Annotated in this window: 35 protein-coding genes and 1 pseudogene; 18 read left to right on the forward strand and 18 right to left on the reverse strand. The window is 41.7% G+C overall.

The window, feature by feature from the left end; all coding sequences use genetic code 11:
- Positions 1-593: 593 nt before the first annotated feature.
- The gene (locus tag EWV68_RS13270; RefSeq protein ID WP_287170050.1) at positions 594-1,706 is read right to left on the reverse strand and encodes a DegT/DnrJ/EryC1/StrS family aminotransferase; all 1,113 of its coding nucleotides are present in this window, start codon (positions 1,704-1,706) and stop codon (positions 594-596) included.
- A 126-nt stretch (positions 1,707-1,832) separates the two neighbouring features.
- On the opposite strand from EWV68_RS13270, the gene EWV68_RS13275 reads away from it, so the two are divergent.
- Positions 1,833-2,609: an ABC transporter permease gene (locus EWV68_RS13275; protein WP_287170051.1), complete on the forward strand. Its 777-nt coding sequence runs from the start codon at positions 1,833-1,835 to the stop codon at positions 2,607-2,609.
- 117 nt (positions 2,610-2,726) lie between these two features.
- Here EWV68_RS13275 and EWV68_RS13280 read toward each other — a convergent pair whose 3' ends face one another.
- A complete protein-coding gene (locus tag EWV68_RS13280) occupies positions 2,727-3,743 on the reverse strand; it encodes a type I glyceraldehyde-3-phosphate dehydrogenase (protein WP_002799040.1) in 1,017 nt (338 codons plus the stop codon).
- A 402-nt stretch (positions 3,744-4,145) separates the two neighbouring features.
- On the opposite strand from EWV68_RS13280, the gene murC reads away from it, so the two are divergent.
- Both murC and murB read left to right on the forward strand, forming a co-directional pair.
- A complete protein-coding gene (murC, locus tag EWV68_RS13285; RefSeq protein WP_287170053.1) occupies positions 4,146-5,573 on the forward strand; it encodes a UDP-N-acetylmuramate--L-alanine ligase in 1,428 nt (475 codons plus the stop codon).
- A 143-nt stretch (positions 5,574-5,716) separates the two neighbouring features.
- Positions 5,717-6,595, forward strand: coding sequence for a UDP-N-acetylmuramate dehydrogenase (gene murB, locus EWV68_RS13290; RefSeq protein WP_287170055.1), 879 nt, complete (start codon positions 5,717-5,719; stop codon positions 6,593-6,595).
- Between the two features lie 191 nt (positions 6,596-6,786).
- Here the strand turns inward: murB and EWV68_RS13295 are convergent, their stop codons facing one another.
- The 5 genes from EWV68_RS13295 to EWV68_RS13315 all read right to left on the reverse strand — a co-directional run bounded on the left by EWV68_RS13295 (position 6,787) and on the right by EWV68_RS13315 (position 10,883).
- Positions 6,787-7,080: a HigA family addiction module antitoxin gene (locus EWV68_RS13295; RefSeq protein WP_253852090.1), complete on the reverse strand. Its 294-nt coding sequence runs from the start codon at positions 7,078-7,080 to the stop codon at positions 6,787-6,789.
- 5 nt (positions 7,081-7,085) lie between these two features.
- On the reverse strand, positions 7,086-7,364 hold the full coding sequence (locus EWV68_RS13300; protein ID WP_287170056.1) for a type II toxin-antitoxin system RelE/ParE family toxin: 279 nt from the start codon (positions 7,362-7,364) through the stop codon (positions 7,086-7,088).
- Positions 7,365-7,624: 260 nt separating this feature from the next.
- Complete coding sequence (locus EWV68_RS13305) at positions 7,625-9,841, reverse strand: NACHT domain-containing protein (RefSeq protein WP_287170058.1); 2,217 nt, start codon at positions 9,839-9,841, stop codon at positions 7,625-7,627.
- Between the two features lie 22 nt (positions 9,842-9,863).
- A complete protein-coding gene (locus EWV68_RS13310) occupies positions 9,864-10,307 on the reverse strand; it encodes a hypothetical protein (RefSeq protein WP_287170059.1) in 444 nt (147 codons plus the stop codon).
- 336 nt (positions 10,308-10,643) lie between these two features.
- A complete protein-coding gene (locus tag EWV68_RS13315; RefSeq protein ID WP_271948277.1) occupies positions 10,644-10,883 on the reverse strand; it encodes a DUF433 domain-containing protein in 240 nt (79 codons plus the stop codon).
- A gap of 204 nt (positions 10,884-11,087) precedes the next feature.
- On the opposite strand from EWV68_RS13315, the gene EWV68_RS13320 reads away from it, so the two are divergent.
- From EWV68_RS13320 to EWV68_RS13345, 6 genes are all read left to right on the forward strand, one after another.
- The gene (locus EWV68_RS13320) at positions 11,088-12,821 is read left to right on the forward strand and encodes a peptide ABC transporter substrate-binding protein (RefSeq protein ID WP_287170061.1); all 1,734 of its coding nucleotides are present in this window, start codon (positions 11,088-11,090) and stop codon (positions 12,819-12,821) included.
- Entirely contained in the window at positions 12,822-13,778 is a 957-nt protein-coding gene (locus EWV68_RS13325) for an ABC transporter permease (RefSeq protein WP_061430216.1), read from the forward strand.
- A 2-nt stretch (positions 13,779-13,780) separates the two neighbouring features.
- On the forward strand, positions 13,781-14,143 hold the full coding sequence (locus EWV68_RS13330; RefSeq protein WP_061430215.1) for a VOC family protein: 363 nt from the start codon (positions 13,781-13,783) through the stop codon (positions 14,141-14,143).
- 121 nt (positions 14,144-14,264) lie between these two features.
- Positions 14,265-14,993 (forward strand): cytochrome c biogenesis protein CcdA, encoded by a 729-nt coding sequence (locus EWV68_RS13335; protein ID WP_002736734.1) that lies wholly within the window; start codon positions 14,265-14,267, stop codon positions 14,991-14,993.
- Positions 14,994-15,043: 50 nt separating this feature from the next.
- On the forward strand, positions 15,044-16,387 hold the full coding sequence (locus tag EWV68_RS13340) for a cytochrome c biogenesis protein (protein WP_287170063.1): 1,344 nt from the start codon (positions 15,044-15,046) through the stop codon (positions 16,385-16,387).
- 222 nt (positions 16,388-16,609) lie between these two features.
- Positions 16,610-17,467 carry a DNA-formamidopyrimidine glycosylase gene (locus EWV68_RS13345; RefSeq protein WP_287170065.1) on the forward strand — a complete coding sequence of 286 codons (858 nt, stop codon included), beginning with the start codon at positions 16,610-16,612 and terminating at the stop codon, positions 17,465-17,467.
- On the opposite strand, the gene EWV68_RS13350 is transcribed toward EWV68_RS13345, so the two are convergent.
- Positions 17,468-18,298, reverse strand: a complete 831-nt coding sequence (locus EWV68_RS13350) for a tetratricopeptide repeat protein (RefSeq protein ID WP_287170067.1) — start codon at positions 18,296-18,298, stop codon at positions 17,468-17,470.
- Between the two features lie 274 nt (positions 18,299-18,572).
- Here EWV68_RS13350 and patR point away from each other — a divergent pair, with 274 nt between their 5' ends.
- Complete coding sequence (gene patR / locus EWV68_RS13355; protein WP_287170069.1) at positions 18,573-19,421, forward strand: heterocyst master regulator PatR; 849 nt, start codon at positions 18,573-18,575, stop codon at positions 19,419-19,421.
- A 37-nt stretch (positions 19,422-19,458) separates the two neighbouring features.
- On the opposite strand, the gene EWV68_RS13360 is transcribed toward patR, so the two are convergent.
- Entirely contained in the window at positions 19,459-19,962 is a 504-nt protein-coding gene (locus tag EWV68_RS13360) for a hypothetical protein (protein ID WP_287170071.1), read from the reverse strand.
- Between the two features lie 38 nt (positions 19,963-20,000).
- Between EWV68_RS13360 and EWV68_RS13365 the strand changes: the two genes are divergently transcribed.
- Positions 20,001-20,924 carry a lysylphosphatidylglycerol synthase domain-containing protein gene (locus EWV68_RS13365; RefSeq protein WP_287170073.1) on the forward strand — a complete coding sequence of 308 codons (924 nt, stop codon included), beginning with the start codon at positions 20,001-20,003 and terminating at the stop codon, positions 20,922-20,924.
- A 64-nt stretch (positions 20,925-20,988) separates the two neighbouring features.
- On the opposite strand, the gene EWV68_RS13370 is transcribed toward EWV68_RS13365, so the two are convergent.
- Together EWV68_RS13370 and EWV68_RS13375 are read right to left on the reverse strand one after the other, a co-directional pair.
- The gene (locus tag EWV68_RS13370) at positions 20,989-21,225 is read right to left on the reverse strand and encodes a hypothetical protein (protein WP_002738997.1); all 237 of its coding nucleotides are present in this window, start codon (positions 21,223-21,225) and stop codon (positions 20,989-20,991) included.
- A gap of 117 nt (positions 21,226-21,342) precedes the next feature.
- Positions 21,343-21,699 carry a hypothetical protein gene (locus EWV68_RS13375; RefSeq protein ID WP_287170075.1) on the reverse strand — a complete coding sequence of 119 codons (357 nt, stop codon included), beginning with the start codon at positions 21,697-21,699 and terminating at the stop codon, positions 21,343-21,345.
- A 114-nt stretch (positions 21,700-21,813) separates the two neighbouring features.
- Between EWV68_RS13375 and EWV68_RS13380 the strand changes: the two genes are divergently transcribed.
- Positions 21,814-25,140: an AAA-like domain-containing protein gene (locus EWV68_RS13380; RefSeq protein WP_287170076.1), complete on the forward strand. Its 3,327-nt coding sequence runs from the start codon at positions 21,814-21,816 to the stop codon at positions 25,138-25,140.
- A gap of 308 nt (positions 25,141-25,448) precedes the next feature.
- Here EWV68_RS13380 and EWV68_RS13385 read toward each other — a convergent pair whose 3' ends face one another.
- The 4 genes from EWV68_RS13385 to EWV68_RS13400 all read right to left on the reverse strand — a co-directional run bounded on the left by EWV68_RS13385 (position 25,449) and on the right by EWV68_RS13400 (position 29,937).
- Positions 25,449-26,294: a M15 family metallopeptidase gene (locus tag EWV68_RS13385; protein WP_287170078.1), complete on the reverse strand. Its 846-nt coding sequence runs from the start codon at positions 26,292-26,294 to the stop codon at positions 25,449-25,451.
- A 118-nt stretch (positions 26,295-26,412) separates the two neighbouring features.
- Positions 26,413-26,616 carry a hypothetical protein gene (locus EWV68_RS13390; protein ID WP_103111752.1) on the reverse strand — a complete coding sequence of 68 codons (204 nt, stop codon included), beginning with the start codon at positions 26,614-26,616 and terminating at the stop codon, positions 26,413-26,415.
- A gap of 130 nt (positions 26,617-26,746) precedes the next feature.
- Positions 26,747-28,696, reverse strand: a complete 1,950-nt coding sequence (locus EWV68_RS13395) for an ATP-binding protein (RefSeq protein WP_103111751.1) — start codon at positions 28,694-28,696, stop codon at positions 26,747-26,749.
- Complete coding sequence (locus EWV68_RS13400) at positions 28,693-29,937, reverse strand: NACHT domain-containing protein (protein WP_238142345.1); 1,245 nt, start codon at positions 29,935-29,937, stop codon at positions 28,693-28,695. Before EWV68_RS13400 ends, EWV68_RS13395 begins: the two co-directional genes overlap by 4 nt.
- A 496-nt stretch (positions 29,938-30,433) precedes the next feature.
- Between EWV68_RS13400 and EWV68_RS21905 the strand changes: the two genes are divergently transcribed.
- Positions 30,434-30,583: a transposase gene (locus tag EWV68_RS21905; RefSeq protein WP_353734431.1), complete on the forward strand. Its 150-nt coding sequence runs from the start codon at positions 30,434-30,436 to the stop codon at positions 30,581-30,583.
- Positions 30,584-30,780: 197 nt separating this feature from the next.
- Here EWV68_RS21905 and EWV68_RS13405 read toward each other — a convergent pair whose 3' ends face one another.
- Positions 30,781-31,695: a Ycf66 family protein gene (locus EWV68_RS13405; RefSeq protein ID WP_287170080.1), complete on the reverse strand. Its 915-nt coding sequence runs from the start codon at positions 31,693-31,695 to the stop codon at positions 30,781-30,783.
- 198 nt (positions 31,696-31,893) lie between these two features.
- Here EWV68_RS13405 and EWV68_RS13410 point away from each other — a divergent pair, with 198 nt between their 5' ends.
- From EWV68_RS13410 to EWV68_RS13420, 3 genes are all read left to right on the forward strand, one after another.
- Complete coding sequence (locus EWV68_RS13410; RefSeq protein ID WP_287170082.1) at positions 31,894-32,049, forward strand: WD40 repeat domain-containing protein; 156 nt, start codon at positions 31,894-31,896, stop codon at positions 32,047-32,049.
- Positions 32,050-32,221: 172 nt separating this feature from the next.
- On the forward strand, positions 32,222-33,205 hold the full coding sequence (holA, locus tag EWV68_RS13415; protein WP_061430201.1) for a DNA polymerase III subunit delta: 984 nt from the start codon (positions 32,222-32,224) through the stop codon (positions 33,203-33,205).
- A 188-nt stretch (positions 33,206-33,393) separates the two neighbouring features.
- Complete coding sequence (locus EWV68_RS13420; RefSeq protein WP_287170084.1) at positions 33,394-35,052, forward strand: CHAT domain-containing protein; 1,659 nt, start codon at positions 33,394-33,396, stop codon at positions 35,050-35,052.
- 156 nt (positions 35,053-35,208) lie between these two features.
- Here EWV68_RS13420 and corA read toward each other — a convergent pair whose 3' ends face one another.
- Entirely contained in the window at positions 35,209-36,366 is a 1,158-nt protein-coding gene (gene corA / locus EWV68_RS13425) for a magnesium/cobalt transporter CorA (RefSeq protein ID WP_061430199.1), read from the reverse strand.
- Positions 36,367-36,557: 191 nt separating this feature from the next.
- Between corA and pdxA the strand changes: the two genes are divergently transcribed.
- Complete coding sequence (gene pdxA / locus EWV68_RS13430) at positions 36,558-37,586, forward strand: 4-hydroxythreonine-4-phosphate dehydrogenase PdxA (RefSeq protein ID WP_061430198.1); 1,029 nt, start codon at positions 36,558-36,560, stop codon at positions 37,584-37,586.
- Between the two features lie 24 nt (positions 37,587-37,610).
- Positions 37,611-38,975, forward strand: coding sequence for an NAD-dependent succinate-semialdehyde dehydrogenase (locus EWV68_RS13435; RefSeq protein ID WP_061430197.1), 1,365 nt, complete (start codon positions 37,611-37,613; stop codon positions 38,973-38,975).
- 1,026 nt (positions 38,976-40,001) lie between these two features.
- Here EWV68_RS13435 and EWV68_RS13440 read toward each other — a convergent pair.
- Positions 40,002-40,766: pseudogene (locus EWV68_RS13440) on the reverse strand (hypothetical protein); the annotation flags it as partial.
- Positions 40,767-40,884: the final 118 nt, after the last annotated feature.

Consider the following 40,884-nt stretch of genomic DNA (forward strand, 5'->3'; position numbering starts at 1 on the left):
AATCGATTACTTTTTTTCTCAAGTCTAGGCTATAAGACATTTTTCTGTATGGGTTGCTCGTTTCTCTTGATTTTACCTTATTTTTCCCTCGTCTCACACTTATTTGAAATGACTATAAAAGTACATCATACCTATGACTGGTTTTGCCCACATAAAGATCATGTTTTTTTTGATATTTTGGCTCAGTTATTTTGGCAATACTATGATCTTCGTAGCTATACAAAAAACAGTTTTTAGTCTTGAAATTACCCCAAGCTTCCTCTCGAAAACCTTTGTGGGGGAAGTGTAGATGAAAATGCCTAAAAGGACTGGTACTAACATTGACACTATTCAGAAAACAATGGTCTTGTTCTTGCGCTCTAATCCAATTTAACACCGCATGATTACCACTACGTTTCAAACCGATAAAACGAATTTCTCTTTGATTGATGACTTTTTATGGTTCATCTCTTTGAGTTAGAGTACGCCAGAAATCCCAGGCATCATAGACTAAATTACGATTGACTTTTCTTAAGTTATTTAGTAAATCCTCGGCTGGTTTTGAACGCTCATTTATCTAACTCATTAGTTCAATCCTCGGCTAAATCATCAATTTAAAAACTATGCAAACAATCTTTCAGCGCATAGGCTACCTGTTGTTGTTCCTCGAAGCTTAAATCGGGGAACATAGGTAAAGATAACACTTTTTCACTGGCCAATTCAGCCACGGGTAAATCACCTTTTTTATAGCCCAAATACTGATAAACCGGCTGTAAATGCAGAGGAATCGGATAATAAACCATGGATAGGACATCTTTTTCCTGCAAAGCTGCCCGAATTTGGTCACGATTTTCCGTTAGGATTGTGTACTGATTCCAAACGTGCTTACCTCCGGCTAAAGCGGCGGGTAAAGTGATATTAGGCAAAGGTTGCAGTAATTCCCGATAACGTTGGGCAATCTCGATCCGTTGATTATTCCAAAAATCGAGGTATTTCAGCTTAATTTGCAAAATAACCGCTTGAATGGCATCTAAGCGGCTATTCACCCCAATTACCTCATGGAGATAACGCACCTTGCTGCCGTGTTCTTTAATCATGCGAATTTGTGCCGCTAACTCGGGGTTATTGGTGGTAATTGCGCCACCATCGCCACAACCGCCTAAATTTTTGGTGGGAAAGAAGCTAAAACAGCCAATATCGCCGATACTCCCCACTTTCTGCCCATGCCATTCTGCTCCCGTTGCTTGAGCGCAATCCTCAATCACCAATAAATTATGGGAACGAGCGAAATTTACCACCTCAGACATATTGACAGATTGCCCAAAAAGGTGTACTGGGATAATCGCTTTAGTCTGGGGAGTAAGCGCTTTTTCCAACAGTGCCACATCGAGGTTAAAAGTATTGATATCGATATCGACAAAAACCGGTGCTGCCCCGACTAAATTAATCGCTTCGGCGGTGGCAATAAACGAAAAAGTAGAAGTAATTACTTCATCCCCCGCTTGAATACCGAGGGCGCGTAGTGCCAGATAAAGGGCATCGGTTCCCGAATTACAGGCGACACAATCGCTAACACCGTGATAGAGGGCAAATTGTCGTTCTAATTCGCTCACAGCTTCGCCACCAATATAGCGCCCAGAACGGAGGATTTCTAAAACGGCATGGTTAGCTTCTTCGCTGATGACTTGGTATTGACGGGATAAATCGACGGGGGGAATTTTACTCACGCGGTTTCACTCAAATTAGAGACTAATCGGGATTTGTTGGGGAAAAAAAGGAATAATTAGTCAAAAATAATTATAAACTTGCTATTTATAGATGAAGTACCCTTGTAATTTGTTTCTTTTATTTTTATGGATGGATTAGTAGAACTAAATCTGGTGGATTTAGGTTGGGCTTTGGGGATGATGGGTATTTGTTTACTCCTCTCCCGTTGGTCAAATTTAGCTCTAGAGGGACAATTATTATTAGCGACCGGTCGATCGATCCTGCAATTATTAGTGGTAGGCTACGTTATCGCCGTTATTTTTTCCCTCGATAATCCTCTGGCAGTGCTGGGGATTTTGGCAGTAATGATGACTATTGCGACTATTGTTGCTAAAAATCGCATTGATAGCCGGGATAAAGCCCTATTACCGCTAGTTTTCGGCTCTTTATTGATTAGTAGCTGTCTAACTTTAGGTTATGCCATCGCTTTAATTATTCAACCAGAACAATGGTACTCACCCCAATACTTAATTCCCTTGACGGGGATGGTGTTAGGCAATGCCATGAATAGTGCCTCTTTAGCCGGGGAAAGATTAAGCAGTGGGATTAAAAGTCACCGTTTAGAAATCGAAACCCATCTTTGTTTGGGGGCAACCCCTCAACAGGCGATCGCAGGTTATCAAAAAGAAGCGATTCGAGCTAGTTTAATCCCCACCCTCAATCAGATGATGGTGGTGGGTTTAGTCAGTTTACCCGGAATGTTTACCGGACAGGTATTGGCAGGAAGTGAACCTTTAAACGCCGCTTCCTACCAGATACTGATCCTGTTTATGATTGCCCTAGCTAACCTAATCACCGCTCAATTGGTGACAGAGGGAATCTATCGGCGCTTTTTCAGTGAGAATTTATCACTTATCAGTTGAAAGGAATCGGGAGGTGGGTGTTAGGGTTTTGGGTGTTGAGTGTTGGGGTTTTGGGGTTTTGGGGTTTTAGTTGAATTTCCCCATCACCCCATTTCCCTATCTCCTGACGGCTAAAAATTAGGCCTTCCACTTGCTGGCGACGACTTCAGCGAGATCAACCACCCGTTGGGAGTAACCCCATTCGTTATCGTACCAAGCGATAACTTTCACCATATCGCCACCCATCACCATCGTTAGACTAGCATCGATGATCGAGGAGGCATCAACACCGCGATAATCAGAGGAAACGAGGGGTAAATCATTATATTCGAGAATTCCTTTCAAAGAATTTTCCGCAGCTTCTTTGAGGACTTCGTTTACCTGTTCCGCGATCGTGCTTTTTTCCACCTGTGCGACTAAATCCACCACAGAAACGTTAGGAGTGGGTACACGCAGGGCGATACCGTTAAGTTTCCCTTTCATTTCGGGGATAACTAAGGCTACAGCTTTAGCGGCACCGGTGGAGGTGGGAACGATGTTAACGGCAGCGGCGCGAGCGCGACGGAGATCCCGGTGACTAGCATCCAGAATGCGTTGATCACCAGTGTAACTGTGGGTGGTGGTCATCGTCCCTTTGATGATGCCGAAGTTTTCGTGAATCACTTTGACGACAGGAGCCAGACAGTTGGTGGTACAACTGGCATTGCTGATGACATTGTATTTATCGTGTTCGTATTCGTGAGCGTTGACACCGACGACATAGGTTCCCACACCCGAACCTTTACCCGGTGCGGTAATGAGGACTTTTTTAGCTCCTGCGACAATATGCTTAGAAGCGCCCTCTTCATCGACGAAAACACCAGTAGCTTCGATCACTAGATCTACACCCCATTCTGCCCAGGGCAGATTGAGGGGATTGCGATCGGAATAACATTTAATGGTTTTACCGTTAACAATTAAAGAATTATCATCGGCATCGATATTAGCGTTAAGTTTGCCTAACATCGAATCATATTTGAGCAGGTGAGCGTTACTCCGGGGATCGGATGTATCATTGATCCCCACTACCTCCAAGCCACTATTAGTCCGTCCTAACCAACATCTTAGGAAATTACGTCCAATCCGTCCGAAACCATTGATCGCTACTCTAATCACTGCTGCTTGCCCTCTACGTTTTAGTGCAATACATAAAAAAATAATTAATGTTCCCAATCATACCTTAAAGGTTGAACTTTGCGATCCCGATCGGAAATAATTTATTAGCTCACCATTCAGGAGACTCCGAGACTCCGAGACTCCGAGACTCCGAGACTCCGAGACTCCGAGATTATTTTTATTGATTCTCCCCACACCCCACACCCACACCCACACCCCACACCCCACACCCACACCCCAAAAAAAGGAATTGGGAGAAAAAATTTTAATTCTGCGTCAAGGATTTTGCAAGGCAACTGGGCAACATTTGGGAATTCTGCTCAAATGCCCCTATCATGAAGTTGACTTTACTACCGATCGAGTTTAAAACTTATATAATCGTGGCTCTGAGGAGTGAAAACAGTGAAAAAAGTTAATTTTAACGGCCAACCTTTCCATTTTATCGGTATTGGCGGTATTGGGATGTCAGCCCTCGCTTATATCTTAGCCGAGCGCAATTTACCTGTGTCTGGCTCGGATTTACGTCCTACCCATATCACCCAACGGCTACAGGGAGCGGGAGCGCACATTTTCCACCGTCAAGAGGCAAATAATTTAGCTTTATTTCATTCTCCGGTCCCTCAAAACAGTAGCCAAACAGTTCCGCAAGTAATCTGCTCCACGGCGATTAATGACCATAACAAGGAATATCAAGCGGCCAGAGACTTAGGATACCCAATTTTTCACCGTAGCGACGTTTTAGCGGCTTTAATCGCTGATTACGACAGTATCGCCGTCGCCGGCACCCACGGAAAAACCACCACTAGCAGCCTAATCGGTTACGTTTTGTTAGAAGCGGGATTAGACCCCACGATCATTGTCGGTGGTGAGGTGGACGCTTGGGAAGGTAACGCTCGTCTTGGTCAAGGGCGTTTTTTAGTGGCAGAGGCCGATGAGTCCGATGGTTCCCTAACCAAACACGCACCGAAAATCGGCGTAATCACTAATATTGAGCTAGATCACCCCGATCATTACCATAATTTAAGCGAAGTTATCGATACTTTCCATGAATTCGCCCATCAGTGCCAGATTTTAGTCGCTTGTTTAGATTGTGACACGATCGCCGAGCATTTCCGTCCGACGATTAGTTATAGTCTCGATCCCGAAAAAGGTGCGGATTACACCGTCAGCGAGATTATCTATGAACAGGGAATGATGAAAGCTTCCGTCTGGGAAAAGGGTAGTTATTTGGGACAAATGGAAGTGAAAATCCCCGGGCAACATAATATTAGTAATGCTTTGGCAGTGGTTGCCATCGGACGTTATCTCGGTTTAGAATTTGCCGTTATTGCCGATGCGATCGCTACTTTTGCCGGGGCAAAACGCCGTTTTGAACACAAGGGAGAGGCAAACGGCATTACTTTTATCGATGATTATGCCCACCATCCTAGCGAATTGTTAGCCACTTTAGCGGCGGCAAAATTGAAGGTAGAAGGCAAACAGTACCAACGTTCGATCGCCATTTTCCAACCCCATCGTTACAGTCGCACCACTGCCTTTTTGGAGGAATTCGGAGCCGCTTTTAGTTCCGCCGATGTGGTAGTCTTAACGGATATTTATAGTGCCGGGGAAGTGAATATCAATCACGTCACGGGGCAGCAAGTGGTCGAACAGGTGAGAAAACACCATAAAAATGCCTACTATCACCCCGAATTGAGTTCTTTAGGTCAATTCCTGCTAGAAATTCTCCAACCAGGGGATCTAGCTCTGTTCCTCGGCGCTGGCAATCTCAATCAAGTTATCCCCGAAATGCTCTCTCTTTACCGCGAACAATTAGCAGTTAGAGTATAGGAGCTAGGGAATGGGGAAATGGGGAGATAGGGAGATAGGGAAATTTCAGCTAAATTCCCCACTACCCCAAAACCCTAAAACCCCAACCCTCAACACCCAAAACCCAAAACCCTAAAACCCCAACCCCCAACCCCTAAAACCCTATGATTAAAACCTCTGTTTCTCTAGCTGAGTTCACTTCCTACCGGGTGGGGGGAAGAGCGCAATGGTATGCCGAACCAGTTAATCTAGAGGAATTAAGAGAATTGTTCGCTTGGGTGCGATCGCAAGATTTACCCTTGACTGTTTTGGGGGCTGGTTCAAATTTACTAATCAGCGATCGAGGTTTACCCGGACTTGTCCTCAATACTCGCCATCTGCGATCGAGTTGTTTTGATGCCGAAACTGCTACGATTACAGCAGCGGCGGGGGAACCCCTGCCAAAAATAGCTTGGAGAGCGGCAAAAAGGGGCTGGAAGGGCTTAGAATGGGCGGTGGGTATCCCCGGTACGGTGGGGGGTGCTGTGGTGATGAATGCGGGCGCACATACCTCCTGTGTGGCGGATCGATTAGTGCGGGCGCTGGTATTAAATCCCGATGGTCAGTTAGAAACTTTAAGCAAAGAAGATTTAAATTATAGTTATCGCAGTTCTTCTCTGCAAGGGGATCAACGTTTAGTTGTCGAAGCCACATTTCAGTTAGAAGCTACCGATAATTGTGAGGAAATAATGGCAATTACTACCCATAATTTACGCCATCGCAAAAATACCCAACCCTATGATCGTCCTAGTTGTGGTAGTGTTTTCCGCAATCCTAAACCGCAATTTGCCGGGGCTTTAATTGAGGAAATGGGATTAAAAGGTTATCAAATTGGTGGGGCGCAAGTATCAGAATTACACGCTAATTTTATCCTGAATATTGGTTCAGCAAAAGCCTCGGATATTCTGCGTTTAATTCGCCATGTGCAGGAACAAGTGTTCGATCGCTGGTCCCTCTGGTTAGAACCAGAGGTGAAAGTTTTAGGGGAATTTGACGGGATTTAACTATTTTTCTCGATAACGGTTGAACTCAGCCACGATGGGCTGGAGTGCGACGGCAAATATTTTTATAATCCTCTAGCATGGTGCGTTCCCCAAAAATCTATTGGTGGAGCAGTTGCATTAGGGAACGCACCCTACGGCTAACTATTTTTAATATATCTCGTGGGTGGTGCGTTACATTTAATTAACGCACCCTACGCGATCGCCGATCGCACTGATAGCCGTTTGACTTTGATATTGCCAATTGTCTGCTCTGCTTGCCATAGATCGTATTGCATTTGCTGATTGAGCCAACTTTCAGGAGATGTATCGAAAGCTTTCCCTAAGCGAATTGCCATTTCGGGGCTAATACCTGCCCTACCATTTAAGATGGCAGACAGGGTTTTTCGACTTACACCCAATGCTTCAGCAGCCTCAGTCACAGTCAGATTTAAAGGTTCGAGACAAAGTTCTTTAAGAACTTCACCAGGATGTGGTGGATTATGCATTTTCATCAGTGGTAGTCCTCAAGATCGACATCACAAGCATCAACACCGTCAAAGGTGAAAGTGATCCGCCAGTTTCCAGATACTCTCACCGTCCAGGTTCCTTTACGTTGCCCTGCCAGTTCATGAAGTACCAATCCGGGTAAGTTCATGTCTTGCGGTGAAGTTGCAGCACTGAGACGAGCCAGAATCAGCCGAATTCGTTGGGCATGATTTGCCTGAATGCCTCGGGTGGTTCCCGACTCAAAGAACCGCTCTAGTCCTCGATGCTTGAAACTGACTATCATCCATTAAGTGTAACCCATAACGTTACTGGTTACAACCCAACGATAAAAAAATAACGCCTACTATTTTTAATATATCTCGTGGGTGGTGCGTTACGACTACTGGACTATTGATTATACGGAAACTTTCCGTATATCACGCCCAAAAGCGTGTTATCCAGATTAGCCTACTGCTAGTGGAGCGGTAGGAGCCACATTAGGGAACGCACCCTACAAGATTGCGATCGCTATGTTTTTCTTTTCGCCAACTCAGCCATACATGATCAGCTACCACTCTGGGCAAAATGATCGAGCAATTCGCGGTGCAGAAAACGGTAACGCCCACCAACACGCAACAGCAAACGCCTCTCGACGCAGTAGTTGAGGAAGCGGGCAAAATTCCAGGGGATAGTGCCACTTTTCCAAAGAAAAAAACGCAAGCAAAGGTGCTGTATACAAGCCATTCCGCCATAAGGTAATCCATAGGCTATGCCCCCAACCAATAGTCCTAAAAACATGGATTTTTCTAAACTAAGTCCGTAGATAAGTAATTTAAACATAGGAGCAAACAATATACCTGAAATAACCCCCGATATTAGGGCATTTTTAATTGATTTCCAAATTCCTTGATTAGGAATAAATTTTTTTTCAACTTCTGTACTACTTAACCCCCAAAATATCCGATCTGTTAGATAGAATATCACAGCAAATGCACAAAAAAACAAAAACAATATTGCTAAAGTCAAAATCACAATTAAAATTAATGCGTATCCTTCCCAAACTGAAGCTGAAAGTATTGATAATATTACTATTACTAAGAAGATTATTAATACGATGATCCAGAAAAAGAAAAAAATGTCAAAATTATTATAATTAAAATTATTGTCTAAACACATAATTAATGTGAATTCATCAACTTTTCCTAACCAAGCTAATTTTTCAGACAATTTAATATTGCCCGTCCAACCATTTTTTAAGCCTATAACTATTCCGATAATTAGACCAAGAATTACTCCTATCCAAGCTCCACCATATATTCCAATGATTGTAGGCAAAAGCAATTCCCCTATTTTACTTTGTCTGCTACCTTCAACAATAATTTCAGCAAAAAGTGAACTAACGCTCAATAATCCGCCAAATAAACCTCCTAGAAATCCTATACTGAGGCAGCCACGCAAGCCATAGCTCACTGCCAACAAAGCTGTAATTGTCAGTAAATTAATAAATCTGAATATGAAAAAATTAATACCTGGATTTAGCCACGAAAATTGTATTTTTTCAATCAGTAAATCCACCGTATTGTTAGCCTGTAATTGCCGTGCTATCCAGCTTAGACTGCTGATAGTTTCCTGTAGCTTGGGTTCCGTTTCTACCGTTTTATAAGCCCATTCACGCTTTTCTATTACTTTATGGCGATCCTGGGATCGTCTATCAAAAGATAACTGACGTTCAATATACTTCTCTAATAGGTATTTTTTGCTGCTAATAGGTTCATTTATATCGTACACATCGGCGGTCAACCTAACGAATAGAGGCACTCGCAATAAGCCAGGATCGCCCTCTGGAGTCGTTTCTAGAAGGGCTTGTAACGCAGGATTCGTCTGCATGGCTGACCACAATTCCGAGCGGTGGATACTGTGAAGATAAGCCTCAATTTGCCCATCAGATAAAGGCTGGAGACACACCGCACCTCTGAGGTTATGAAGCTTGATATTTACTGTTTCAAATTCCTTTACCCGACAGCAAACCACCATTTGGGAATATTTCTTCGCAAACTCATTCAGCTTGTCAGTGCATTTTTTCTGTCTTTCTAACCCTAATTCATCTAAACCATCCAACAGAGGCAATAATATCTGTCTCTCTAACCATTTTTCATAGATTTTGCTTTTTCGGTTGCCCCCATGCAAATCATACAATTGTTCAATCAGCCAATTGTGAATGCTTTGCTTATCATCGCGCCAAGTAGAAAGTTCAAACAAAACTGGAATCACAGTTTTCGGCTGCGCTAACGCACCACAAACCAACTGTTCAGCTAAACTCAACAACGCCGTCGTTTTCCCCGATCCCGGCGCACCTAAAATCAGCAGTTTCCCGCCAATATCATCCCTCCCAAAAGTTTCAATTAGCATTTTATTGGGATCGAGAATGCCGCAATCTTCCCCATCAATTTGCAACCTGCGATCTGCTTCCAAGGGCGATCGATTTACCCAGGATGGCTGTTCTGCGATTGCCACATCCATAAAAATGCGATCGCGCCCCAAAGTATCAGTCAAACGCTGGCGAATTTCCGGCAACTGTTTCTTTTCTAGTAACAGCTTGCCCCAATCCCAATCTACTTGGCTTGACTCTGAGATGCCAAACAAGCGCAGAAAAGTATTTTCAATGATGACTTGGTTATCATGGCTATTGAGAAAGCTGACAGCATCCCGTCCAGCTTGTACCTGCTGAACCGAACTATTGGTGATCCTACTATGGTCAATATTCTGATCCTGGGAAGCCATTACTCGTACCTCATAAAACGTTCTATAGCCCGATAAATTTCGCCGCTACACCCAGCCAAGGTGCGATCGCATTAAAAACCTCCTGTCCAGTTTGCCACAGGCTTTTTCCCGCCTCTGTGGTTTCTTTTACCGTTTTCAGCGTCTCATTGACCTGTTTTAGATTTTGTCCAACTAAATCCTTGCTCCCCTCTTCCTTTGCTGCTTCGCGCTTGGCAGGGCGCAGATAATCGAGGAGTTCATCTTTCTGTTCTTGAGTCAGGGCTGAGGCTTTCACTGCTGTTTCCAAATTCTCCAACTGCTTAACCACCTCTGTATTGGTGATTTCCTGTTGGGTTTTCAGATTTCCTGATTGAATTTGCTGGAGATCGCGCCCCGCTTGAGCTTGTTGAACGACACCGCTATTGACGGTTACACCGCTCATACTTTGCGATTGGCTCGGTTGTTTCGGTTGTTTCTTGCCAAACATAATATTTTTTACCAAGAAGATTTATTCCTATATTAATCTGTGAAGTCATACTAAATCCCTTGAGTAACGCACAGAAAACGGGTTTCTCCAAGAAACCCGTTTTCTACTCATGCAAAAGCAATTTTGTAGGGTGCGTTAGGCGGTGATAAGCTTGGAATGAAAAAACAAAATTAGTAATCCGCCGTAACGCACCAGTTAAGTATTATCTACTCATGCAAAAGCAATTTTGTAGGGTGCGTTAGGCGGTGATAAGCTTGGAATGAAAAAACAAAATTAGTAATCCGCCGTAACGCACCAGTTAAGTATTATCAAAGTTCTCATCAACCAGAAGCTTAATCATGCTTGCCGCGCTGCTTTACGCGCAAGAAAGCGATCTCGCAATCCCTGGGGGTCAAATCTCCCTTGATTGATTACCGGAATCTCCTGTGCTTGCTGTTGTCGCTGTTGCAAGTAGGATTCTACTTCCGATTGGTGCTTGAGGTAAAAAGCGATCGTGGCGTAAACGTCAGCTAGGTTTAGTGATGGGTAACGATTAACGATTTCCGCTGCCGTCGCACCCTGATGAAATAAGGTCATAAGCATTTTCGTCGCCGTGGCTAAGATTTTATTGTCTAGTACAGGCCCGCTATTATGGCACGATCGATTTAACTTGACTAGGAATGGATAAAGGCAAATAATCAATTAATCGATCGAGATCAAGACTCAATGTCTGATAACTTGTTATTGGTGGGGTAGGGAATCACCTAAGTCACCCTGTTGAATTATTGATTGTCATTAAAAATGTTTAAGCGATCGCTTTTCTTGCCCCTGTTAATTTTATCCCTTAGTTGTACGCTGCTTTTTAGTGCTTGTCGTCAACAAACAGCTAATAATCCCCCAGCAACGACCAATAATAATTCAGAAACTTTAAAACTTTTATATTGGCAAGCACCGACGATTTTAAATCCCCATCTCTCCACGGGATTCAAAGACTCAGAAGCGAGTCGCATTACCTTAGAACCTTTGGCTAGTTTCGATGAAAAAGGGGAATTAGTTCCTTTTTTAGCGGCAGAAATTCCTACTATTGAAAATGGGGGAGTTGCCCGGGATGGTAAATCGGTGACATGGAAGCTAAAAAAAGATATTAAATGGTCAGATGGTACTCCTTTTACTGCCAAAGATGTCATCGCTACCTATAATTTTATTACCAATCCGAAAACCGGTTCTACTAGCGCTGGCAATTATGAAATAGTTAAAACTGTGGAAGCGATCGATCCCCATACAGTTAAAATAACTTTTAAGCAAGTTAATCCCGCGTGGTCATTAGTTTTTGTGGGGACAGAAGGGATGATTTTACCAGCACATCTCTATGAAAAGTATAGCAATGAAACGGCACGCCAGGCCCCTGCTAATTTATTACCGGTGGGAACTGGCCCCTATAAAGTGGTAGAATTTAAACCGGGAGATACGGCAGTTTATGAACCAAATTCTTTCTTTCGAGAAGCGGATAAATTAGGTTTTCAAAGAATAGAATTAAAAGGAGGAGGTGATGCCACTTCTGCGGCACGAGCGGTTTTACAGACACAGGAGGCGGATTATGCCTATAATTTGCAAGTAGAGGCTAAGGTTTTAAGTGATTTAGAAAAAGCGGGTCGGGGTCAGTTAATATCTAGTTTCGGTTCTTTGATTGAACGAGTTTTATTTAATCTGAGTGATCCTAATCAAGTTACTCCTGAAGGTGAGAGGTCTAGTATTAAGTTTCCCCATCCTTTTTTAAGTGATGTGAAAGTAAGAGAAGCTTTATCTTTAGCCGTTGATAGAGATACTATTGCCACGCAACTTTATGGTATTACTGGGAAAACAACTCCTAATTTTATTGTGATGCCATCGGAATATAATTCTCCCAATACTAGCTATGAATTTAATCTAGAAAAGGCTAAGAAATTACTAGATGATGCGGGATGGAAAGATAGTAATGGTGATGGTACTAGGGATAAAAATGGGGTAGAAATGAAAGTAGTTTTTCAAACTACTGTCAATCCTCTCCGTCAGAAAACCCAAGAAATTATCAAACAAAGTTTACAAGCGATCGGGGTAGGAGTAGAATTAAAAACTGTTGATGCCAGTATTTTCTTTTCTAGCGATCCTGCTAACGATGACACGGTAGAAAAGTTTTATGCTGACCTACAAATGTACACTACCGGTAATAATAGTCCCGATCCGAAAGCCTATTTTAAAACCTTTACCTGTAGCGAAATTCCCCAAAAAGCTGATGGTTGGGCCGGGGATAATTATGCTCGTTATTGTAATCCTGAATACGATAAATTATGGCAAGCTTTTACTCAAGAATTAAACCCAGAAAAACGGCGAGAAATAGTGATTAAAATGAATGATATGTTAATTAATGATTTTGTGATTATTCCCCTAGTTCATCGTGCCGATGTGGTGGCAATTAGCAATAGTTTGTCGGGGTTTAAATTAACTCCCTGGGATAGAAATACTTGGAACATCAAAGACTGGAAGCGTAGTAAATAAATGCTCAAATATTTTCTGATAAGATTATTATTTTCGATTCCCACTCTTTTAGCTATTAGTATGGTGGTTTTTGGCATTTTGGCCCTAGCGCCGGGGGATCCGATGGGGGAATTTGCAGCTAATCCCGCTATCACCGAAGCGGTGCGAGAAAATATTCGCAAAAGTCTCGGATTAGATCAACCGCTTCCCGTGCGTTATGTCAAGTGGTTGTTAGCATTTCTTCAAGGAGATATGGGCTATTCTTTCACCAGTCGCAGCCCGGTTTTTACCCTCATTTGGCAGCGTTTACCCACAACTCTCTGGATTGTCGGTATTGCCTATATTTTCGGGGTTTTAATTGCTTTTCCTTTAGGCGTAATTTCAGCAGTCAAGCGCTATTCTTGGTTAGACAAAATCATCTCTACTTTTTCCCTGCTGGGCTTTTCTTTACCCACCTTTGTAACGGGATTATTATTAATAATTATCTTTAGTGTGCAGTTAAACTGGCTACCATCTTTTTATAACAGTACCCTAAAAATCAGTGATTTTAATAGTTTGATCGAGCAGGTTAAACAGTCAATTATGCCCGTAACCGTATTAAGCTTATATCAAGGGGCGATGTTGATGCGTTTCGTGCGTTCTTCCGTAACCGAAGAAATTCACCAAGAGTACGTTAAAACTGCCTTAGCCAAGGGACTAACTAATTTTTCTGTCCTCACTAAGCATATAGTTCGCAATGCTTTAATTCCCGTTGTCACCCTGATTGCTCTCGATATTCCCTCAATTTTTACCGGTGCTTTAGTCACAGAACAAGTGTTTCGTGTGCCGGGTATCGGTGCTTTATTAATTGATTCTATTTCCCGCAGTGATACCCCCGTAGTGATGGCGATTACCTTTATCTATGGGATTTTAATTGTTATCTTTAACTTAATTGCCGATTTAACCTATAGTTGGCTCGATCCGCGAGTCAGATATTAACTATGAACATCACAAAATCCTTACACACGGCGATTTTAGTCACCGATCTAGAAAAAGCCGTTAACTTTTACGAAAATGTTCTAGGATTGACTAGAATCGATCGCCCTTTTCCCTACGATGGGGTTTGGTATCAAGTGGGAGATTATCAAATTCATTTAATTGTCGATACCAATTACCAAAACTACCGTCCCAATCCCGAAAAATGGGGACGCAATCCTCATATTGCCTTCGCTATTGATGACGTGGCAGCCGTGGGTAACTATCTAGAAAGTCAAGGTTATACAATTCAAATGAGTGCCTCAGGCAGAAAGGCATTATTTGTCAGTGATCCCGATGGTAATATCCTAGAAATGAGCCAAATTTAGCCTTAATTAGCTAGACACAATTAATTACACATATCTAACTACCCCTTGCCTCTTGCCTTTTGCCTTTTGCCTATCCTAACCAAGAAGTTAATTTTGTTCTATTGCTTAAAAATTCTCGAATATGTTAGACCAATTACAGACTCAACTCTATCACCTTGAACAATACGCCGATCGCTTAGTGACTTCCCAACTAACTCACCTTAGTTTTGTCAGTATTGCCGTGATTTTTCTAGCCGGTTTACTCACCAGTCTTACCCCCTGTATGCTGTCGATGTTGCCGATTACCGTCGCTTATATCGGGGGTTACGAAAATCAAGGTCGTTTAGCGGCTTTTTGGCAGTCCACATGGTTTTCCCTGGGATTAGCTACCACCTTAGCGGGATTGGGACTAATTGCCGCTACTTTAGGAAAAGTCTATGGACAGGTGGGGATCGGTTTACCAATTATCGTCAGTGCGATCGCTATTTTGATGGGGTTAAACCTCTTGGAATTATTACCCCTGCGCTTCCCCTCCCTTGGCGCTACCGATTGGATTACCGGCGATTTTCCTCCGATTTTGCGGTCCTATCTTCTCGGTTTAACATTTGGTTTAATCGCCTCTCCTTGTAGTACACCTGTTCTGGCAACTCTATTGGCATGGGTGGCAAATACGGGGGATTTAAGCTTAGGAGGGGGATTATTGTTATCCTACACTGCTGGCTATGTTTTACCCTTAATTATCGTCGGTTCTTTTACTGCCTCACTGAAAAGCTTTCTTTCCCTACGTCAATGGTCCGGGTGGATTAATCCTGTCAGTGGGGTTTTATTAATCGGTTTTGGAGTTTTTTCTTTATTATCCCGTCTGCTGTGATGGTGGAGAGTTATGATAGATAATTGGCTAGAATTGCAAAACTTTTAACTATGACTATATCGGAAACTTCCTCAAATTTAAAGAATACACCGCCTCAATGGGGACGTAAATTTATCCAGACTATTGCCGATCTGCGATTAGCAATTATCCTCTTACTTTTAATCGCTATTTTTAGCATTTCTGGAACGGTAATTGAACAGGGACAATCTCTATCTTTCTACCAAGCTAATTATCCTGAAAAACCCGCTTTATTTGGCTTTCTGACTTGGAAAGTTTTATTACTAATGGGATTAAATCATGTTTATAGTACCTGGTGGTATCTATCATTATTAATTCTCTTCGGTTCCAGTTTAACCGCTTGCACCTTCCGACGACAATTTCCCGCTTTAAAAGCGGCCAGAAAATGGCAATTTTATCAACAATCTCGCCAATTTCAAAAACTAGCTTTAAGTGCTGAATTAGAAACCGGTTCCCTAGAATCCCTCACCCCCTTGTTAGAAAAAAAAGGCTACAAAGTTTTTCTAGAAAATAACAGTCTTTATGCTCGTAAAGGTCTGATTGGTAAAATCGGTCCGATTATCGTTCATGCAGCCATGTTAATTATTTTAGCAGGAGCGATCTGGGGAGCGTTAACGGGGTTTTTCGCTCAAGAAATGGTAGCTAGTGGCGATAGTTTTCAGGTGAAAAATATTATTGAAGCTGGACCCTTATCTAAAAATTCTCTCCCTAAGGATTGGGGGATTAAAGTTAATCGTTTTTGGATTGATTATAGTCCTAAAGGTGATATAGAACAATTTTATTCTGATCTGTCGGTGATCGATAATCAAGGACAGCAGATCGATCGCAAAACTATTCAAGTTAACCAACCTTTGCACCATAAAGGGGTGACTTTTTATCAAACCAGTTGGGGAATTGCTGGGGTAAAAGTACAGGTGAATAATAGTCCGATCCTACAGCTACCGATGGCTAGTTTAGACACCAAAGGTAATGGACAAATCTGGGGAACTTGGATTCCGACTAAAACCGATCTTAGTGAGGGAGTTTCTCTTTTAACCAGAGATCTACAAGGTACGGTAATTGTCTATGATGCTAAGGGAGATTTAACCTCTGCTGTACGAGAAGGAATGACGATTCCTATCAATGGAGTTAATCTAAAAATAGTCGAATTAGTGGGAAGTACAGGTTTACAAATTAAGGCAGATCCGGGAGTCCCGATCGTCTATTTAGGTTTTGGTTTATTGATGATGGGAGTGGTAATGAGTTACTTTTCCCATTCCCAAATTTGGGCTTTACAATCGGGTGATCGCTTTTATATTGGTGGTAAAACTAATCGCGCTCAAGTCAGTTTTGAACGGGAAATAATTGATACCATCGAAAGGCTAAAGTTAAAGTAGAATTGACGTTAATCTGGTGTCGTTTCCCGATCAGTAGGTAGGTGTTAAAAATTTTCTGATCCCCCCACCTATCGGCACCCCCCTTATCAAGGGGGGCAGGGGGGATCAGAGGCAAAATCTATCTTATATTTAATTAGAATCACTTACTTAAAAAGTTCTGTTTATCTATCTTTTGCCTTTTGCCTACCCTAACCAAGAACTTAATTTTGTTCAATCACTTATATGCCAGAATTGCCAGAAGTAGAAACGGTACGTCGCGGGTTAAATCAAGTTACCCAGGGCAAAAAAATTATCGGTGGGGAAGTATTATTACAGCGTACCCTAGCCTATCCTAATTGCGAGGCAACTTTTCTGCAAGGAATTGCTCAGACCACGATTACTAATTGGCAGCGCCGGGGCAAATATCTCCTCGCCAATTTAGATAATGGTAGCAGTATCGGGGTTCATCTGCGTATGACCGGACAATTGCTCTGGGTAAAAGATACCACTCCCCTGCCGATTCATACGCGCTTACGCTTCTTTTTTGCCAATCAGCAAGAATTGCGCTTCGTCGATACCCGCACTTTCGGGAAAATTTGGTGGATTGCCGCCGATAAAACCCCAGAAAGCGTGATTACTGGTCTGAAAAAACTGGGACTAGAACCCTTTGATCGCAATTTTACCGCCGATTACCTCTATAGTCACTGTCAAAAAAGTCGTCGTCCGATTAAAACTTTTCTCCTCGATCAAAATGTAGTCGCAGGAATTGGCAATATCTACGCAGATGAAGTTCTTTTTAAAAGTGGCATCCATCCCCAAACTGCCGCTAATCTCTTGAAAATTGAGCAAATAGACTTATTGACAAAAAACATTATTTCTGTATTGGAAACGGCGATCACTGAAGGCGGAACCAGTTTTAGCGATTTTCTCCACGTTACGGGAGTTAATGGCAATTATGGGGCGATGGCCTGGGTTTACGGTCGTAATGGCGAAAATTGTCGCCTTTGCGGTGCAACTATTGCCAGAATTAAATTAAGTGGGCGCTCGGCTCATTTTTGTCCCCAGTGTCAAGTCTCAAGGGGAGAAGGGAGAAAAAGCTGATCACTGATTAGGGGCTGTGGCTTCAATTTTGTTATTTTCGTCGGCTAGGGTCTGAATCTCCTGTCTGTAAGCAAAAGGAGCGCGACTGAGAGCATCTTGAAAGAGGGGTTGAGCCTCTTGATTTTTGCCCTGTTCTTTCAGTACGATCGCCGCCGCCAAAATCGGTCGGAAATCGTTAACATCCATCTGTTGAGCTTGTTTATAGGCGTTTAAAGCTTCCGGATAATTTTGCTGCTCGAAATAGATTTTGCCTAAAAGTAACTGAACGGAAACGATATCGATTAAACTAGCAGGATTATTGGGATCGGCAGCAGCTTTTAAAGCGCGATCAAGCGTATCTTTGACCAGACTAATCGCCTCGATCGGGCGGTTTTGGCTAAGAAATAAATTAGTTAATCCAGTTAAGGCCCGCAGCTCTTGGGGATGGGAGGCTAAAAGAGCGCGATAACTGGCTGTGGCTCCTGGATAGTCCTCTATTTGCTGTTTCGCTTCCGCCAAAAGTAGTAGATAATCGGATTGTTGGGGGTTAAGTTGCGCTAATTTTTCTAAAGGTTCGATCGCTTGCCTTAAATCGCCCTGCTGTAAGCGAGTATCTAATAATCCCCGCAAAGCCGTCTGATTATCGGGTTCGCGCTCTAAAACCATCTGATAACCCAGTGCTTGACTGGCTAATTCCTCTTGTTTGACTGCGGACAGATGACTCTGGCCCGAGTGCCGCTCACTCTGGAGAATAGAAGTCAATAGCGGCATCATCGAGAAAGACAGCAAGGCAAATAACATCAGCACGAGACCGATGGACAGCCAACGACGGTGAGAGAGAGAAGCTTTCATAGACTGGGGTGCGAGGGGACAGACAAGAAAATGTTATGGAAATCTGGAGATTTGATGAGGGGATCGATCGAATTGGCCGCTCTTTATTAAGTACAATGGGCAAACGGTCAAGACTCAAAAGGGTTTTGACTGGGTTGACAGTCAAAAGATCATGGTTCTTAATATATTAGATGCCAGTAGAGTCGCCCTAGAGGGTTATTGTAACCCCCCAGATCGCGCTTTTGACTTGCTTGATTACTAATTTACTATGTGTCTCCGCCGCTAGGAGTGTGATATGAATCGTCCTGGGAATCGGTTTACCGAATCACCGAAAACCCCCCCGACCCCTGAAGTGGAAATTCAGGAAGTCCCCCTTGAATCCCCCCATACCGAGGCTGATTTAGCCGTAGAGTCAGCCACCCCCGAAGAAGTCAAACGTCAACAACCGATCCCCCCTCCCAGTCATCTGCGGCAGTATCGGGCGATCGGTCTCGTCTATGGCCATTATCAGCGATCGGAGGAACAATTAACTAAAGGCAATATTTTAACTGCCGATGGTACTCTGATCGATTCTGTGATTCTCGGTCGGGTGATCAGTTTGGTTAAAAATCATCTCGATCTGGAAAAACCCCATCTTTGGGTGGTTTATCCGCGCACCCGTCAGGAAAATGATGCCCTTCATGTTCAGATTGTCGGTGTTTGGGAACCAGAAACCCTGAAAAAGGAGGATGATCAGGAGATAGAGCCTCTCCTCGCTTCTACCCCGGGTTATTTCTCGATTCGAGGCGAAGTCATCTTTACCGAACGGGAAAATCAAGCGGTAGTGGTCAAAATCCGACAAATGCCCAAAACTGAAGCGGACAAACCCAAGTTTTTTAAACTAAAATTGCGCGGCACTTTACCTGGTAAACCGATCAGTCGTTTTTGGGATTTTCAGGTACAACTTAAAGGAGATGCCTTAACCATTTTGGAAGGTTTAGACCTCGGTTTTGCCAGCAAGAAAAAACCGATGGGTAAGGGAGGTTTTAAAAAGCCTTTTGATAAAAATCGTCATCTTTCGGGGGAAGAAGAAAAACGACCTTTTACCCCCGGACAATCCCCTATCCCTCGGCCTTCCCGACCAAAACCCGTATCGGAAAACTAATTTTTTTCTAAGGATGGGTGAGAAACCCATCCCTAGTCTAGGACTTGGTTTTGGGAGCTATTTGATACTTAGTATTGGGAATATAAGCGCGAATGTTATAACTATAATCTGTTCCCAAAATCTCGGCGATAAAAACCGCTAACTGAGTGCCTAAAATCGCTTCATCGGCAGAACTAAAAGATTTATAATCTTCTATTAACCATTCTTGACCACCATTCACTAAAGTACATCTAAATGTACCAAGAGATTCGGCGATTTCTGTATGTTCTGTATAGTTTCTCGTTCTTACTTCCCCCCTACTATCTGCCCTCAAACATAATTGATTAAGTTCTGCATAAAATTTGGCAGGAATTTTGTCTAAATCACCCCCTTTAGTCACCCAATGCACAAAAAGATGAAAAGACCAAGGAAGATTGAGGTAGAGTAGATAAAATAAACCCAGAATAATTGTTAAATATAAGGAGGAAGTCAGGAATTTATCATATTTCCTTTTTCGGGATCGATTTAAACGTTTAGCTAAATCTAACTTTGATCTTTTCATAAATTTTAATGAGTCAAAAGTAATTCGTAAAAAGTAAGATGTATAAAAAAATCCGGCGTTTTGCTCCGATTATCCTGTCTTTGAGTTTATTTATTCTAGCGGTCTGGGCAATTAGTCAAGAATTTAAACACTACACTTTTGCCCAACTCTTGGCTAGTTTGGATCATATTACCACAAGGGCTAAGCTAGAAGCTATTTTTTGGATGGCTTTGGGTTATTTGTCGATGACGGGTTATGATCGCCTAGGTTTTTATTATATCAATCATCCCTTAGCTTTAGGTACTATTATCCGCACTGCTTTTATCAGTTATGCTTTTGGTAATACCATTGGTTTGACCTTATTTTCTGGGACAGCAATCCGTTATCGTTTCTATACTCCTGCGGGGGTGGGGGTGGTGGATATTGCCAAAGTTATTACTTTTACCCATTTAAGCTTTTGGTTAGGAATGTTAGGGATTGGTGGTTTAAGTTTCCTCCTCGATCCCCAACGGATTCCTCAACTTTTAAAATTACCTTTTTTAACTACTAAACCTTTAGGAATAATTTTTTTATTGCTGGTTACGGGATATTTTTTCTTGACTATCACCTATAAAAAACCAATAAGAATCGGCCAAGAAAATATCTATTTACCCTCTTGGACTCTTTCCCTAGCTTTGATTTTGGTGACTTTTATCGATTGGATATTAGCCGCTAGAGTTCTCTATCTTCTTCTGCCGGGCAGCTACAATACTTCGTTTTTAGGATTTTTCGGTCTCTATGTATTTGCCATGACGGCAGGGGTATTAAGCAATGTGCCGGGGGGAATAGGGGTTTTTGAGTTTATCGTGCTGAGATTACGCCCCGAATATGTATCTAATGCCGAGCTTTTAGGCTCTTTAATCGCCTATCGAGCTATTTATTATTTCCTGCCTTTAATTGTCGCTTTTGTCTGGTTATTGGGTTACGAAGCTCGCAGAAAATAGGGACCGCCAATTAGCTTAAACGGACAAAAAAGTCCCCATGCCGTCATAGCTGGGGAGCATCAATCTAGTAGGCTAAAGTTTCTAAAGTTTCCCGTAGATAGGAACAAATGCGAGCATCAGCATCGTCTCTATTTTTACCTGATTCTAGTTGTTCTTGCTGCCAACGCCGAAAACCGGAACTAGCGGCGATGGCTTGTTTTAAATGCTCCCAAGTGTGATGATCTTTGTGAAGTGGGGTGTCAGAAAATGTGGTAGAGTTGCCCATCTTTACCTCTGGTGGTAGGGTTGCACCTTTTAACATAACTTAAAAATGGCTGGAAATTCTGATAACTGGGACACAATTAGCCAGAAAAAGGTGTTGCCTAGCGGGAAAGCTGCGGGGATGCCAACACCTTTTTTGAGGAAATCTAGCGGATTTTTAGGAGATTTTGCTGGTTTCTGCCGCTTCTTCCACTTCCACTGCCTGATTTAAAGCGACGGGGGGAATGGGGATAGGAAATACCGACGGCAGCTTAGCGGCGGCATCTTCAGGAGGCTGCCCGGAGTGAAAACGACGGTAACTTAAAACACCGGCTACGGTGATTGCTCCTGTAGCGGCGGCAACCCCTAAAATAAGTTTGTTAGGATTGACATGGAAGGTGGTATTGCTGCCAAAAATGCTTTTACCTTTAGCGAAAGCACAAGCGGAGGCACTGCCAGCATCAAGAGTACCTAAAACAATACCACTGACGAGGGTGGCACTAACGGCGATGGAGGTGAAAAAAGTTTTCTTCATAATTGCCTTGCGGATAGGTTGTCAATAGCGATTATCCTTGCATTATAGATATCTCCATCACAATTGTCTATTTTATTTCCGTTGGTGACATTGGGATAATTTTGTTTAAGAATCATGAATTATCAATATCGTGTCGGGGGTAGTCTTGCCTATAACCATCCTACCTATATCGAGAGAAATGCCGATCGAGAACTGTTAACGGCGTTAAAAAATGGTCAATTTTGCTACGTTTTTAACTGTCGTCAGATGGGTAAATCCAGTTTAAGGGTACGAGTGACTCATATCTTACAGCAATTAGGCATGGATTGCGCGTCCGTAGATATAACCAGCATTGGTAGTAATGATAATTTATCCCAATGGTATAACGGGGTGATTACCCGTTTGTTTTTAGGATTTAATCTGACGGGAAAAATTAATCTTAAATCCTGGTTGCGCGATCGAGAGGATTTACCTCCCGTGCAGCGTTTGGGACAATTTATCGAGGAAGTTTTATTAGTTTATTGTCGGGGAGAGAAAATATATATTTTTATCGACGAGATCGATAAAATTCTCAGTTTACAGTTTTCTCTAGATGACTTTTTTTCCCTGATTCGTTATTGTTATAACCAAAGAGCGGAAAATGCCCAGTATGAAAGAATTACTTTCGCTTTATTCGGTGTTGCTACCCCAGCAGATTTAATTCGCGAAAAGACCCAAACATCTTTTAATATCGGCCAAGCGATCGAATTAACGGGATTTAATCTGGCAGAAATTGCTCCTCTAGCTGCGGGATTATCCAGTCAAAGTAATTATCAACCCGACTGCTTAGAAAAAATTATTTTTTGGACGGGAGGACAGCCATTTTTAACCCAGAAAATCTGTCAGCTATTGCTGGAAAGTAATTTAGATATTGAGACGCTGATCAAAGAGAGAATTATTAATAATTGGGAATCTCATGATGAACCAGTTCATCTGCGAACTATTGCCGATCGCTTGTTAAGAAATCAAGACAAAGCGGGTCGTTTGTTAGGCATCTATCAACAAATTTTAGAAAAAGGTGCAATCCTGTGCGATGATAGTCCAGAACAAGGGGAATTAAGGTTATCGGGATTAGTGGTAAAAAAGGATAATCAATTAGTAGTTTATAATCCTATTTATCGAGAAATATTTAATCTCAATTGGGTGGAAAAACAATTAGAGCAATTGCGTCCCTACTCAGAAGCACTTGCCGCCTGGCAACAGTCTAATTATACCGATGAATCGCGGCTTTTACGCGGAAAAGCTTTAAATAATGCCCTCGATTGGTCTCAGGGGAAAAGCTTAAGTAATCTTGATTATCAGTTTTTAACTGCTAGTCAAAATCTCGATAAAAGAGAGGCAGAAATTAGCCTAGAAACTCAGAAGCAAGCTAATAAAATTCTAGCAATCGCTCACCAAAAAGCCACCAAAAGAATTCAAATTGGCTCGGTAATTTTAATTGCTTCTCTTTTGGGTTCTCTCTTAGCCTTTATTCAGGTAAAACAAGCATGGAAGCAAGTAGAAAGCGCTCAATTAGGTATTCAATTACAGCGCAATGGTGATAGTTATTGGCAACAATTTCAATTTGAACAATTAGAATCTTTAATTGCATCCATGCAAGCAGTCAATAGTTTAAAAAATATCGTTACTGATGACCAAACCTTGAGTAAATATCCTGCTACCAGTCCAATTATTACCCTGCAACAAATTTTAGATCGCATTCAAGAAAAAAACCAACTGCAAGGACACCGGGGGACTATTTATAGTGTTAGTATTAGTCCTGATCGTCAAAAAATTGCCACTGCTTCTCAAGATGGAACGGTAAAAATTTGGAATCAAAAAGGTGAGAATATTCAAACTTTGACAGGTCATCAAGGAGCAGTTTATAGTGTTAGTTTTAGTCCCGATGGTCAAAAAATCGCCACTGCTTCCGAAGATAAAACCGCCAAAATTTGGAACTTGCAAGGGCAAAATTTAGTCACCTATCCTGACCATCAAGAATCAGTTTATAGTGTTAGTTTTAGTCCCGATGGTCAAAAAATTGTCACCACTTCCAGGGATAAAACCGCTAGATTATGGAATTTATCAGGTCAAACTTTACAGGTATTTAAGGGACATAAAAGATCGATAGATGCAGCTAGTTTTAGTCCCGATGGTCAAAAAATTGCCACCGCTTCCCGGGATGGTACGATTAAAATCTGGGATTTATCAGGTAAAATTATCTTGAGTTTAGGTCAAGAAAATATTGAGACTTTTTATAGTGTTAATTTTAGTCCCGACGGTCAAAAAATTGCCGGGGCAGCGGCCGATAAAACTGCTAAAATCTGGGATTTACAGGGAAATTTAATAGCTACTTTCCGGGGACATCAAGATTTTGTCAACAGTGTTAATTTTAGTCCTGATGGACAGTTTATAATTACTGCATCTAGTGACGGTAGTGCTAAAATTTGGGGAATGCAAGGGGAAGAAATAACTACTCTTAGAGGACATCAAGAATCAGTTTTTACTGCTGTATTTAGTCAAGATGGAAAAGAGGTGGTAACTGGATCGAGTGATGAAACGGCTAAAATTTGGCAGCTGAACAATTTAAATAAAACTAGGGTCGATAATACCAGTGTTAGCATTAATTCCCAGGGCAGTATTATCGCTATTGCTAACAAAGATGGTCAAATTACTTTACTCAATTCCCAGGGAAAAAAAATTAGAGAATTTACCACAAAAATGCGCTCAATCTATAGTATAGCTTTTCATCCCGATAGTAATCAGATAGCGATTACAGGAAGAAGTGGAAAAGTACAAATCTGGAGCAAAAAAGGAACAATGCTTCAAGAATTTACCGCTAGTCAAGTACCGATTTATAGTCTTGCTTTTAATGGAGAGGGAACAGCAATAATCACGGGAACAAGCGAGGGAAAAGTTCAATACTGGCATTTAAGCAATCATCGGACTAAATTGATTAATTCTTGGACAGCCGATGATAGTATTATCTATGATTTGGTGTTTTCTCCCGATGACCAAAAAATTGCTACCGCTACTCGGGGAAAGATTAAAATTTGGGATTTACAGGGCAATATTTTAAAGGAGATTAAAACCGATTCTTTTCCCGTTTATGGAGTTAGTTTTAGTCCCGATGGTGAAAAAATCGCTGCTATTTCAAGGGATGGTACAGCTAGACGCTGGGACATTGACGGAAATTTGCGCTCCGAGTTTAAAATAGAAGAAGATATCGTCTATGGGATCACTTTTAGTCCTGATGGTCAAGAAATTGTGATTATTTCTAGGGATGGTCAAAAGCATCGATGGCCCTTAGAAACAGAATATAATTATTTACAAAAATTGCTCGATCGAGGTTGTCTTTGGTTAGAAGATTATCTCGGGAATCGTCCCGAAAAACGAGAAGCTCTATCCCCCTGTACTAGGAAAATAAAACCATTCACATTTTAAAATTGGTTTGACTGGGTGGGGGCAAAGGTTAAATTAATTAGTTAATTTCTTGATCTCTTCGGTTTGTCTTATGAAACGAACAGGGTTATAAGGGATGAAACCCTTATAGAAACAGACATTACTGCGATTTTTGTCAATTGTTTGCAATCTGGAGCGAACTAATCAATTAAATCTCTTGCCAGATCAGGATTTAGTCGATTTATGTCTCCATATAGAATCATACCAAGTAAAGAAGAACCCAACATTTTTGATTTTAACGCTAGAATTTTATCTAATGACCTTTTGTCAACGAGAGAGTCTAGGTATAATCATTGTCTTTGTGTCTTTGCTACTCTAAAAATTTCTTGAGCTGTTGCTGAACCGACAAAACGCCAGTGCCAAGGTTCATAACTAACACCTTGGAAATTGTTTTTCGGAAATGATAGTTCAAAGCCATATTGAGCAGCGTGAACTTCTAGCCAGCGATAGGCTTCAGTAGAGTCGAATGTCAATTTGAGGAAAGTATTAGGACTTTTACCGTCACCAACATCGAGAGCATAGCCTGTATGATGTTCGCTGAAACCTGGAGGCGCACTCAGTTTAGAGGCTGCTTTCTTACTTCCTTGGCGTTGAATTTGTCGCTCAAACAGCTTTTTTTGATCGGCAACTGAGCGAAAGCCAGAAACAGGAATGATCTCAATTCCCTCTTGTTGAGCGGCTAATTGCATCTGTTTAAACATCTCTGCCGCTTCTCGATTTAGATATGCTTTACGTTCGTAGAAAATACCAATTTCCACTAAATCATTAGCATTTTCTTCGTATTTTATATGAAAAGGAATTTCAGTTTGGTTAGGGGGTGAAAGTACAGTGTAATTCTTGGGAGGTGGCGAAGATAGTGAATAGATATCATCAGCACCAGTAACCATGGGCGAAGGAACTGGCAAAGCTTTGGATGTATTTGCCAAAGGATAAGGTCGCTGTAAGGGAGGCGTTAGAGTATTTTTAGGGATAGGAGCAGGGGAAATTAGAGAAGTAGAAGAAACTGAAGGCGAGGTAGAAACTATCGCAGTGGTTGGCGGTTCAGCAGGCTGTTTAAACCCTAAATAAATCGATACACCCATTACAACAATTATAGGAATAATAAAATATCGAAAAGCTGAAATAAAAGATTTCATATTAGTTGTAGTAGATGAAAAAAAGTTCGATAGATATTTGTCACTGAAATTATGTCAACATGGTAGGGACACGACATTAGCAAGGTTCTGTAGGAAGTTATCAACATCACTAAAACGTTCAAGGACAAGCCGTTGACTTAACAATAATGGGATTTATAGTAGTAATTGACTCAAAGCGTTTCAATTCCTCATCAGTCAGTGGTGGATTGTCGGTATCTGATAAAGCATTCGCTTCAATTTCTTCCTCAGTCATAGCCTCGATTTGTGTCCAGTCTGTCTGAGTCTTTAAGGGTACAGTCGTGCCGTCAGAAAGTACAGTCACAACTTAACCGTCAGGTAAAATTCTTGTGGCCTTCATAGACTTTTCTCTCCTTTTTATTGGTTCTCCTTGCTGAAATTAGGCGGGATTTTTCTCCTTGTGGGATGGGCATTTTGCCCGTCAAAAGGCTAAATTACCCCACTGCTGGATAAGTGTTAACTTGCCATCTTTTACTATCCACAGGACAAGCAGAACCTAAATTAGTTATGTTCCATTCAATAAAAGCATTATTATTATTTTGCCAAGTAATAGTGACATCTCCAACACAGTGACCTGAACTTCCAGATAAATCGAAACTACCGTTAAAAGTGTCTCCCACATCACATCTTCCTGTTTTTGAAGAGGAAATTTTAATATAGCCTCTAAAAGGTGGTTTATTAGAGCCAAAAACAGTTTGTACTGAGTTGAGGTTAGTATTGCCAAAACAAATCTGATGCAGGTTAGTAATTTGAGTAAGATTGCTTTCAGAACGCCAAATCAAGTTTGTTCTTGTTGGCTTCAGTTCTTTTACTTGTTTAGTAAGTCTGGCATTTTCTTCTTTTAGTTCTTTTAATTCGGCAAGTCTGGCTTTTTTTTCTTTAAGTTGTGTTTGTACTTGGGACAGTTGGAACAGATTAATAGTAACACTTATTGTTAGTAAAAATACAGATAATAAAGCTAATGTTAATCGGTTTTTATTCCACCAAATTCTATATTTTTTTCCTCGCGTTAGCTCATATCCTTCATAAGCGCGTGTGGGATCAACTTTATATGCTCTGTTATATTTTTCTAATGCTTGTTGATAGTTTTTAGTGTCAAGATAATCTTCAGCCAATTTAAATAAAGCCGTAAAATGATTAGGATTCAGTTTTGCAATTTGTTCATAAATATCGGAACTAGATAAATTACGATTCTCAGCTATATCTTCGGCCAATTCAAAAAGTCTGCAAGCATCTAAATCAACTTTTTCTAAATCCCAGATAGCCTGTCTTAAAGGATAGCGTTTAACCAACCAATAACGAACTAGCTTAACTTTAATTTTGTAGTGAAATTCTGAATTTTCTACTCTCTCTAAAAATTCCCATTGAACTAAATTTTCTGGAGCTTTATTTAAAGCTTCTGTTATGATAACTCCATATTCTCTGAGCAATTTTAAAGGTTCTTCTGTCACTGAATTATTTTTCTTCTCAGCCATTTTCTCCGCTTGCGCTACTGCTGAAAAAACAACTCTTTCAGGAATCGGTAATCCATCTCGAAACCAAGCTAGTCCTCCTTCAGCAGTTTCAATTGCATCATCGACAATTTTAGTAACATCATCACAGGTAATTTCTGACTTATCCTCTTCTTCAGCTTGTAAAAAAAGAGCATTACATATCACTTGAGTAAAATAAGGATGACCTGAACTCAATTCTAAAATTGCATCGATAGCCTGAGAATCATAGTTTAAATAATGTGCAGCAGGTTCAGTAATTAATGCTTTAGCATCTGATTTTTCTAATAAGCCAATTTCTTGATTGACAGCTTGTCTAAATAAGCTTTTTAAGTTGGTTAAATCTTCTACTCTTCTCCCTATTACTGGAATGATAAATAAATTATTGTATTGACCGATAAGAGTTTCCAGATAAGGAAAAAAAGATTCAACTGGGGAATCAGGTGTTTGATCATTTAAAACATCAAATTCGTCTAATAACCAAACCATTTTTCGTTTCTGCTCTTTTAAGACCTCAATTACTTGAGGTAAAAACTCATCAGAGAAAACCGTTTTATAATTCAAGGACAAAGATTCTGATTGAGGAATATTCAACTTATCAGCAATAGTTGAAGCAAGATTTTGTAAGATACTGTCAAGTGGTAGTCGCGTTTTATCATGCAAATCAAAATAGATAAACACGAACTCACCTAGTCCCACAAAATTAGGAATTTGCATGAGTACAGAAGATTTACCAATACGTCTTTGACCATGCAGCAAAACAACTTGTGTATTTTGTTTGAGATTATCTTCAATAAATCTAAAAAGTTTCCGTCGGCCAAAAAATGACTCTCGGTCATAAATGGGACGACCGACAATATAGGGATTTATGTGCCTTGTTTGTGTTGTCATCATGATAATAACCCCCCTACTTGCTCAATGATAGATGCTATCTTATCTTTATTTTGCCATAGCCAACGAATAGCAGTATTAACTCTTGTCGTCTGTTGGCGGCTCATTAAATTAAGGAATCCTCTTTGTCGTTTTTTCAACTCCTCTTCCTGGCTATTCTCGATTTGCTTAATCACCCACCACTCCATTATAGATGAGCAGAAAGAATAAGTAGTATTTTCTTCTCCCTCTACCTTCTTTAAGATACCTCGCTCAACCAAATTATTTAATTCTATTTCTTTTTGACTGAAAATCGCTTCAATTCCGCCGAGAGCGTATCGACTCCTTCCTAATTTGCCTTCTAATTGGGATAAAGCCAGCAACATTAACAAATTTTGCTCTGTTTCAGTGGACAGTTGCCAAATAGCTTGAAATAAGTGTAAAGTGTTTGTTTGAAATTCTTGAATAAATTTTTTCTCATTAAGGTTATTTCCCGAAACCAATTCTTCATATAATAAGAAACAAGCATTTTGCAGTAAAGCTGGATTACCATCAGCAATTTTACGGATAGCTTGTTTCCAACCCAATAGACTCTCACTTCTATCGAGTAAAAGGTTTACTTCCTGATTAGTAAAAGGCTTAAGATTTTCAAATAAATAACCATTATACCAAGGTGATTTATCAGGTGTAAGTTCTGGACCAATTTGACTCAACCGACGAGATGAAGTCACAACTATCGAGATATTTTGCTCCTCGGATTGAGCCAGGGTACGACACTGACTGACGAAGGTATCTATATCAGCTTTCGTATATTGGGAATTGGGACGTAAGGTTACATCGTAATTATCGATAAGTAAAACTAAAAATTTACCCTGTTCTTTAAGTAAACGCAAGATAATAAGCAAATCATTAACTGTGGCTTCTGGTTTTTCTGAAAGAGTATCAATACTGGTTTTTAAGAAAGAAAAATTATTCTTAATTGTTACTAAAATATTGCGCCAAAAATCAGAAATCTTAAAAGGTTCCAGGCTTTGACAGTCAATGAATACAACAACTGCTTGGTTATAATCTTGCCCGCATTGTTCCCAGATAATAGGATATGTTAGCAGTTTTAAAAAAGATGATTTGCCCATACCCGGACCACCCCAAACCGCTAGAGAACTACGGCTTCTAATCTGATGCAATGCTCTCCTGATTAATGTCTTTCTTCCAATGAAATTTTCAGGAGTAACTCGTTGACCAATAGTGAAAGGATTTGAAGGCATGATCATTTTTTTAGACCCGATTGGAAAAATCAAGGAAGAATGCTTACCCAGTTTGATATTGAGGCTTTAATCTCCCAACCACCAAATCTATTATAGAACCCATTTGGTATCTTTTATAATGTAGATGCTAGGCTGAAAAGGTGAAGCGAAAACCTTGTCCATTATAGGTTTCAGGGAAGAGAGTCTGTAGCCTGTTTAACGGCAATAAGTACCTAAGCAAAATTAATTACACATTTCGATCAAGCTTTTGCCTTTTGCCTCTTGCCTTTTGCCTATCCTAACCAAGAAATTAATTTTGCACGACTACTTACTTTGGTCTGAACCCCGTCAGTGAATGCGCCACCGTCTAGTCGTCCCCGAAAATCAATAGAGGAGTAAGCTAAAATGTACTCAAGTAGTATGACGAATGAAGAGTAGTCTATCGCAGAACCGCTATTGCCAAAGAAGAAATTGACTGGCCCCCCCGAAAGGGACAAAACGACAGATTTTAGAGGGGATTTTCTATCAACTCAAAAATGGCTGTAATTGGCGGGAATTCCCGAAAGATTTCTCTCCCTACTCCACCATGTTCTGGCATTATAAACAGTGGAAAAGTCAGGGAATCATGGTTCTTCGGTTTGTGTTATGCAATGGACGGGGTTTATAATAAATGTAACCCTTATATAGAAAGACATTTGGCAATTTTTGTCAATTGTTTTCGATCTAGAACTAACTAATCAATTAAGTCTCTTGCCAGATAAGGATTTAGTCGATTTATGCCCCCCCTATCGAACCATACCAAGTAACGAAGAACCATTTCTTGGGTAATTATTGCCTAACCTACCCGCTCAATAGTCTTAACTTTTAATCCGATGAGGGGGGATTTTCTGCGCTTGGCGATCGAGTTTCTAGGGGAGTATCTTCTCCGATAGTTTTTTCTGGGGGCAAATCTTCCTCTGGGGGGGAATTTTCTTCACTTTTTGAGCGAGTTTCTGGGGGAGTATCTTTTTCGATATTTTCTTCTGGAGACAAATCTTCCTCGGTAACTTCAATAATCACCGTTTCGCTAACAGCAATAGTTTCGACTTCAACAGTTGCGACAGGTTCAGTCGGGGGAATTTCTGGGGGATTTTCGGAAGAGTTGATCTCTTCCGTTGCCAAATCAAAATCATCGAAATCATCGAAATCATCGAAAGTTTCCCCATCATCAATAATTTCTGCGGCTTTTTCCCCAATTTCTGTCACTGATTCTGTAATAGTTTCCCCGATAGCCGCCGCTTTTTCTATAACGGGGTCCACCGTTTCTTGAGCTTTTTCCGCAATTTCTGTCACTGATTCTGTAATAGTTTCCCCGATAGCCGCCGCTTTTTCTATAACGGGGTCCACCGTTTCTTTAACCGTTTCTTTAACTTTTGCCGCTACTTTCTCAGCTTTAGCTTTAGTTTTAGGGGATTGAGAGGGAGTAACTTTCCCCAGACGATTGCCTAACCAACCGACAATAGTAAATAATTTAACCGGTTTGTCGGGATAAAAAAGTGCTTGTCTGAGTTTGAGAGTTTGCCAAGCGAAAGCAATAAATAATATGGCTGCGGCAACTTGTCCCAGGAGGATAGCGCCTGTAATCCTTCCCGCGCACAACCAGAGAACAAGGGCATAGAATAATCCTACCGCACTCCAGAGAAAATCATCTTGACGGTGGCGATCGGGGGCGATAAAAGCGGTGGTGAGGAGGTACAGACTACTCAATCCCACAACAACCGCTAGGATATAGGGCAACATTTGCGATTCTCCTTTGACATTTCCTTTTTTATTGTGCGTTATTTGGGGTCGATCGAGTCTATTTTTTGATTAATTTTCAAAATTATCGAGTCAAATTGTCTTCACCGGTGTTTATGAATAGGCAGCGTCAATATTAGAAAATTCTTGGTTTATCCTCTTATGCTGGTGCTGATCAGATTAAACAAGCTTTCGGATCAAATGATTAAGTTTTGGTCTTTAACAAGCAAAGAGGAATTAGGAACCCTTGATCAACCCACAGACAAACTGTTATCTTTAGCAATTAGTGCCGATGAGAAATATTTAATTAGTGGTAGTGCTGACAAAAATGTAAAAATTTGGCAAAATGGGCAATAGTAACATCAAGATAAGTAAGTAGTTATAATTAAATTGAAGATAAATTTCGCTTCTGATCCCCCCTGCCCCCCTTAATAAGGGGGGTGCCGATTCCCCCTTAGTCCCCCCTTGATCAGAGGGGTGTCTGACAACTTTTAACACCTACCTACTTAACTGCTATAATTAGAAGCTCATGCCGACAATATTTTATTGGGGAGAAGATGAATTTGCTATTAACCAAGCGGTGAAAAATCTGCAAGCAAAACTTCTTGATCCCAATTGGATACAGTTCAATTATGATAAAATTAATGGTGATCGCAATGAAGCAATTATCGAGGCCCTCAATCAAGCGATGACTCCAGTTTTCGGCATGGGAAATCGTTTGGTTTGGTTAGCCGATACGGTTATTTGTCAACAATGTTCCGAGGATATTTTTAAGGAATTACAGCGCACTTTGCCCAATTTACCCGAAAATTCCTATCTGTTATTAACCAGTGCCAAAAAACCCGACTCCCGCTTAAAATCGAGTAAGTTTATCCAAAATCAGGCGGAGGTTAAAGAATTTGAACTAATTCCGCCTTGGAAAGTCGAGGAAATTGCCCAAAGAGTTAGGGAAATTGCCAAAGAAGTGGGAGTAAAATTAACTCCCGATGCGATCGAACTCTTAGCGGAAGCGGTGGGAAATAATAGCCGCTTGCTGTGGATGGAGTTAGAAAAACTGCGTTTATTTAAAAATAATTCGGCGGGAACTATTGACAAAAAGGACATTTTAAGCTTAGTCAACGCCAGCAATCAAAGCAGCTTACAGTTAGCCAGTGCTATTTTAAAACGGGAGACAGGCAAAGCCCTAGAATTAGTCAATGAATTATTAAATCGTAACGAGAACCCCTTGGCTATCACCGCCACCCTAGGGGGTCAATTTCGCACTTGGGCAATAGTGAAATTAAAAATTGAAGAAGGAGAAAAAGACGACAAAAATATCGCCGCCGCCGCCGAAATTGCCAATCCCAAGCGACTGTATTTCATTCGCAAAGAGATACAATCCTTTTCTTCTAAGCAACTTCTGGCCACCTTGCCCATACTTCTCGAATTAGAATATCGTCTCAAGCGGGGTGCAGAACCTTTGGCAACCTTGCAAACCAAAATTATTGAACTTTGTTGTTTATTGGTGACTTAAGTAGGTAGGTATTAAAAACTTTCAGATCCCCCCGCCTATCGGCACCCCCCTTATCAAGGGGGGCAGGGGGGATCGAACCTAAAATCTATTTTTGATTTAATTATAACCAGCTACTTAATACTCTTCCTTACCTTTCAGAAATCCTCTAGAATAAGATTCTATGGACTTCAGACTTCTAAATAACCACAATGACCGATGATGCCATCCCTAGTCTAAACTTAGCGATCTCTAGTTTAACCACGAGTAATAATTTCGCCCGTTGGGTGACGAAAGCACCCCTACCGGGGGGATATGTGCATCATGACTGTGAATGGACCGAGAGTCTAACCACGGAATGGATGGCATGGCAGGAAATGTTCTGTCTGCAAAAAATGCCGACCTTGCCGATGTTAGAGCAATTAGAAGCAAATTCTCGACCTAAACTGACTCTTTCGGGAGAAGGCGGCAGTTATGGCGGTCAATTAATGCAGAAACTAGGTATTAGTCTCTGGCAATGGTTATTTCAAGCATCAATTAGTCAAAGTTTTGCCCAAAGTCAGGGAATCGCCCTCGGCAAAAATCAGCCCCTGCGAATTCGCTTGGAATGTCGCAATCCCCATTTAATTCTGCTGCCCTGGGAAATTATGCAGCAAGCAGGTAAACAGGCCATATCTCTGCATCCGAATATACTCTTTAGCCGCACCACCAGCGATGTGGATCCACTGCCACCGATAAAATCGAGTAATAGTCTCAATATTCTCTTAGTTATCGGCGAAAAACAGATTAAAACCGCAGCTAGTTCCCGCAATCTCACCGCCATTAATACGGGTGGAGAAACTAATTCCGACCAGGCACTGGAATCCGAGGCCGCCAATCTCATCCGGGCCATCTCCCCTGGGGGCAGTAGTTCCCTCCCTGAGAATTTGGGAGTGAAAGTCAAGGTCGATACCTTAATTCGACCGGAGGCCGAAGAACTGACCAGGGCCTTGGATACGGGTCAATATCAAGCTTTTTTCTACGCTGGTCACGGAATGGCCGCCCCCAATGGCGGTTCCCTATTTCTGCGGACAGGGGAACAGCTAAACGGGACGGAGTTGGCCCAAGTTTTGGTGAGAAATCAGGTCATTTTAACGGTTTTTAATGCCTGTTGGGGTGCTTATCCCGCTAAATCGGGTCAGGAGATGATCCCCCGCAGCAGTCTGGCGGAAGTCTTGATTCACCACGGCGTTCCCGCAGTTTTGGCCATGCGAGATGCGATCGCTGATCGAGAGGCCTTAAGTTTTATCGAAGTTTTTACCCGCACCCTCTTCGGGTTCAAAGACAAAGAAGCGCAGATGTCCAAGTTGTTTCCCGCTCCAAGAGTCCCTATTGATCAGGCCGTTCGTATCGCCAGGCAGCAATTATTAACCCTCTACAAGTACAATCAACCCGCTTGGACTTTGCCGATTCTCTATATGCACCCGGAATTCGACGGGCAATTGCTGCAAACCCTTGATGAGACTCAATCACCGACGGTTATGCCCAATGTCTCCGGAACCATGCCCGCCGCTTTCTTATACTATCTCGATCGTCCCGAAAGAAAATGGTCAATCCGTGGTGGTGGCATGAATATAGGACGGGACATGGAAAATGATCTACAGATTACTGAAAAATCGGTTAGTAAAAACCATTGTCGGATAATTTGCCGTAAAAAACCCGATCATCCAGACTATCAATACTTTCTCGAAGATTTCTCCCGTTTTGGTACTTTTATCTACCAAGATGGCCACTGGAAACAGGTACATAACCAAGAAGTTCCCCTAGAGTCCGGTTTACAGATTCGCTTCGGCAGTTACCAAGGCCAAATCCTCGCATTTGTGGTCGAATAATTAGGGTTTGTCGAAAAAGTTTGTCGTCGGGTGTGGGGTGTGGGGTGTGGGGTGTGGGGTGTGGGGTGTGGGGTGTGGGAAGAATAAATAAAAATAATCTCCTGTCTCCTGTCTCCTGTCTCCTGTCTCCTGTCTCCTGTCGACCGCCTTCGTTAACTAACTTTTTGCTTCCTCTTTCAGGGAATAAATTGGTTTAAACCAACCTTTGCGCCAGAAGTAAAAAATCAAGCCCCCCGCTACGGCTAACATGACTAACCAGACAAGGAAATAACTCCATTCTCCTTTCAATTCTGGCATATTCTCGAAGTTCATGCCATAGACACCAACGATAAAAGTTAAGGGAATAAAAATCGTCGAAATTACGGTTAAAAACTTCATAATTTCGTTTAATTTATTGCCCATAGTGGACATATAAACATCCATCAAACTCGCCGCTAATTCTCGATAAGCTTCGATAATTTCCAGAATTTGAATGACGTGGTCGTAGGAATCCCGAAAATAAATTTGTACTTCATCGCTGACTATACCATGATGGTCACGCATGAGTAGATGTAGGACATTTCGCATCGGCCAAATTAAGCGACGCAGTGCCAATAATTCCCGACGGACATCATAGATTTCCTGCATTGTATCTCGATCGGGATTACTAATGATCATATCTTCCAACGCTTCAATCCGATCTTCGTAGTGTTCTACCACGGGAAAATAACCATCGATAATCGTGTCTAATAATAAATAGGTTAAATAATCCGCCCCCGATTTCCGTACTCGTCCCTGGGAAGTGCGAATTCGATCTCTCACTATCTCAAAACAGTCCTGTAATTCCTCCTCTTGAAAACTTAAAAGATAGCGTTTTCCCAAGACAAAACTCACCTGTTCCGTATCAAACCCGCTTTCATCTTCTTTCAGTCGCACCATCTGAGAAATCACTAACAATTGATTGTTATAGTCCTCTAACTTCGGTCGCTGCGGCACATTAACCACATCTTCTAATAACAAAGGATGCAGATTAAAAATTTCCCCTACTTGTTTTAAAACCGTCTCACTACCTAACCCTTGAATATCCATCCAAGACACGGTATTTGTGCCAATATAGGGGGCGCAAGCATTGGGAGTAATATCCACCTTGCGAATGGCGTTATCTTCATCGTAGTCGATTAAAATAATCCGCGAGGGTTTGGCATCCGGTTCAATAATTAATGTCCCCGGTTCACTACCCGGTTCATCATAAAAATAATCGAAGTAGTCTTCTTCCTCGTCTGCTTCGGTATCAGGACGATTGTTGACGAATATATCGGGTTGTAGTTGGGTCATAAGCTTACAACAATCTGGCTAATTTGGGCAATAAGAAAACAGAGAAGTTAAAAAATTTAATTTGCCTAAAGTTACTATCTATCGCCATGAGATTACAGTAAACTGAAAATTGTTTACTGATTTATTCCCTCCTGATAATTGTCAACGATCAGATTAATCGGGAGAATTAGCCATCTTGACGGCCAAAATTTATGGAATCCGCCTCTTTTATTCCCCGTCTAGTTATCCCCGTCGGTGATCCCGCCGGGATCGGCCCTGAAGTGGTGTTAAAAGCGATCGCCGATTCCCCCATCTCGTGCAGTTGTCAGATTACTCTAATCGGCACAAGAACGCTTCTCGAAAAAGCCTATCACGATCCCCATCTTCTCGATCGCTTTTCTCTGATCGATTTGCCCTACAATCAAGAAAAAATCGTTTGCGGGCGTGGGGATGCCCACAGTGGTGAAATCAGCTTTCTTTACCTGCAAGAAGCCATAAAACGCACCCTCAAGGGCGAATTTGATGGTATTGTCACCGGTCCGATTGCCAAATCCTGTTGGCAGTTGGCCGGTTATGATTTCCCCGGTCAAACGGAGGTTTTAGCTACCATGGCGGGAATTAACCGTTATGGGATGCTATTCGTCGCTAAATCCCCTCACACCGGCTATAACTTACGCACTCTCCTCGCCACTACCCACATACCCCTGCGAGAAGTTCCTGATGCTCTTAACCCCGATCTGATGACCCGAAAACTAGACCTATTGATCGAGTCTTTAAAGCTAGATTTCGGCATCGATCGCCCAAAAATCGCCATATCCGGCCTTAATCCCCACAGTGGCGAAGCGGGAAAACTGGGAAGGGAAGAAAAGGACTGGTTACAGCCTTGGCTAGAGTCAATGGCGCAAAAATACCCGCAAACCCAATTAATCGGCCTTGTCCCCCCCGATACGCTTTGGGTGGAACCGGGGCGCGCTTGGTTTAGCGGTCAAGGGCAACCCGCCGACGCATATCTGGCATTATACCACGATCAGGGACTAATTCCCGTCAAATTAATGGCTTTTGACTGTGCTGTTAATACTACCATCGGTTTACCTTTTGTTCGCACCTCTCCAGACCACGGGACAGCTTTTGATATCGCCGGTCTTGGCATCGCTAGGGCCCAGAGTATGCAAGCGGCGATCCAATTAGCGATCGAATTATGTCAGCAGCGGGACAACCGGAGAACTAAACTAGAGATATAGCGCTCGATAGGAGACAATTGGGATATGGGTATCGCTTCAGTTAACCCTGCCACTGGAGAAATTCTCAAGACTTTTACCCCTCTAACCTCGGAGGAATTGGCGGCGAAATTGGCCCTAGCTGAGGCCACTTTTCAGCAGTATCGCCGGACCGCCATCAGTGAACGGGGACAGTGGTTACGGCAAGCGGCGGACATTTTGGAACGGGATCAGGTGGCATTGGCTAAAACCATGACTTTAGAAATGGGGAAACCGATCAAATCAGCGATCGCAGAAGTCCTCAAATGTGCCTTGGTTTGTCGTTTTTATGCCGATAATGCCGCCGGTTATCTGGAAGATGTGTTGATTGCCACCGATGCTAGTCGCAGTTTTGTCCGTTATCAACCGTTAGGGGTAATTTTAGCGGTTATGCCCTGGAATTTCCCTTTATGGCAAGTATTTCGCTTTGCTGCCCCCGCTTTAATGGCGGGAAATGTCGGTGTACTCAAACACGCTTCTAATGTCCCCCAATCAGCTTTAGCGGTGGAAAGAATTTTATTAGAAGCCGGTTTTCCCGAAGGTGCTTTTCAAACTCTTTTGATCGGGGCCGATCGCGTTAGTGATTTAATTAACGATGAACGGGTAAAAGCCGCCACTTTAACCGGTAGTGAACCGGCGGGGATGAGTTTAGCGGCCGCCGCGGGAAAACAGATCAAAAAAGTGGTTTTGGAGTTGGGAGGTAGTGATCCTTTTATCGTTTTAGATACTGCCGATATCGAGGCGGCAGCGGCTACGGCAGTGACGGCGCGATTGTTAAATAATGGTCAGACTTGTATCGCCGCTAAACGGTTTATTGTTATGGAAACTGTCGCCGATCAATTTGAACAGTTATTAGTGGCCAAATTCCAAGCTTTAAGAGTGGGTGATCCCCTCGATGAAACTGTTGATATCGGTCCTTTGGCCACGGTATCGATCGTCTCGGAAATTGCCCATCAAGTCGAAAAAACCGTCGCTATGGGTGGTAAAGTCCTTGTGGGGGGTCAACGTTTAGAGGGAAAAGGTAACTTTTATCTACCAACGATTTTAACCGATATTCCTGTCGGTTCTCCGGGGGAAAAAGAGGAATTTTTTGGACCGGTGGCTTTACTATTTCGAGTCAAAAATATCGATGAAGCGATCGCTTTAGCTAATGATAGTCCCTTTGGTTTAGGTTCTAGTGCTTGGACGAATAACCCCGCAGAAATTGAGCGTTTAATTACCGAAATTGAGGCCGGTTGTGTGTTTATTAACGGTATGGTTAAATCCGATCCTCGCTTGCCCTTTGGGGGTATTAAACGTTCTGGTTTTGGACGGGAATTAAGTGTCGAAGGTATTCGCGAATTTGTCAACGTTAAAACTGTTTGGATTAAGTAAATCAGTAGGGTGGGTTAGCAACGCGTAACCCACCACCATAACCAAAATCACCCACCACAATTGTCGGTGCGTTACGCTATCGAAGAGCGCACCCTACGGATTAAAAATATGCCGCGCATTTTTGATCATATTGAGTCCCATTTATGGCCAATTTTACAGAAAAGGGGCTGATTTTTGTGTGGGTTATTTTAATTTGCGCGGTTGGCAGTAACCTTTACACCTTTAATACCTTTGACCTTTATGATGAGCTAAGGCCATTTGATAACAAGAAATGGGGGATACTCCTTTTAATCCTTGTCCTCAGTCATTTCTTCCCAAATAGCAACGACTATACTAATAGGTAAAAAAACAACAAGAAAGGGAATATAAATTAAAGTTATTAATAAATCAATCAAAAAAATTAGGTCTCGAATATTATATTTACAAAAACGAAATAAGCCATTTTCAAATTGATTCCACAATCGGTAAAGCCACCTCATACTAAATCCGTTGAGTATAGGCTACTTATCAGGAGAGGCACTCATGCAAAAGGGAGAATAAATAATCAGTCTTTAATAACCAGATTTAGTATTACTCTACGTTTCATTTTTAAACTATCTACACTTGTGTTCATAACCCTTTGAAAGTGAAGAGATACTTTTTTAGCGTATCTGGATTTTGTGTATGTTCTCAGTTTTTTTAAACTTTTTTACTCTTAATAGAAAGAATAGATTCATAAATAGGGTCTGCTGAATAAATGTGAAATATAGACGAGGTAAGGGTTTTAGGGTTTTGTTTGGCGAAACAGGTGCAAGATTTTGAGAGAATCGTGGTTCAAAACCTGGCATCTTCATCGGCCCGCGTCCTGTAGGGGCGAAGCATTCGGGCATAACCTATCGGTGAAACCGTAGATTTCCTATCCGAATGCTTCGCCCCTACTTTTTGCCGCAAGCCCTAAATATATTTTTATTCCTCATAATAGCCCCATTCATGCAATTGTACTCCTGACTCCTAACCCAACCAACAAACTTTTTCAGCCAACCCTACTTAGGTTCTCACTAAGGATTTATTGACAGTGGCTTCAATTTGATAAATAGATGAAAGGACGCTACCTTGATGATTATTGACCAGATCGTATTTGACTTCTTGTAAATAATTAAAAATGGCATCCCGCAGAATCGGTTTTTCAATGTTTACCCGGTGCTGATAGTCCCATAAATCCCAAACTATCAAACCAATTCCCACGATTGGATCGATTAATTCTGCCCCAAAACTACTCGCTACTGCCCCACCGGTTTTAGTAGCAATTTTCGCCCCCGTTTTTCCCGCTAGGGACAAATAAACTGTACTGCCCACTTTCATCACTGGGACCAGAGATTTAACTCCTAAAGCAGTGGTGCCACCGACTAAAAGTTTAATTGATGTGTTAGAAATATTGCCCTCGGTATCTTTAATTGTTACGGCTATATCACTAAGATAACGGTCCCATTTGCCTTGGGGAATTTGATAACTAGCCTGTATATTTGCCAATTCATTGCTTAAATTATTGACATATAAATTAACAGCATCCCTAGTAATTCTCTCTAGACGCAATTGAGCCTCTTGGGGACGAATTACCCGTTTAGTAAACTCGGTTTGAATAGTTTTGGTCAAATTTTCTGCCACCACCTGTTCCGGGGGTGGATTATCTGTATTGACCCAGTGAGCGATCGAGGAGTATAATCCGCTTAAAAAGGCCTTGCCCTCAAATTGTTTTTGATTGAAATAGTTAAAATACCAAGGCAGAAAACCCTGATCTACTCGTGTCATCAACCTGACTGACGGACACAAGTGGGTCAAAACCTGACAAGACAAGGGTTGCCAAAAAGAAAAATATCTGGGTAGATAGGGAAAAAGCAAGAATCCCTACAAGATGAAAACCGAGAACAGA

The sequence above is a fragment of the Microcystis sp. M_QC_C_20170808_M9Col genome, from assembly GCF_007095495.1.
GTDB classification, from domain to species: Bacteria; Cyanobacteriota; Cyanobacteriia; order Cyanobacteriales; family Microcystaceae; genus Microcystis; species Microcystis aeruginosa.

Coding starts and splice junctions, on each gene's coding strand:
- EWV68_RS13365 (WP_287170073.1), top strand. CDS start 20,001: ATGTATAAAAAAATCCGGCGTTTTGCTCCGATTATCCTGTCTTTGAGT.
- EWV68_RS13410 (WP_287170082.1), top strand. CDS start 31,894: ATGATTAAGTTTTGGTCTTTAACAAGCAAAGAGGAATTAGGAACCCTT.
- EWV68_RS13375 (WP_287170075.1), bottom strand. CDS start 21,699: ATGAAGAAAACTTTTTTCACCTCCATCGCCGTTAGTGCCACCCTCGTC.
- EWV68_RS13325 (WP_061430216.1), top strand. CDS start 12,822: ATGCTCAAATATTTTCTGATAAGATTATTATTTTCGATTCCCACTCTT.
- EWV68_RS13315 (WP_271948277.1), bottom strand. CDS start 10,883: ATGACCTTATTTCATCAGGGTGCGACGGCAGCGGAAATCGTTAATCGT.
- EWV68_RS13370 (WP_002738997.1), bottom strand. CDS start 21,225: ATGTTAAAAGGTGCAACCCTACCACCAGAGGTAAAGATGGGCAACTCT.
- EWV68_RS13400 (WP_238142345.1), bottom strand. CDS start 29,937: ATGCCTTCAAATCCTTTCACTATTGGTCAACGAGTTACTCCTGAAAAT.
- EWV68_RS13300 (WP_287170056.1), bottom strand. CDS start 7,364: ATGATAGTCAGTTTCAAGCATCGAGGACTAGAGCGGTTCTTTGAGTCG.
- corA (WP_061430199.1), bottom strand. CDS start 36,366: ATGACCCAACTACAACCCGATATATTCGTCAACAATCGTCCTGATACC.
- EWV68_RS13435 (WP_061430197.1), top strand. CDS start 37,611: ATGGGTATCGCTTCAGTTAACCCTGCCACTGGAGAAATTCTCAAGACT.
- pdxA (WP_061430198.1), top strand. CDS start 36,558: ATGGAATCCGCCTCTTTTATTCCCCGTCTAGTTATCCCCGTCGGTGAT.
- murB (WP_287170055.1), top strand. CDS start 5,717: ATGATTAAAACCTCTGTTTCTCTAGCTGAGTTCACTTCCTACCGGGTG.
- patR (WP_287170069.1), top strand. CDS start 18,573: ATGAATCGTCCTGGGAATCGGTTTACCGAATCACCGAAAACCCCCCCG.
- EWV68_RS13420 (WP_287170084.1), top strand. CDS start 33,394: ATGACCGATGATGCCATCCCTAGTCTAAACTTAGCGATCTCTAGTTTA.
- EWV68_RS13380 (WP_287170076.1), top strand. CDS start 21,814: ATGAATTATCAATATCGTGTCGGGGGTAGTCTTGCCTATAACCATCCT.
- EWV68_RS13335 (WP_002736734.1), top strand. CDS start 14,265: ATGTTAGACCAATTACAGACTCAACTCTATCACCTTGAACAATACGCC.
- EWV68_RS13385 (WP_287170078.1), bottom strand. CDS start 26,294: ATGAAATCTTTTATTTCAGCTTTTCGATATTTTATTATTCCTATAATT.
- EWV68_RS13360 (WP_287170071.1), bottom strand. CDS start 19,962: ATGAAAAGATCAAAGTTAGATTTAGCTAAACGTTTAAATCGATCCCGA.
- EWV68_RS13395 (WP_103111751.1), bottom strand. CDS start 28,696: ATGATGACAACACAAACAAGGCACATAAATCCCTATATTGTCGGTCGT.
- EWV68_RS13305 (WP_287170058.1), bottom strand. CDS start 9,841: ATGGCTTCCCAGGATCAGAATATTGACCATAGTAGGATCACCAATAGT.
- EWV68_RS13275 (WP_287170051.1), top strand. CDS start 1,833: ATGGATGGATTAGTAGAACTAAATCTGGTGGATTTAGGTTGGGCTTTG.
- EWV68_RS13320 (WP_287170061.1), top strand. CDS start 11,088: ATGTTTAAGCGATCGCTTTTCTTGCCCCTGTTAATTTTATCCCTTAGT.
- EWV68_RS13340 (WP_287170063.1), top strand. CDS start 15,044: ATGACTATATCGGAAACTTCCTCAAATTTAAAGAATACACCGCCTCAA.
- EWV68_RS13330 (WP_061430215.1), top strand. CDS start 13,781: ATGAACATCACAAAATCCTTACACACGGCGATTTTAGTCACCGATCTA.
- EWV68_RS13295 (WP_253852090.1), bottom strand. CDS start 7,080: ATGCATAATCCACCACATCCTGGTGAAGTTCTTAAAGAACTTTGTCTC.
- holA (WP_061430201.1), top strand. CDS start 32,222: ATGCCGACAATATTTTATTGGGGAGAAGATGAATTTGCTATTAACCAA.
- EWV68_RS13345 (WP_287170065.1), top strand. CDS start 16,610: ATGCCAGAATTGCCAGAAGTAGAAACGGTACGTCGCGGGTTAAATCAA.
- EWV68_RS13350 (WP_287170067.1), bottom strand. CDS start 18,298: ATGAAAGCTTCTCTCTCTCACCGTCGTTGGCTGTCCATCGGTCTCGTG.
- EWV68_RS13405 (WP_287170080.1), bottom strand. CDS start 31,695: ATGTTGCCCTATATCCTAGCGGTTGTTGTGGGATTGAGTAGTCTGTAC.
- EWV68_RS13310 (WP_287170059.1), bottom strand. CDS start 10,307: ATGTTTGGCAAGAAACAACCGAAACAACCGAGCCAATCGCAAAGTATG.